General features: G+C 55.9%; 44 protein-coding genes and 4 tRNA genes (1 of these 48 running past the window's edge). 24 read left to right on the forward strand and 24 right to left on the reverse strand.

The features are described 5' to 3' along the window. Positions 1–274 precede the first annotated feature (274 nt). Genes J3U88_RS23620 through J3U88_RS35090 form a run of 3 tightly spaced genes read right to left on the reverse strand, consistent with a single transcriptional unit; the run spans position 275 to position 5,648 of the window. The gene (locus tag J3U88_RS23620; protein WP_207861463.1) at positions 275–2,071 is read right to left on the reverse strand and encodes an acyl-CoA dehydrogenase family protein; all 1,797 of its coding nucleotides are present in this window, start codon (positions 2,069–2,071) and stop codon (positions 275–277) included. A gap of 14 nt (positions 2,072–2,085) precedes the next feature. Then, the gene (locus tag J3U88_RS23625) at positions 2,086–3,261 is read right to left on the reverse strand and encodes an acetyl-CoA C-acyltransferase (protein WP_207861464.1); all 1,176 of its coding nucleotides are present in this window, start codon (positions 3,259–3,261) and stop codon (positions 2,086–2,088) included. A gap of 20 nt (positions 3,262–3,281) precedes the next feature. Further along, on the reverse strand, positions 3,282–5,648 hold the full coding sequence (locus tag J3U88_RS35090) for a 3-hydroxyacyl-CoA dehydrogenase NAD-binding domain-containing protein (protein WP_207861465.1): 2,367 nt from the start codon (positions 5,646–5,648) through the stop codon (positions 3,282–3,284). Between the two features lie 681 nt (positions 5,649–6,329). Here J3U88_RS35090 and J3U88_RS23635 point away from each other — a divergent pair. Further along, on the forward strand, positions 6,330–7,028 hold the full coding sequence (locus tag J3U88_RS23635; protein ID WP_207861466.1) for a TetR/AcrR family transcriptional regulator: 699 nt from the start codon (positions 6,330–6,332) through the stop codon (positions 7,026–7,028). Positions 7,029–7,225: 197 nt separating this feature from the next. Here the strand turns inward: J3U88_RS23635 and J3U88_RS23640 are convergent, their stop codons facing one another. Continuing rightward, entirely contained in the window at positions 7,226–7,507 is a 282-nt protein-coding gene (locus tag J3U88_RS23640; protein WP_207861467.1) for a carboxymuconolactone decarboxylase family protein, read from the reverse strand. Next, positions 7,508–7,759 (reverse strand): carboxymuconolactone decarboxylase family protein, encoded by a 252-nt coding sequence (locus J3U88_RS23645; protein WP_207861468.1) that lies wholly within the window; start codon positions 7,757–7,759, stop codon positions 7,508–7,510. It lies immediately after the preceding gene. A gap of 158 nt (positions 7,760–7,917) precedes the next feature. On the opposite strand from J3U88_RS23645, the gene J3U88_RS23650 reads away from it, so the two are divergent. The 3 genes from J3U88_RS23650 to J3U88_RS23660 all read left to right on the forward strand — a co-directional run bounded on the left by J3U88_RS23650 (position 7,918) and on the right by J3U88_RS23660 (position 11,682). After that, positions 7,918–8,688 (forward strand): hypothetical protein, encoded by a 771-nt coding sequence (locus tag J3U88_RS23650; RefSeq protein WP_207861469.1) that lies wholly within the window; start codon positions 7,918–7,920, stop codon positions 8,686–8,688. Between the two features lie 315 nt (positions 8,689–9,003). After that, entirely contained in the window at positions 9,004–10,155 is a 1,152-nt protein-coding gene (locus J3U88_RS23655) for an acyl-CoA dehydrogenase (protein ID WP_207861470.1), read from the forward strand. A gap of 303 nt (positions 10,156–10,458) precedes the next feature. After that, entirely contained in the window at positions 10,459–11,682 is a 1,224-nt protein-coding gene (locus tag J3U88_RS23660; protein WP_207861471.1) for a LysM peptidoglycan-binding domain-containing protein, read from the forward strand. Between the two features lie 598 nt (positions 11,683–12,280). Here the strand turns inward: J3U88_RS23660 and J3U88_RS23665 are convergent. The 5 genes from J3U88_RS23665 to J3U88_RS23685 form a co-directional block, all read right to left on the reverse strand. Continuing rightward, the gene (locus J3U88_RS23665) at positions 12,281–13,348 is read right to left on the reverse strand and encodes a lysylphosphatidylglycerol synthase transmembrane domain-containing protein (RefSeq protein ID WP_207861472.1); all 1,068 of its coding nucleotides are present in this window, start codon (positions 13,346–13,348) and stop codon (positions 12,281–12,283) included. A 12-nt stretch (positions 13,349–13,360) separates the two neighbouring features. Further along, a complete protein-coding gene (locus J3U88_RS23670) occupies positions 13,361–14,125 on the reverse strand; it encodes a DUF502 domain-containing protein (RefSeq protein WP_207861473.1) in 765 nt (254 codons plus the stop codon). Next, on the reverse strand, positions 14,112–14,690 hold the full coding sequence (gene pgsA, locus J3U88_RS23675; protein WP_207861474.1) for a CDP-diacylglycerol--glycerol-3-phosphate 3-phosphatidyltransferase: 579 nt from the start codon (positions 14,688–14,690) through the stop codon (positions 14,112–14,114). Before pgsA ends, J3U88_RS23670 begins: the two co-directional genes overlap by 14 nt. Before the next feature lie 171 nt (positions 14,691–14,861). Then, positions 14,862–15,188, reverse strand: a complete 327-nt coding sequence (gene cutA / locus J3U88_RS23680; RefSeq protein WP_207861475.1) for a divalent-cation tolerance protein CutA — start codon at positions 15,186–15,188, stop codon at positions 14,862–14,864. Between the two features lie 145 nt (positions 15,189–15,333). Continuing rightward, positions 15,334–16,647, reverse strand: coding sequence for a sulfatase (locus J3U88_RS23685; RefSeq protein ID WP_207861476.1), 1,314 nt, complete (start codon positions 16,645–16,647; stop codon positions 15,334–15,336). A 205-nt stretch (positions 16,648–16,852) separates the two neighbouring features. Between J3U88_RS23685 and cobT the strand changes: the two genes are divergently transcribed. The 4 genes from cobT to J3U88_RS23705 all read left to right on the forward strand — a co-directional run bounded on the left by cobT (position 16,853) and on the right by J3U88_RS23705 (position 22,493). Next, positions 16,853–17,893 (forward strand): nicotinate-nucleotide--dimethylbenzimidazole phosphoribosyltransferase, encoded by a 1,041-nt coding sequence (gene cobT, locus J3U88_RS23690; RefSeq protein ID WP_207861477.1) that lies wholly within the window; start codon positions 16,853–16,855, stop codon positions 17,891–17,893. A gap of 1 nt (position 17,894) precedes the next feature. After that, on the forward strand, positions 17,895–18,680 hold the full coding sequence (locus tag J3U88_RS23695) for an adenosylcobinamide-GDP ribazoletransferase (protein ID WP_207861478.1): 786 nt from the start codon (positions 17,895–17,897) through the stop codon (positions 18,678–18,680). Between the two features lie 72 nt (positions 18,681–18,752). Further along, entirely contained in the window at positions 18,753–19,331 is a 579-nt protein-coding gene (locus tag J3U88_RS23700; RefSeq protein WP_207861479.1) for a histidine phosphatase family protein, read from the forward strand. Positions 19,332–19,592: 261 nt separating this feature from the next. After that, complete coding sequence (locus tag J3U88_RS23705) at positions 19,593–22,493, forward strand: DEAD/DEAH box helicase (RefSeq protein WP_207861480.1); 2,901 nt, start codon at positions 19,593–19,595, stop codon at positions 22,491–22,493. 14 nt (positions 22,494–22,507) lie between these two features. On the opposite strand, the gene J3U88_RS23710 is transcribed toward J3U88_RS23705, so the two are convergent. From J3U88_RS23710 to J3U88_RS23720, 3 genes are read right to left on the reverse strand one after another with little or no spacing between them, the layout of a single operon-like run. Continuing rightward, entirely contained in the window at positions 22,508–23,836 is a 1,329-nt protein-coding gene (locus tag J3U88_RS23710; RefSeq protein WP_207861481.1) for an ATP-binding protein, read from the reverse strand. Beyond that, the gene (locus J3U88_RS23715; RefSeq protein ID WP_207861482.1) at positions 23,833–24,558 is read right to left on the reverse strand and encodes a response regulator transcription factor; all 726 of its coding nucleotides are present in this window, start codon (positions 24,556–24,558) and stop codon (positions 23,833–23,835) included. Before J3U88_RS23715 ends, J3U88_RS23710 begins: the two co-directional genes overlap by 4 nt. Before the next feature lie 32 nt (positions 24,559–24,590). Further along, a complete protein-coding gene (locus J3U88_RS23720; protein ID WP_207861483.1) occupies positions 24,591–24,776 on the reverse strand; it encodes a hypothetical protein in 186 nt (61 codons plus the stop codon). Positions 24,777–24,944: 168 nt separating this feature from the next. Between J3U88_RS23720 and J3U88_RS23725 the strand changes: the two genes are divergently transcribed. After that, a complete protein-coding gene (locus tag J3U88_RS23725; protein WP_207861484.1) occupies positions 24,945–25,316 on the forward strand; it encodes a hypothetical protein in 372 nt (123 codons plus the stop codon). Positions 25,317–25,340: 24 nt separating this feature from the next. On the opposite strand, the gene J3U88_RS23730 is transcribed toward J3U88_RS23725, so the two are convergent. Then, positions 25,341–25,610, reverse strand: a complete 270-nt coding sequence (locus J3U88_RS23730; protein WP_207861485.1) for a hypothetical protein — start codon at positions 25,608–25,610, stop codon at positions 25,341–25,343. Positions 25,611–26,267: 657 nt separating this feature from the next. On the opposite strand from J3U88_RS23730, the gene J3U88_RS23735 reads away from it, so the two are divergent. Further along, the gene (locus J3U88_RS23735) at positions 26,268–27,026 is read left to right on the forward strand and encodes a DUF547 domain-containing protein (RefSeq protein ID WP_207861486.1); all 759 of its coding nucleotides are present in this window, start codon (positions 26,268–26,270) and stop codon (positions 27,024–27,026) included. Positions 27,027–27,270: 244 nt separating this feature from the next. Beyond that, positions 27,271–28,203, forward strand: coding sequence for an ROK family protein (locus tag J3U88_RS23740; protein WP_207861487.1), 933 nt, complete (start codon positions 27,271–27,273; stop codon positions 28,201–28,203). On the opposite strand, the gene J3U88_RS23745 is transcribed toward J3U88_RS23740, so the two are convergent. The 3 genes from J3U88_RS23745 to J3U88_RS23755 form a co-directional block, all read right to left on the reverse strand. Then, positions 28,200–30,140: an AMP-dependent synthetase/ligase gene (locus tag J3U88_RS23745; protein ID WP_207861488.1), complete on the reverse strand. Its 1,941-nt coding sequence runs from the start codon at positions 30,138–30,140 to the stop codon at positions 28,200–28,202. The two genes, J3U88_RS23740 and J3U88_RS23745, sit on opposite strands and share 4 nt — an antisense overlap. 458 nt (positions 30,141–30,598) lie before the next feature. Then, the gene (locus J3U88_RS23750; RefSeq protein ID WP_207861489.1) at positions 30,599–31,819 is read right to left on the reverse strand and encodes an ATP-grasp domain-containing protein; all 1,221 of its coding nucleotides are present in this window, start codon (positions 31,817–31,819) and stop codon (positions 30,599–30,601) included. Positions 31,820–32,117: 298 nt separating this feature from the next. Beyond that, positions 32,118–33,197: a hypothetical protein gene (locus tag J3U88_RS23755; protein WP_207861490.1), complete on the reverse strand. Its 1,080-nt coding sequence runs from the start codon at positions 33,195–33,197 to the stop codon at positions 32,118–32,120. A 471-nt stretch (positions 33,198–33,668) separates the two neighbouring features. Here J3U88_RS23755 and J3U88_RS23760 point away from each other — a divergent pair, with 471 nt between their 5' ends. The 6 genes from J3U88_RS23760 (at position 33,669) to J3U88_RS23785 (ending at position 37,048) form a co-directional block, all read left to right on the forward strand. Then, positions 33,669–35,312: an NAD(P)/FAD-dependent oxidoreductase gene (locus J3U88_RS23760; RefSeq protein WP_207861491.1), complete on the forward strand. Its 1,644-nt coding sequence runs from the start codon at positions 33,669–33,671 to the stop codon at positions 35,310–35,312. A 175-nt stretch (positions 35,313–35,487) separates the two neighbouring features. Then, positions 35,488–35,563: transfer RNA gene (locus tag J3U88_RS23765), tRNA-Val, on the forward strand. 8 nt (positions 35,564–35,571) lie between these two features. Beyond that, positions 35,572–35,648 (forward strand) — tRNA-Asp (locus tag J3U88_RS23770). Positions 35,649–35,728: 80 nt separating this feature from the next. Next, a tRNA-Asp gene (locus J3U88_RS23775) sits at positions 35,729–35,805 on the forward strand. Positions 35,806–35,884: 79 nt separating this feature from the next. Then, positions 35,885–35,957 (forward strand) — tRNA-Val (locus J3U88_RS23780). 323 nt (positions 35,958–36,280) lie between these two features. Beyond that, on the forward strand, positions 36,281–37,048 hold the full coding sequence (locus tag J3U88_RS23785; protein ID WP_207861492.1) for an endonuclease/exonuclease/phosphatase family protein: 768 nt from the start codon (positions 36,281–36,283) through the stop codon (positions 37,046–37,048). A gap of 37 nt (positions 37,049–37,085) precedes the next feature. Here J3U88_RS23785 and J3U88_RS23790 read toward each other — a convergent pair whose 3' ends face one another. Together J3U88_RS23790 and J3U88_RS23795 are read right to left on the reverse strand one after the other, a co-directional pair. Then, positions 37,086–38,690, reverse strand: coding sequence for a hypothetical protein (locus J3U88_RS23790; protein WP_207861493.1), 1,605 nt, complete (start codon positions 38,688–38,690; stop codon positions 37,086–37,088). Between the two features lie 135 nt (positions 38,691–38,825). Next, positions 38,826–39,095 carry a hypothetical protein gene (locus J3U88_RS23795; protein WP_207861494.1) on the reverse strand — a complete coding sequence of 90 codons (270 nt, stop codon included), beginning with the start codon at positions 39,093–39,095 and terminating at the stop codon, positions 38,826–38,828. A gap of 624 nt (positions 39,096–39,719) precedes the next feature. Between J3U88_RS23795 and J3U88_RS23800 the strand changes: the two genes are divergently transcribed. Next, a complete protein-coding gene (locus tag J3U88_RS23800; RefSeq protein ID WP_207861495.1) occupies positions 39,720–40,808 on the forward strand; it encodes an alpha/beta hydrolase in 1,089 nt (362 codons plus the stop codon). 199 nt (positions 40,809–41,007) lie between these two features. Here the strand turns inward: J3U88_RS23800 and J3U88_RS23805 are convergent, their stop codons facing one another. Together J3U88_RS23805 and J3U88_RS23810 are read right to left on the reverse strand one after the other, a co-directional pair. Further along, positions 41,008–44,775: an AAA family ATPase gene (locus J3U88_RS23805; protein WP_207861496.1), complete on the reverse strand. Its 3,768-nt coding sequence runs from the start codon at positions 44,773–44,775 to the stop codon at positions 41,008–41,010. Beyond that, on the reverse strand, positions 44,772–46,019 hold the full coding sequence (locus tag J3U88_RS23810) for an exonuclease SbcCD subunit D C-terminal domain-containing protein (protein ID WP_207861497.1): 1,248 nt from the start codon (positions 46,017–46,019) through the stop codon (positions 44,772–44,774). Before J3U88_RS23810 ends, J3U88_RS23805 begins: the two co-directional genes overlap by 4 nt. A 103-nt stretch (positions 46,020–46,122) precedes the next feature. Between J3U88_RS23810 and J3U88_RS23815 the strand changes: the two genes are divergently transcribed. Next, a complete protein-coding gene (locus tag J3U88_RS23815) occupies positions 46,123–47,106 on the forward strand; it encodes an RpnC/YadD family protein (RefSeq protein ID WP_207861498.1) in 984 nt (327 codons plus the stop codon). A gap of 89 nt (positions 47,107–47,195) precedes the next feature. Here J3U88_RS23815 and J3U88_RS23820 read toward each other — a convergent pair whose 3' ends face one another. Further along, a complete protein-coding gene (locus J3U88_RS23820; RefSeq protein ID WP_207861499.1) occupies positions 47,196–47,552 on the reverse strand; it encodes a nuclear transport factor 2 family protein in 357 nt (118 codons plus the stop codon). 216 nt (positions 47,553–47,768) lie between these two features. Here J3U88_RS23820 and J3U88_RS23825 point away from each other — a divergent pair, with 216 nt between their 5' ends. Next, positions 47,769–49,406: a sigma 54-interacting transcriptional regulator gene (locus J3U88_RS23825; protein ID WP_207861500.1), complete on the forward strand. Its 1,638-nt coding sequence runs from the start codon at positions 47,769–47,771 to the stop codon at positions 49,404–49,406. On the opposite strand, the gene J3U88_RS23830 is transcribed toward J3U88_RS23825, so the two are convergent. Then, on the reverse strand, positions 49,403–50,278 hold the full coding sequence (locus J3U88_RS23830; RefSeq protein ID WP_207861501.1) for a hypothetical protein: 876 nt from the start codon (positions 50,276–50,278) through the stop codon (positions 49,403–49,405). The genes J3U88_RS23825 and J3U88_RS23830 overlap by 4 nt on opposite strands. A gap of 404 nt (positions 50,279–50,682) precedes the next feature. Here J3U88_RS23830 and J3U88_RS23835 point away from each other — a divergent pair, with 404 nt between their 5' ends. Together J3U88_RS23835 and J3U88_RS23840 are read left to right on the forward strand one after the other, a co-directional pair. Further along, the gene (locus tag J3U88_RS23835; protein WP_207861502.1) at positions 50,683–51,003 is read left to right on the forward strand and encodes a hypothetical protein; all 321 of its coding nucleotides are present in this window, start codon (positions 50,683–50,685) and stop codon (positions 51,001–51,003) included. Positions 51,004–51,025: 22 nt separating this feature from the next. Further along, a complete protein-coding gene (locus J3U88_RS23840; RefSeq protein WP_207861503.1) occupies positions 51,026–52,987 on the forward strand; it encodes a M20/M25/M40 family metallo-hydrolase in 1,962 nt (653 codons plus the stop codon). A 177-nt stretch (positions 52,988–53,164) separates the two neighbouring features. On the opposite strand, the gene J3U88_RS23845 is transcribed toward J3U88_RS23840, so the two are convergent. Continuing rightward, positions 53,165–55,237, reverse strand: coding sequence for a LysM peptidoglycan-binding domain-containing protein (locus J3U88_RS23845; RefSeq protein ID WP_207861504.1), 2,073 nt, complete (start codon positions 55,235–55,237; stop codon positions 53,165–53,167). 175 nt (positions 55,238–55,412) lie between these two features. Between J3U88_RS23845 and J3U88_RS23850 the strand changes: the two genes are divergently transcribed. Together J3U88_RS23850 and J3U88_RS23855 are read left to right on the forward strand one after the other, a co-directional pair. Then, a complete protein-coding gene (locus J3U88_RS23850; protein ID WP_207861505.1) occupies positions 55,413–56,171 on the forward strand; it encodes an ABC transporter ATP-binding protein in 759 nt (252 codons plus the stop codon). Further along, a protein-coding gene (locus tag J3U88_RS23855; RefSeq protein WP_207861506.1) for a putative ABC transporter permease subunit crosses the window boundary here: on the forward strand, positions 56,168–57,671 show its 5' portion. It continues 182 nt past the right edge of the window; the window shows 1,504 of its 1,686 coding nt (coding positions 1–1,504); its start codon is at positions 56,168–56,170; its stop codon lies off the right edge, out of view. The genes J3U88_RS23850 and J3U88_RS23855 overlap by 4 nt, the downstream gene beginning before the upstream one ends.

Genomic DNA, 57,671 nt, shown 5'->3' on the forward strand with positions numbered 1-57,671 from the left:
CGGGGGTTTCCGCTAAGCTTCTGAGCATTAAACACATTAGCTTCAAAATCGAGCGGCTGGGACATCACATCACGCTATTTTTGGTTTCCGAGATGCGAGGTGCCCCGCTACACATAAGAGGTTTAGCGAAAATCACCGCGAGTTACCGCGTTTCTTAGGTTAAAACCAAAAAAGCCGGCAACACACGAGGTGTTGCCGGCTTGGCATTTTGGTTACCCGAAAACGTTGGCGCGCGATAGGGATTCATCGCGCACCAAGCGTCGTCCGATCCGACTTAAACGGGATAACCGCCCTTGGCGATAACCTGTTCCGCGACTTCGCGACGGATGGCGACCGTGTTGACCGGCGCGTGCTTGAGCAAGCGGCGCAGCGCGGCGTTCATGGTCATCAGGGTGTCGCCTTCTTCGATGGCGGCCAACGCAGTTTTGGCGATCGGCGCGATGCGCTCCATGCCGTCGTGGATGGTGGCACGCGTCATTTTGACCATCATTGCGGCGGCTTCTTCACCGTCTTTCTCCGCCTTTTTCAGGGTGCGGAGCAGGGCGGATTCCATGACAAAGGCTTCGATGAACAGGTCGGCGGCCATGGCCAGCAGTTCCTGTTCGTTTTCGATTTTTTGCATGAACTTTTGGAAGCCGGCGCCGGCGACGAACATGCAGATCTTCTTGGCGTTTTCGACATATTTCTTTTCGTCGGCCAACAAGCTGTCGTCTTGGTCGAAGTCGAAAGAGGGCATGCCCATCAATTCGCCCATCAGCGCTTGAACTTTTTCCATCAAAGGCAGTTGGCCTTTCATGGCTTTTTTGATCATCATGTCGACGGTCAACAAACGGTTGATTTCGTTGGTGCCCTCGAAGATGCGGTTGATGCGGCTGTCGCGGTAGAGGCGTTCTACATCGTACTCGGCGCTGTAGCCGTAACCACCGTGGATCTGAACTGCTTCGTCGGCAGCGTAATCCAAGGCCTCGGTGCCCGCCACTTTTGCGATGGCGCACTCGATGGCGTACTCGCGAATGCCGTTGAGGATTTTTTCTGCCGCGCCTTCCTCGGCGAAGTCGATGTCTTCCAAGGCTTCGTGGATCAGGCCCGCGGTACGGTAAACCATGGACTCACACGCGAAAGTGCGGATCGCCATTTCGCCGAGTTTGTGTTTGATCACGCCGAACTCGGTGATGGATTTGCCGAAGGCTTTGCGGTCAATCGCGTACTTGGCGGAAAATTCCAAGGCTTGTTTACAGCCGCCGACAGCCGCGCCGCCCAATTTGAAGCGGCCGATGTTGAGGATGTTAAACGCGATTTTGGCGCCGTCGCCAGGGTTGCCCAGCAGGTTTTCAACGGGTACTTTTACGTCGTCGAGGTTGACCATGCGGGTGGAAGAGGCTTTGATGCCCATTTTCTTTTCTTCAGCGGCAACGCTCACACCGGGGTAGTCGCGTTCAACGATGAAAGCCGAGAACTGTTCGCCGTTGATTTTGGCGAAGACCACAAATACGTCGGCGAAACCGGCGTTGGTGATCCACATTTTGTTGCCGTTCAGCACGTAGTGCTTGCCGTCCTCGGTCAGAACCGCTTTGGTGCGGGCGTTCATCGCGTCGGAGCCGGAGCTGGTTTCGGTCAGGGCGTAGGCCGCCATGATTTCACCGGTGGCCAACCGGGGCAGGTACTTTTCGCGCTGCTCTTTGTTGCCAAAGTAGGTGATCGGCATGGTGCCGATACCGGTGTGGGCACCGAGGCTCACCATGAAGCCCGCGTGTTTGATCAGCTTTTCACCAACCAGGGTGGAGGTGGTTTTGGCCAGATCCATGCCGCCGTAGTTCTCGGGAACCTCGGCTGCCAAGAAACCCAATTCGCCGGCTTTTTTAAGGGCGGCAACCATATCTTCGTTGCGGCCTTCTTCCAGCTTTTTAATGTTGGGTACGATTTCACCGTCGACAAAAGCTTCAACGGTACTCGCCAAATCGTGATCGTCCTCGGTGAAATCCTCGGGGGTGAACACGTGTTCCAGGGCGTGTTGTTCCGTGAGGAAACTGCCGCCAACGATCAAGTCTTTTTTCTGCTCTGTTACTGACATACTTCCCTTACTCCTTAAGAAACCAGTTCAAATAGACCCGCGGCACCCATGCCGCCCCCCACGCACATGCTTACGATGCCGTACTTAACGTTGCGGCGTCGCATCTCGTAAACAAGCGTTGCGGTCAATTTGGCTCCGGTACAGCCTAATGGGTGGCCCAAGGCAATGGCGCCCCCGTTTACGTTAACGATGTCTGGGTTGATGCCCAGTTCGCGTACAACCATGAGTGATTGGGCGGCGAAGGCTTCGTTCAGTTCGATCAAGCCGATGTCTTCCAGCTTCAAGTTGGCTTTTTTTAGCAGCTTGGGAATGGCCAACGCGGGACCGATGCCCATGATTTCGGGCGAGCAGCCGGCGGTGGCGAAATCGACGAAGCGGGCCAGAGGTTTGATACCCAGCTCTTCTACTTTTTTCTCACTCATCAATACCGTGGCGGCCGCGCCGTCCGACATTTGCGAGCTGTTCCCGGCGGTTACGGAACCGCCTTCGCGGAAGGCCGGTCTCAGTTTGGCCAAGCCGGCCAGGTCTGATTTACGCGGACCTTCATCCACCTTGACCGTGATGGTTTTGGTGTCGACCTTGCGGCCGTTTTTGATGTGGGTCGTGACCTGAACAGGTGCGATTTCGTCTTCGAAACGGCCCTCTTCAATGGCTTTTAACGCGCGGTTGTTGCTTTCCAAGGCGAATGCGTCTTGGTCTTCGCGCGAAATGTTGTACTTATCGGCCACTTTTTCAGCCGTCAGACCCATGTTGATGTAGGTCTCGGGACGGTTGTCGACCAGGTACGGGTTGGGGGCGATTTTGTTGCCGCCCATGGGGATCATCGACATCGTTTCCAGGCCGCCGGCCAGAATCGCGTCGGCGTCGCCGTTTTTGATGCGGTCCGCGCCGAAGGCAATCGCTTGCAGGCCGGAGGCGCAGAAGCGGTTGATTGTCAAGGCGGGAACCGAGTCGGGAATGCCCGCGCGCATTTGGGCGATGCGGCCCACGTTCATGCCCTGCTCGCCTTCCGGCATCGCGCAACCCATGATGATGTCTTCTAGATCGGCCGGGTCAAAACCTTCGACCCGCTTCAGTGCTTCTTGCATCGCGGTTGCCGCCAAATCGTCGGGGCGAACATTCACGAAAGCACCTTTTTTTGCTTTACCCACGGGTGTTCTCACCGTGGAAACAACATATACGTTACCCATTGTGTGGTTCCTCCCCTTGATTAGTTACGCAACGGTTTGTTTTTGGTCAGCATGTGGTGGATGCGCTCCAGCGTTTTGCGCTCGCCGCACAGACGCAGGAAGGCTTCGCGTTCCAGGTCCAACATGTCTTGTTCCGTCATCGTTTGGCCGGGCGTCAGGTTGCCGCCGGTCAGGATTTTGCCCAGGTGCAGCGCGATGGTTTTGTCGTGACCGGTGATGTAACCGCCCTCTTCCATCATGTACAGCGCCAGTTTCAGGGCCGCGTAACCGGGTTCGCCCAGGACTGGGATGTCGGTAGGCGCCTCGGGTGGGGTGTAACCGCCGGCCGCAAGGCCGAGCACGCGTTGTTTGGCGGCGGTGATCAGCGCGTCGCCGTTGAGGGTTACGCCGTCGGTGTCTTTTAAGAAACCGATTTCGCGTGCTTCCTCGGCGGAGGTGGCCACTTTAGCCATGCCGATTGCTTCAAAGACCTTTTGCAGGTAGGGCAGCAGATCTTTTTCGCCGCGTTTGTGCGCCGTGTAAACGTGGCGCAGGAACATTTCTTTGGTACCGCCGCCCGCGGGGATCAAGCCGACGCCGACTTCAACCAAACCCATGTAGGTTTCGGCCGAGGCTTGGATCGCGTCGCCGTGGATGCTGAATTCGCAACCACCGCCGAGGGTCAGGCCGTAAGGGGCGCAAACAACCGGCTTTTTACAGGTGCGCAGGCTGCCGGTGGCTTTTTGGAAACCGCGGATCATGAGGTCGATGTCTTCGAAATTGCCTTCTTGGGCTTCCATCAGCAACAGCATCAGGTTGGCGCCCGCGGAGAAGTTTCCACCTTGGTTACCGACAACCAGGCCGTTCCAGCCTTCTTCTTCGACGACTTTCACCGCTTGACCGGTCATGCCGATGGTGTCGCCGCCGATGGCGTTCATTTTGGAGTGGAACTCGAGGCCGAGCACACCGTCGCCCAAATCGATCAGGCTGGCGCCCGGCGAGGACTTGACGATGCGGGATTTCTCGCGCTTGTAATCGTCGAGGATCAACACGTTGGGGCGCGCGGGAACCGGAGCCATTTCGCTGCCGTTGTAGTAGGCGTCCTCGGGTTTGCTGTGGTCGTAGAAAGCGGTGTTGCCTTTGGCGAGCATTTCTTTAACCATGGCGGGTACTTCGCGGCCTTCAGCTTCAAGCTTTTTGACCACGTTTTCGACGCCGAGCGCGTCCCAGGTCTCAAAGGGACCCAGTTCCCAGTTGAAGCCCCAGCGCATGGCGCGGTCGACGTTGACGATGTCGTCGGCGACTTCGCCCAAACGGTTGACCGAGTAAACCAAAACTTCAGAGAGGGTTTTCCAAACGAACTTGCCCACGCGGTCGTCGCTGAAAGAAACCTTTTTCAAGCGTTCGCGCACGTCTTCGATGTTTTTGAACATCTCGATGCTGGGCAGCTTGACCTTGGCTTTTTCGCGGTATTCGAGGGTTTCGATGTCGAAGGTCAAAATCTGTTTTTTGCCGTCGGCACTCTTGGACTTTTTGTAAAAACCACTGCCGGACTTGTTGCCGAGCAGGCCTTTTTCGACCATTTGCTTCACGAAATCGGGGATTTTGAACAAATCGCGTTTTTCGTCATTGGGGGCGGCTTCATACAGGTTTTCGGAAACGTGGACGAAGGTGTCGAGGCCGACCAAATCCGCCGTGCGGAAAACTGCCGACTTGGGGCGACCGGTGAGGGGACCCATGATTTTGTCCACTTCTTCAATGCCGTACTGATCGTCGATCATGGTGTGGATGACCGCCATCATGGCCATAACACCGATGCGGTTGGCGATGAAGTTGGGGCAGTCTTTGGCAAAAACAACACCTTTACCCAGCGTGGTTTCGCCGAACTCGGCGAATTGCTTGAGGGTGTTTTCGTCGGTCTTGGGACCGGGAATCACTTCGAGCAATTTCATGTAACGGGGCGGGTTGAAGAAGTGGGTGCCGAAGAAACGCGGTTGCAGGCTCTCGGGCAGCGATTCGGAAAGTTGGTTAATCGGGATACCCGAGGTGTTGGACGTCAGCAAACAGGTGTCGCTGAGGTGCGGCACAATGTTTTCGAACAGTTTGTGCTTGATCTTGAGGTCCTCTTTCACGACTTCGATGACCCAATCGACGTCCTTCAAGAGATGCAGATGCTCGTCAAAGTTGCCGGTTTTAATTTTGGCAAGCCAGGAGCGGGTAAAGATGGGGGAAGGTTTGGCCTTCTTCATGGTGGCGACGGCCTTGTCGGCCAAGTTCACCGGTTTCCCGCCCATCTCGATTTTTAGATCGAGAAGCGCGACGTCGAGGCCGGCGTTTACGAGATGAGCTGCAATGGTAGCGCCCATAACGCCGGCACCGAGGACGGCGACCTTTTGAATGTCCTTCACAAGATACCTCCGGTAGATGAATACTCATTCATTTTAAACCAAATATGCCGATTTTTCCGCGGCTTGTCAAGAAAACAAATGAATCGCTATTCAGTGTGGTGTGATTGACGGCGTGCCGTGCAAGCGCCCGTTATGGCTCCGCCCTAACTGCTTTGAAAAGTAACGGGTTATCGGTGGTGACCGGCTGTTTGCGACACGCGCGTCGGGGCGGATGATGGGCTTGTGTAAAAGCCATATTTCAAACTACTTGCTGCCATCTTAACAAAAACATAACCCGACAAACAAGCGCTCCGGTGGCGGGTTCTGCCGCGTTGCGTCAGGTGTTGCTTCTTGTGGTTTTCTGACTCTTTGTTCAATTTTTTGTTCACACTTGGCTTGTATTCAGGCAAGAATATGGGCACGCTCAGGGGGCCGTCGTACTGGACGGGGTCTTTTTGACCTGGGGTCGAACCGTCGGTTGGCGGAAGTGCGACCCTGTCGGGGATGGTGTTTTCCTTCGCTTTTCGGGCACTGCTTCGCTACCGAACCTTAACGGCACCCGCACGACCTTCCCTTTGTAAGTTTCGCTCAGACATGCCAAATAGCCGATTGTTCGTCACTTATCTGCCTAAAGCCGCGGCCGAAACTTGGGCCCGGACCGGCAAACGCGGTGTGGTTTCGAGTTTCCGAGGATGATTCACCATGGTTTCCAAAACCGGTTCGATCCGTGAGATCAAGAAAATCGAGAAAAAACAACGTATCCACGAGGCCGCTATTCGCGTGATGGCGCGGAACGGCTACCACGGCACCACCGTGTCGCAAATTGCCAAGGCCGCCAAGGTTGCCGACGGCACCCTTTACCTCTATTTCCAGAACAAAGATGATTTGCTGGTCGGCATTTTTGATGAAATCATGGATCGCTTTATCAGCGAGGGTTTAAGCGTTATTGAAGAAGTTGCCGATCCCATCGAAAAGCTGAAACGGATTGTGGAATTGCATCTCCATAACCTGGGCGCCGATGAGGATTTGGCGTGCATTTTTCAGATCGAGCTGCGCCATAATGTGCATCACATGAAACGTTTTTCCCAGTCAAAATTGCGGCAGTATTTTAATATTGTCGAGCGAATTATTCGTGATGCTCAGGAGCAAGGGCAGATTCGCCCCGAGGTGAACCCCTGGATTACCGCAAAAATTTTGTTCGGGGCTGTTGATGAGATGGCCACCAACTGGGTTTTGCGGACGCGTGATTACAGCTTGGTTGATATGGCCAAACCCACCTTGGATATTATTCTCAACGGCTTGGGAACCCACCACGAGGAGCCACGTTCCGCGGTTGCGATTGCCGAGGCCGAGGTGGGCGATCATCGCGGTGATTTGGCTGCCGAGGCCCAGTCTCAATAGGTGCAAAAAAAAGGGGGAGTTTTTTGACTCCCCCGCAAATGGTTATCCGACAGAGTGTCGGTTCTTCGGTTCTATCCCGTCCGTTTTCGTACGGCCCGGTTGTTTAACCGGTTCGGTTGGAACCGAAGACTCACCAAGGTCTCATCTACACACGCGCGCCACCTTCGCGAATCGGATCAAAAAAGATGAGACGGGTTTCATTTTTCCAGCTGGACACCCAAACCTTCCGCCATACGGTTCACGAAGTTGAAGTAGGCGGTCAGCTGGCACACGTCCAAAATGGCGCGGTCTTCCAGGCCGGTATCTCGCAGCGTCTCGATATCGGTTTCCTCAACCGAGCCGGGGTCGGTTGTCAGTTTGTAGGCATAAAGCAGGATGGCGCGGTCCTGGTCCGACAGATAATGAAGTTGTTTGTTAAGAATCCAATCGGCAATGTTGTTTTTCTTTAACTTACGGAGAGCCTCCCCGTGGTGGTGCATTCAGTAATGGCAGTGGTTGATTAGTGAAACATAGGTTGCGATCATCTCGCGTTTGTACCGCGGTAAAGGGCCTTTCCCGAAGGCGAGGGTTCGATAGTAATCAAAGTGCCCCGCGAAGGAGGCCGGATTGAGGCTGTGCAATTTGAGAATATTGGCGACGGCCGGGGCCTTGGTGGTTTCCCGGTAGCGTTCGTAAGCCGCCGCCACCTCGGGCGGCGCATCGTCCTCGTCGTGGACTTTAATCCAAGCCATGGATCCTCCAATGGGTTAGGTTTAGGGTCGGTATCGTAATTATAACGCCTGATTCGTGCCTGTGCGCGGGGCGTGGGTGCGAATGGCGCTGTCGCCGGGCTGTCTTTGTGGTAACGTGCCGCGTCAGGTTTTTTCGAATTTCAAACGAAGGTCCCCTATTGATGCCGCTCAAATATTACGCAATGCCCTGGCTGGTGCTTCAACCGGCGCTTAAACTCACCTTCAACGGTTTCGAGCAGCTAATTGTGCGCGGCGGCAATCCCGCCCTGTTCCTGATCATGGTGTCTCTGATCGTATTTTGGCACATCTACACCCCGATTCACGAACTGTTGCATGTGGGTGCCTGCCTGATGGGCGGCGGCACGGTCAGCGCGTTAGCGCTCAAGCCCCAATACGGCGGCACCATTCTGGCGCAAATCTTCCCTTTTGTTGTTGCCGAAAGTGATTACGCGGGACAACTTACCGGCTTTACCACGCCCAATGATCTGGTTTATGCCTGGGTGGATGTGGCGCCTTATGTGCTCAGCCTCCCAGGTCTCGCGCTGTTGACGGTTGCCGTGGAACGACGCCGGGCTTGGTTGTTTGGGCCCGCTCTGGTGTTGGCGTTGGTGCCCCTTATGTCTTTTAGCGGCGATTTCTTCGAACTGGCGAGTTTGGCCACAACCCGTATGGTGCCCATCGTCGACCCGTCTTTACCGGCTCGTCTCCTGGTTTCCGACGATTCGTTCAAGCTGGCCGGATCGCTTGCCGAACAAAAGCTGTTGTTCCACCCAATCGGGCTTTTGGCGCTGTTGACCCAGGTCCTAGGGATCCTTGCCGCCTGTTGGGTACTGGTCCTCCAATTGCACCTCGTTTATCGCCTATGGGGTGGTTGTCCCGATCTTAAATTGCCCCCGACCGAGGAAGCGAGCGGGTCACAGCCTGAATAGTGGCGTGATCCGGTGCTTGACGGGTGTCTTAGCCCACGCGTGCCGTGTCTTTCTGGTAGAATAATCAATCGCCGACCTGCATGAAGATCACGCCGGATGAACCAAAGTTCGTCGTGATACCGTTGCGCCCGGTGGGCCGTGCCCACGAAGGACCCGCGCTTCTTAGGTTGTAGTCCCTGTTGGGAAAACCCTGTTCCAACGGTGCGAATCCCCGGACGAATCGCGACGGCCGCAATGAACCCCACGACACCCCTAATCGGAAAGTGTTGTTGGAAATAGGAGGCTTACGCCTCAATCTGAGCAAAAGGAAGATCTATGAGTGAGCAAGCTTTGACGGTGTTGAGTGAAGAAGAACAGTTGCTCTATGATTCCGTTTACGAATTCGCGCGAGAGAGAATCCAACCCAAAGTCCACGAAATGGACGAAAAAGAATCGATGGACCCCGAATTCATCAAGGAATTTTTTGCCAACGATTACATGGCAATTGAGATTCCCGAACAATACGAAGGGCTGGAATCGGGTTTTTTTAACGCCATTTTGGTGATTGAGGCCTTGTCCCGTGTCGACCCCAGTTGCGGTGTATTGGTAGATGTCCACAACACCCTGGTGAACAACGCGGTTAATAACTGGGGGAGCGACGAACTCAAAGCCAAGTACTTCCCCCAACTGGCAACCCAGCGCTTGGGTGCTTACTGCCTGTCCGAGCCGGCTTCCGGTTCCGACGCCTTCGCCCTCAAAACGACCGCGCGCGATGAAGGCGACCATTTTGTCGTTAACGGCAGCAAGTTGTGGATTACCAACGGCCTCGAAGCAAGCATTTTTATCGTTTTCGCCAACGCCGACCCCTCCAAGGGTTACCGCGGCATTACCGCATTTATCGTGGAAGACACCTTTGAAGGTTTCCGTCGCGGTAAAAAAGAATCTAAGCTGGGTATTCGCGCTTCTTCCACCATGGAACTGAGCTTTGACGACATGAAAGTACCCAAGGCGAACGTGTTGGGCCAGGTCGGCAAAGGCTACAAAGTGGCGATTGAAACCCTGAACGAGGGCCGTATCGGCATCGGCGCCCAAATGATCGGGTTGGGCCGCGGTGCTTTGGATGCCGCCGTCGCCTACGCCAAGGAGCGCGTACAGTTCGGGAAGCCCATTGCAACCTTCCAGGCCGTACAACACGAAATTGCACGGATGGAAATGGAACTGGAAGCGGCCCGGTTGTTGGTTTACAACGCCGCGCGCCTCAAGGACGCGGGTCGTCCTTTCATCCGTGAAGCGGCGATTGCGAAGTTGAAATCTTCCGAGGTGGCCGAAATGATCGCCTCCCGTTCGCTTGAATTGTTCGGTGGTTACGGTTACTCCAAGGAGTACCCGGCCGAGAAATTCTACCGCGACGCCAAAATTGGCAAAATTTACGAGGGCACCTCGTTCATGCAGCTCAATACCATCGCCAAGATCGTGTTGGAGCGATAAGCCCCTATCGACGGGAGGCGCGTCTCTTTGGGGCGCACCTTCCCGAGATTGGGACTCAAGCGGCGCGCTTTTTGTCACAAAGGCCGTGGAAGAAGCGCTTTATGCGTTGCGCTGTGAGATTTCTCATCGCCACACTATATTGTTTTGTTAAAAGCTACCGATAAGATGGTGCGAGAAGGGTCTGCCGCCCATTTTCAAAAACGAACGTTAGGCTTTAACTCTCAATAACTTGACACGTCCTAACGCCCAATTCTATGCTTGGGATACGCGTTTTCGTTTTGTTTCATTCTTAAGGAGCTTCGGATGTACACGGGGTTTTTTCAGCGCTTGATATGTTCATTTATGGTTCTGGGCTCGTTGGGGTTAGCCGCGCAAGTCCAGGTCGAAGACCACTGGTCCCCCTACGACTACCCGAGGACCATTCCCGACGGTAGTAAGTACCACATCATTGAAAAAGGCGACACCTTGTGGGATTTGGCCGGGCGTTACCTCAATGATCCTTTGCTCTGGCCGCAGCTTTACCAAGCAAACACCTACATCAAAGATCCCGACCTGATTTATCCCGGTGACCCCGTCTTTTTGGATATCGGCGTGGTCGTGACCGACGATTCGATTGCGCAAACCACCGATTCTGGTGACGGCGACTCGGGCGAATTCGCCGAAATGGAAGAGTTCGGTGAAGGTGACGGCGAAGAGGGCGACGGTGAAACCGTGGCCGACCGCAGCGAAGAAACCAGCTTCTTGGACAGCAGTTCCGAGTTCGTGATTCTGCCTGCCGGTACCCGCGCCGACATGGAGTGCAGTTCCTACATTTACGAAGCCAAGACCCGCAAAGAAAAGTTGCCTTTTGATTTCAAAATCATGGGTGGTGAGAAACGGACCGCGGCGATGTTTGGTCATGACGATATCATTTACCTCAACAAGGGTCGTGATTTCGGTGTTCAAGCCGGTCAAATCTACGGTTTGCGCCGCGTGATCAAACCGGTTTACGAGCCCGGTGATGACTTCCGCGACAAATTTTTGGGTTACGTGATTGACCAGGTCGGTAAGGTGAAAATTCTTGCGGTTCAAGACAACACCTGCACGGGTTTGATCATCGACGGCTGCAGCGAAGTGCGTCACGGTGATTTCCTGGTGCCTTACGAAGAAGAGCCGATCCCCCTGCTGACCGAACTCCCCGTGATTGATCGCCACCACGGTTTCAATACCGAGGGTGCCGGCGTCATTGCTTGGACTGAAGACAGCTATGAGGCGGTTGGTTCCGATCACATCGTGAATATCACCCTGGGTGTGAATCAAAACGTGGCGCCCAGTGATTTGTTCATCATTTACCGCGAAAATCCCTCCAACATGCCCCGTGAAGGTATTGTCCTTCCTCAAATTTACCTGGGCTACGGTGTTGTTCTGAAGACAGCACCCAACACCGCCACCGTGCGCATTGTCGAAAGTGTTCGTGACATCATGGTTGGCGATTTCATGGTACCCCTGGCCACGGCCATGGACGGTATCCTTGAAGACGGCGAATAAGCCCCTTCTTCAATTTAAAATCACAAAAGCAAGGGCCGCATCCCAAGGGATGCGGCCCTTGCTTTTTATGGGGCGTAGCGGGACGGGTGCACACCCCCAAACGGCGGGTGGCTAAATATGAACGGCTCCGGCGCACATCGGCGGGGTGCGCACACCGAGACGAAACCCTGTAGGGACGGGGAATGACCCGGCGCTCCCCAACGGGGTGCGCACACCGAGGCGGAACCTTGCATGGGCGGGGGATGATCCGGCGCGCCCCAACGGGGTGCGCACACCGTGAATTGGGGTCCACCATTGGTTTTAAACGTGAGCCGGCGGCGAACTTCGACTGGTTAGGCTGAAGGCCTTACGGATTTCAGCCCTGGGTAAAGGGTTATGGAATAACCCTTTACCCAGGGTCCCCGGGAGTTCCAACCATGCAGGCCGCTGAAAGCGCCGGCCTCACAACCTTCAAACCCGTAATGAATTCAGGAAAAACCACACATGTCGGTTTTTTGTGATGCAGACGCCGCCGGAAGATGTGCGCCTCGGGCCCACGTTCCAAACCAGTGATGGTCCGAGGACGGCGGTATACGCACACCGCCGGGATGGAGGTCGCTTAGGCTGCCGCCTCTCCCTTGCTTGCCGCCATACAGGCTTTAAGGTGCTTTCCTTGCGTCCAAAAGGCCGCGCCGCCAAGGACCAGGGTGACCGCATAGAATGAGGCGCGGTGAAGCAATGCGCCCGCCGCGGCTGCTTCCGGTGGGATGCCTGCATAGGGATACAAGGTCATGAGGAACACCTCGGTGACACCAATACCGCCCATTACACCCAAGATGGTGCCCGCGAAGGTTGCCAACATGAGAATGACCGCGATTAGGACGATGCTGCTGTCTGTTCCCAGGGATCGGAGCACCAGTGCGTTGGCCAGGCAAAGCATGACGAAGGAACAGGCGGATAGGAAGAGTTCGATCGTGAGCCACTGACCCGCGCTACCGGAACACAGGGTTGGTTTGAGGAGTGGGCCCAGCCATAATCGCTTTTCACCGGCCTCGTCGAACAGGAAGCGTTTTGGGAGCCAGCGGTCGATTTTTTGTTGGAACGTCGCGTTGCTGATGATTCGCCACAGGGCCGGGCGCAGGAAAAAGATTGCGGTGAGCAAAATCAGGCCGACGGCGCCAAGGTAGGGGAGCGCCCCATTGAGCAGTTCTGTTTCCAGGAAGAAGCCGGTCCAAAGGCCTAAAACCGAGAAAAGGAAGATATTGCCGAAGGTCATCGAAATTTGATCGGCGAGGGTCCAGCCGTAGGCGTGGCGCATGGTCCAGCCCTGGGTTTTGGCCAGGTAAAAGCCGCGAAAGAAACCGCCCGCCAGTTTAGCCGAGGGGGTGACGAGGTTCAGAAAGTTGTTCACCAGTACGAGCAGACCCACTTCCTTAAGGGGGATTGCGGTTTCGCGGCGCAGCATTGCGCCCCATTTGACCGCCCAAATCAGGAAACGGGCGGGGAGGGGGGCAAAGGACAGTGCCAGCCAAAAAGCATCGGCGGAACGCGCCGTGTTCCAGACTTTTTCGGGCCCCAAGGCGTAAATGCTGTGGCCCACGTATGCCAGGCAGCCGAGGGCCACCAGCCATTGCAACAGCTTGCCGGGTTTCAGGGATCGGGTCGCTTGTGGGGGAACAGAAGACAAAAACAGGGTCCTTTAGCCTACCTCGACCGGGTTGTTCGGTGGCGGCTCGTGGGGCATGCGGGTGCTGCTGTCGGCAAACAGTTGGGGGTGTGAGATTTTAAAATCGTCACTGATGGGATAGGGCTTGCGTTCAATGCCCGGTGGAATCACCAGGCCGGCACTCACGATCAGTTTGACCGCATCTTCCACGCTCAAATCAAGTACGTATAAGTCGCGGGGATCATAATAAAGCAGAAAGCCGGTGGTTGGGTTGGGCGTACTGGGCATAAACACGCTGACCATGGGTTTGTTAAACAAGCGCATGGCCCCCTCAAGGTTTTCATTGGTGATAAAACCAATCGCCCACACGTGTTCCTTGGGGTATTGCAACATGACGACTTTTTTAAAAGAGCCGGAGGTGCGTTGGAAGGAGAGTGCTTCAATGATTTGTTTGGTGCCGCCGTAGACGCTGCGAACGACGGGAAGGCGCAGCATGAGGCGATCAATGATGTCCAACACCTTTTTGCCCAGGTAGAAGCTGGTTAGCCAGCCGACACTCAGGACAAACAACAGCACCAGGAACAGCGAAATGAGGGTCACGACCAGATCGGGCACTTGGGCGGTCGTAAAGACGTTAAACAGTTCTTCCACGATGGGGCGTGCATAACTCTGGGTTTTGCTGATTAAAAGGCTCAAAACCCAGTAGGTTACGCCGATGGGGAAGAGGAACAGCAATCCTGTAAAAAAGAAATTGCGAAGGTAGTGCGGTCGGTGTGTTTTTTCTTTAGGATCCGTCATGATTGGCCCCTTTCTGGTTCTGCTCAGCCATTATTTTCTCCCCGAGTAGTTGCCAGAAATCGGCAACATAACGAAACGCGGAGAGCATGGAAAAGAACAAAGCGACATAAGCGGTGATCAATCCAATGGTATTAAAGATTTTTTCCACATCACTTAAAAACAGAAATGAGAGGGCAATGACCTGAAAGACCATTTTGACCTTGCCCAGCTGTCCGGCGGCGAGAACGATGCGTTCCGCGGCAAGAAAGGCGCGCAATCCGGTGATTGCCATTTCGCGACCGATCATGAAGATCACGAGCCAAGCGGGCACGTGCCGATTCTCGAGAAGAACCAGTAACGCGGTGAGCACCAAGAGCTTGTCGGCGAGCGGATCAAGAAGCTTGCCCAGCATGGTGACTTGGTTGTTGCGACGAGCGAGATAACCGTCGAGCCAATCCGTTAGGGAGGCCGCTAAAAAAATACCGAGCGATACCCAGGTGTTCCACGGATCGCCCAGGCCGCTAAAAATTAAAATAAACGGAATAAGCGCAATGCGCAGCAGGGTAAGAATCGTGGGGCCGTTCATCGGTGAAAGTCCTCTTTGATCTTGGGGGGCAAAACCAAAGTCTCTGCCTATTCCAGGGTTGCGGCGCACGTATCGTGGGTGCGCGGAAGCGCAAGCGTAACATGATTTGACGGAGGGGGGAACGAAAGTTCCGTGAGATTGTACGCCGAATCGTGATTCGTCTGTTGACGGTTACTTATTGCTGCGAACGTTCTGGCGAATCCAATCGATAAAGTTGTCTTGGCAGTGTTCCACGGAGAATGCGACGATTTCGGGGATCTCGTAAGTGTGCAATTGGGCGATCACGTTGGAGACTTCATCAAACAAGTCGCGCGTGGTTTTGAGAATCAGCATGTTTTCTTCGTCGTCGAAAACCTTGCCCTTGAAACGGTAGATAGAGCGCATGGTCGGCAAGATGTTGACGCAGGCAACGAGCTCTAATTGAACCAGTTCCTCGGCAATCGTAATCGCTTGTTGCTCGGAGCCGACGGTGGTGATTACCATGATGGCATCGGTCATAAAAAAATCCTTGTGCCATTTTGCACAGTGGCGATTATATTTCCTGAAATTTTTCAATGTCAAGACTGCAAGCATTAAGGTAAGCATGCCTAGATAATATTTACCCGGCACCATCCCCACCACCGCGCCCTGTTGGACCGGTGCCTTAATCGATGTACCCCAGCGAGCGCATCATCTCCAGATCCTCCTGGGACATGATCAGTTCTTGTTCGTTGACCTGCTGTAGGCCTTGCTCGACCTCCAGTGCCCACGCCGCCGTTTCCGGCTGGAGCTTGGCGCGGGCGTCGGCCAAATTCGTTTGTTCCCTGGGATCCTCGGCGAGATTGAAACGGCGAATTTTTTTAGAACGGACACGCCAGCTTTCCTTAATGTGGTTTTGCAGGCGGCCGACCTCAAGCAAGCCGCGGCGGCGGCCGCGTTCGGCGGCTTTTTGGGATTGGACCGCACCCTTGTGTGCTTGGAAATAGAGGGCGCGGCTCGCGTCGGCGGTGCCTTTGCCAAGGAGAACCGCCGTCCAGTCAAAACCGGCTAGATGATCCGGCTGGGGATAGGCCAGCAAGCCGAGTACCGTGCGTGGTAGGTCGATCAGCGAGGCGGGTTCCGTCGCAACGCCGGCCGGGATGCGGCCCGCCCAGGTGATACCCATGGGGATGCGCAGGTTTCCCTCATATAAATGGCGTCCGTGGCCCCAGTACTGGTTTTCGCCCAAGCACTCACCGTGATCGGCGACAAACAGAATCAGGGTGTTTTCGGGCGCCGATACGGGGGTTAGCCCGGCTAGAAAACGGCCGATCTGCGCATCGCAGAATGCGATTTCGCTGTCATAGCGATCAATACGGGTCGCGGCCTCGCGGTTTTTTAGCCCCCAGGCCTGTGCAAAGGTCGCTTGAAAGCGATAGGGCGCATGGGGTTCTGAGTAGTGCAGCCACAAAAAAAAGGGTTTTTTGCGGTCGCTGATCCATGCCAAGCCCTGGTCGGTAATGTCCTCGCCGGTTGCCTCGCCCATCATGAGGCCGAACCAGCGTTTGCGCGTGAAGACTTCACCGTAATGCTGGAAATGCTCGGCCAGGCCCACCAGGGAGGTGCGCAGGGTCCAATTGCTGACGAAGGCCGCCGTATCATACCCTTTCTTTTCTAGGAGTTTCGGGAGTGAGATCAGGTTGGTGAGCATGGGGACCCCGTTGCGGGTGGCGCCGTGCTCGTGGGGGTACCGCCCCGTGAGCATGGAGGTACAGGCCGGCGCGGTGAGCGGTTCCACCGTGTAGGCTTGATCGAAACGCCGTCCCGCCGCCAGGAGTTGGTCGATGTGGGGCGAGGTTTTCCGCGGATAGCCGTATGCCGAAAGGTGATCGGCGCGCAAGGTATCGACCGAGATCAGCACGATATTAGGCTGTTGCGCGCTTTGGGAGAACGCATGGGGAAGAACACAAAAAAGCAGGAATACCACGCAATATCGCAAGGGGACATCACTCCGAGGGGGGTTCTAGCCCGCCATTTAACCATAAATCGGCCGGGCTTCCGATGGACGATCACTTTCGGGGAACACTTGGTCCCGCGCTGCGCCGCCCCATTTTTGGGGGTTGCCTCGAAAGCAAACCGCCCCATTTTGAAGCAAGCAACGTACAATGGGGGCCTGCACAACCATCGCTTATCGGGAGTTCTGTGTGTTTGACCCCATCCCTACCCCCGCCTACGAGCTTAAACAAAAGGTCCAGGCGGTTATTGATCAAAAAACCAAACCCATCGGCGCCTTGGGCCGACTTGAGGAATGCGCCTTGCAAATCGCCATGATGCAGGCGACCACGCGGCCGACAATCGCTTCACCCACCTGGCTGGTTTTTGCGGCCGATCACGGCATCAGCCGTCGCGGTGTGAGTCCTTATCCGAGTGAGGTGACCGCGCAGATGGTGGCCAACTTTCTCGCCGGCGGTGCCGCCATCAATGTTTTCGCGCGCCTGCACAACTTCGACCTCAAGGTCGTGGACGCCGGTGTGGCCGCGCCTTTACCCGAGCACCCCGAGTTGGTGCGTCGCGCCGTGGCACCCGGCACACGGGATTTTCTGGAGCAGGCCGCCATGGACGAAAGCCAACGGGACCAAGCTTTAACCCGGGGCCGCGATTTGGTACGCGACCTGCTGGCACAAGGGGTGAACACCTTTGGCTTTGGGGAAATGGGCATCGGCAACAGCTCCTCGGCCGCGATGTTGATGCATTTTCTGACCGGTCTCGATTTAGAAGTTTGTGTCGGTCGCGGAACCGGGCTTACCGATGAAGGGCTGGCCCGCAAAACCGCGATCCTTCAAGAGGCCGCCGCGCGCTGTTTTGACGACATGGAACCGCTCGAGGTATTGCGCCAGTACGGCGGCTTCGAGATTGCCATGATGGTCGGGGCCATGTTGGCCGCCGCCGCGGGCCGCGGCCTGATCGTGGTCGACGGCTTCATTGCCTCCGCGGCGCTTCTGACCGCCGCCAAAATGGAACCCTGTATTCTCAGCTACTGTCTTTTTGCCCATTGCTCTCAGGAGCGGGGCCACCGCGCCATGTTGGACTACCTGCGGGCCAAACCCTTGTTGCAATTAGATATGCGCCTGGGTGAGGGGACCGGCGCGGCCGTCGCCCTCCCGCTCATCCGATCCGCTGTTGCCTTTTACCAAGATATGGCTTCCTTCGACGGGGCCGGGGTGAGTCAAGCCGGTGAATCCTGAGGTGACGACCCAACGAGATCGTATTCCCGACTGGGTTCATGCCGCCTTCAACGCGCTCATGTTTTTTACTCGGGTGCCCGTACCCCGTTGGGTACGTTACTCGCCCGAAAAACTCAACCAATCGGCGGCTTGGTTTCCCCTCGTCGGTTGGTTGGTGGGTGCCGTCGCCGCGCTTTGCTACCTTGCCACCCGTCCCTTGTTCGGCGATTTGACCGCGTTGCTGCTCTCGCTCGCGGCGACCGTCCTGCTGACCGGTGCCTTCCACGAGGACGGCTTGGCGGATGTATGTGACGGCTTCGGCGGTGGCTGGAACCGGCAACAGGTCCTTACCATTATGAAAGACTCGCGGTTGGGAACTTATGGTGCGGTGGGGCTTGCCTTGGTCCTGGCCCTGAAGGTTTCCGCGCTTGCAGCCCTGCCGCGAACCTGGCCGGCGGTGGTGCTGGTCGTGGGCCATGTGCTCAGCCGCTTTTTTCCCGTGTTGATCATCTACCGCGGCACCTATGGCCGCGAAGATCTTACTTCTAAGGTCAAACCCCTGGCCACGCGGCTCTCGACGCCGGGTGTGGTTTTGGCGGCATTCTTTACCCTCCCGGTTCTGGTTTTTTACCCGGTGCCGGCGGCCTTGGCTTTTGGGGGCGCGGGTTTAACCACGCTTTACCTCGCGCGCCTGTTCCACAAACGGTTGGGGGGTTATACCGGGGACTGTCTCGGCACCGTGCAGCAGCTTACCGAACTCACCGTCATCTTGGTTTTTTTGGCCTGGTACCGGCTCGCCCTGCACTAACACGCCCATTTTTGGTCCGTGCCACGACGCCCTTTTACACATTCGATTACCCTGCTTTAAAGGAATGGTTTCATGCGACTTTATTTGGTACGTCATCCAAGAGTGGATGCCCCAAAAAATGTTTGTTACGGACAGGCCGACCTGGCGTGCGCGCTCGGTTGGCAAGACCAGTTGCCGAATGCCGCGCGCCTGTTGCCCACCGAGGCAACCATCCGCGTGGTTTCCAGCCCGCTCAGGCGGTGTCGGGTTTTGGCCGAGGCTTGGGTTGCATCCTATGCGCCGGGCCGAGATATACTGATCGAACCCGATTTGATGGAACTGAGCTTCGGGGAGTGGGAAGGCCGGCTGTGGTCGGAAATTGATCGCGCCGACATCGATTTATGGGCGCAAAGCACGGTCGGCTATGCCGCGCCCGGCGGCGAATCCTTGCAGCAACTTGCGGATCGCGTTGCCGCGGTGATTGCGCGTCTGCCCATGGACGGCCCGGACCACGTGGTTTTCTGCCATTCCGGCGTGATCCGCGTGATTACCGCGATGTTGCTCGGTATGCCGCTTGAGAATACCTTGCGGTTTGAAGTGGCGCATCTTTCGGTTACGCTTTTGGAACGACACGCGTTGCGCCCCAGGCTGTTGTATTTCAACCGAGTTTAATCGTCGGTCCTACCAAATCAGGGAAGGCGATTTTTGCGATTAAGTATTTGCTGGGAATAGGTTTATGGGTTGTGTTGGAGTTAGGGGGCCTTTTTCCAAACGCCTTCCTGTCAGGTTTTTGATAAAAATCATCCACGCTGTTGGTGACTTTTTGGTTCAATAGCCGACTTAGCTCCCATTGCGCTCAATCATTTCAGTGAGGCGGTTGAAATGCCGGCGAGCCATGGGCGTGAGCGGCCGTGAAAAAAGGGGTGAATTGGGATGAACGCCGGTAATCAGAAAATTTTTACACGTGACGAGCTGGTGAATTGGGCCGGGGCCGAATTGGTTGCCGCCGCGGAAAACGCCCTTGATATCCAATCGGTGAGTGCCTTCAAATACGATGCACGCGGCCGTATCGAGGGCGTGGTGAAACCGGCGCCGCCCAGTACCGAAAAGCCGGCTTTTGCCCGAATCACCCGCCGCGGCGCGCGCCTCGCCTTGGAATGCCGCATGCACGGCAAGGGGCAATGGTGTTTGCACGGCGTGGTCCTTGCGCTCCACCATCTCGGCGTCAAGCCGGTGTTCAAACAAAAAACGGCCAAACCCAAGGATTTACCTCAAATCGGTTACCGGCTGGAAATGGAAGCGGACCCACGCGGCCCGCGGTTTTTCGTGCGGGTTTTGTCGCGCAACAGTTTGGTGCCGGGTTTTTTACACTTCATCAAAAAAGAGGGTGGCGTTGTCGGCTTAAGCCGCCGCATGACCGAGTTATTTGAGGATCTTGGCGAGGAACAGGAGGACGGTTTGTTTGTTCCTCGGGTTGATGCGGCCACGGTTTTAACCGCGTTGGCCAAAACCACCCTTTTCCCACGTGGCGGTACCAAACCCTTTGCCTGGCGGCAGGAGAATGAAGCGCCGACGCTGGGTGTGAAAATAAGCGACGGGGAGATGATGTGGCGGCTCGAAGAGGCTTTTGGCGCCGACGCCGTCTGTTTTCCGGGGCGCCCAGGATTTATGATTGTTGGTAGTACAATTACTTATTTCCGCCAAGCCCTTGCCGATCTTCAACCTTTCCTCGCCAAAACCTCAGGAGCCCAACCCGTGGCGGTTGATACCTTGGCCGCGCTGGCACGCCAAAAACACGGCATCCAATGGCACTCGCCCAAACCCCGTCTGGTCACTGAAATCCAGGGGGCCGGCCTTGATTTCTCCGTGCACCAACGGGACCTCCACGGTCAGGCCGGTGTTTGGGCCGACGGTCGTTTTCTTGCCCTCAACAATTTGGACCAGCCCCGCCAGTTGCTCCAAGACGAAAAGGGGCCCGTGCTCCTGCAACTGGATAAAACCCAAATGAACCTGCTGGGGCGTACCTTCCGCGATGTCCAGGCGCCTTGGGGAACCAACAGTTTCCGTATCCGCGAGGGCATGGCGGGCCGTTTCCTTGAAGACATGCAGCTTCCTGATCGCTTGCAAGTGCGCAACAAGAATGCGGGTGCGTGGTTTGGGGTCCAGCCCATGGCGATGTCGGTTGAATGGAGCAAGGGTTCCTTGGCCCCGCAATACCGCATTGGTGGGGAACTCTTCGGTCATGAGACCCTGATGGATGGCTTGGTTAGCGGCCGTTCCATGGTGCAGTTGGGCAGTGGCCAACGCCTGAATGTCGATGTCGATGTGATCTTGGAACACGAAGAGATCCTTAACGGTGTCAGGGCTTTGCATGAAGATGAAAGTAAGCAGAAATCCCTACTTCAGCGAATTCTTGAGACCAAAGCGGGACGTGCACCCAGTGTGGCGGCCGCGGTTGAAACGGCGCCTTTGTCCGAGGCTTGGCATCAACGCCTGAGGCATTACCAGGTTGACGGGGTACAGTGGTTGTTGGCCAATCACGGCGCCGGTGAACCCTCTCTGTTGGCCGATGACATGGGCTTGGGGAAAACCGTACAAACCCTGGCTTACCTCGAAACCGTGCGCGAGCCTGGGCGACCGCAATTGGTTGTGGCGCCGACCACCCTGCTCGGCAACTGGGCTGCCGAAGCCGCCAAGTTTACCCCGAACCGCAAGGTCACCATCCACCACGGCCCTAAGCGAATTCGCGAGGCCGAGTTACTAAACAAACAAGATTTGATTATTACTTCTTACGGTTTGGTTTTGCGGGATTTAGACCTTTTTTACGACGTGCATTTCCAGGCCGTGGTGTTGGATGAAGCCCAGGCGATTAAAAATCCAAGCGCACAAACGTCGCAGGCTGTTTTCGAGCTTTGGACCGACCACCGCTTGGCCTTGACCGGCACTCCCGTTGAGAACCGCCTGACCGAACTGTGGTCGATTTTTCAGTTTCTGGCGCCGGGTTACCTGGGTGACGAGGAAGATGTCAAGGCGATCACCATGCCGGGCACGCCGGCGTTTAACGCCTTAAAAACCAAAGTTGGTCCCTTTCTCAAGCGGCGTCTCAAAAGCGAAGTTGAAAAGGACCTGCCGGAGAAACAGGAAATCACCGTGCGCCTGCCGCTGAATGACGGTCAAGCCGCTTTGTATCGGGATGTTTTGCTCAAATCCAAAAAAGAATTGAAGCAACAAGGCATCAATGCGGTGTCTCTTTTGAGCCGATTGCTGCGGTTGCGGCAGATTTGTTGCCATCCCGGTTTGGTGGACGACCTGCATCTCACGGCATCTTCGTGTAAATTCGATTTTCTGTTGGAGAGTTTGAGCGAGGTGACCGCGGGGGGTCACGGTGCCTTGGTGTTTAGTCAATTCACCTCGCTGCTGCAGTTGTTGCGCTACGAGTTGGAGGAACGGGACATTCCCTATTTGTACCTGGACGGTGCGACGCGGAACCGTGACGAACTGGTGAAGCAATTCCAAGCCGGCGTGGCCCCGGTATTTTTAATCAGTCTCAAGGCAGGCGGTACCGGCTTGACCTTAACCCGCGCGAGTTACGTCTACCACCTCGACCCCTGGTGGAACCCCATGGTTGAAGCGCAGGCCACGGATCGTGCTTATCGCATCGGGCAAACCAAAAAGGTGATCAGCTACAAGCTGATTGCCGAGGGAACAATTGAGGAACGCATCCTCAAGTTGCAGGCCTCTAAGAAGTTAGTTGCCGAGGGCTTATGGCGCGACGCCGATCAGCTTTTCGAAAGCCTTGATCGGGAAACCATGTTGGCCTTGTTGGAAGAATAGCGCCCGAGGTTGTATTAGACGGTGTCGGCCGTTTCTTGGGGCGGGTCCTTGGGAAACACCAACACAAAGCGGGCGCCGCCGTGTTCACTTTCCTCCAACAGCACCATGCCATGGTGGCGAATCATAATACGGCGAACAATGCTTAGGCCGAGGCCGGTCCCGCCCAGGGCCACATTTCGGCTGCTGTCCAAGCGGGTAAACGGGTCGAAAATGCGTTCGCGCTCCGCGATCGGGATTCCCGGCCCGTTGTCTTCGACGCTGATGTGCCAATGCTGATCGGCCTCATAAGCGCTTAACCAGATGCGGCCGTCGCCGTAACGCACCGCGTTGGTCACCAAGTTGGAAAGCGCCCGTTTCAAGTAACGCGGTGCCGCGCGCACGCTGAGGTTTTCGTGGTTTTGGGTGAGCCGGGTTTTGGGTTGTAACTCGTGGACCATTTGCGCCATTTCACCAAAAAGCGCGCTGATGGACAGGGTCTGGTGTTGGCCTGCCAAGTCTTCGTGTTCCAGCTTGCTCCAGGTTAGGAGTTCACCGATTAATTCATTCATTTCGTTGAGGTTGTTTTCGATGCGATCCAGCATGCGGTCTTTGTGGGCCGGGTCGGCTGTCGACAAACCCTCGTCTACCGCAAACAGCAGGCGCGAGATCGGCGTGCGCAATTCGTGGGAAACCGCGCTGAGCAAGTTTTTTTGGCCCAGAATCAGCGTTTCGATGCGGTGTGCCATTTGGTTGAAGGTTTTGGCCAGATCACCCAAGGCGTCCTGATGGGATTCCGCCGTTCGCGTGTCCCATGCGCCGCGGCCGAATTGTTCCGCGCTGTCGGCGAGCTGGTGAATGCGTTTCTCCAGTGGGCGAATGATAAAAAAGATGGTGACGCCCATGATCAGGAGGATCAAGATCAAGGTGACCGGCGGGGGAAAGGGAAGGATGGCCGGGGGGCGGGGCAGCTCGGGCCGAACCATGGGGCCGATCACCAGGATTTCATCCTGGTTGAGCAAGGCGTAGATCCACTGTTCGCCGTCCCGTTGTTGTGCCAACAAGTTGCCTGCTTCGAGGCGCCTGGTTTCACTGCTGCTCAGATCGAGTTCCGAGCGCAGCGCCAACTGGGTTGGAAACTGGTCGGGGATACCGAGTTCTTCTACCGCCAGCCAGCGATCCACCGGATCCGGTCCCATTTCGGCCAGGGTTTGTTTGGCGTTCTCGACGATCGGCAGTACCAGCGATTCGGTGCGTTCGCGCACCTGTTTGCCGACCTCGTAGCGAATGAGTAGCGCAAATATGAGCGCAAGGAAAATCAAAATCAGGGCGATGGCGGAATAGATGCGGCGAAACAGCGCACTCATGCGCGCTCCTTAACCGCCAATAAATAACCTTTGCCGCGCACCGTCTTGAGGGTCACCGGTAGGGTCGGTTCGCCGATGGCTTTAACCAGCTTTTGGCGAATGCGGGATACGTAGACATCGACCGCGCGATCGTAACCGTCATATTGCGTTTGGTAGAGTTCGCGGTAAATGGTTTCACGGTCTAGGACGGTTCCCGGCCGATTGCACAGGTACCAAAAGAGATCGAATTCGGAACTGGTGAGTTGGATGACCGTGGTTTCCCAGCGTACCTCGCGGCGTCCCGCGTCGATGGTGAGCCCGCCGAAGGCGATGGATTGGCCGTCAACGCCGCCGCTTTTCACAAAACGCCGCAGAAGGGCTTGCAGCCTGGCCAGCAGCACCCGCGGATGAATGGGTTTGGTGACGTAATCGTCCGCCCCGGCCTCCAGACCGAGAATATGGCTTTGGTCCTCATCTTTTGCCGTGAGCATTAACACCGGACCGCTATAGCGGGGACGAATTTGCTTGAGCACCTCGATGCCGTCGATACCCGGCAGCATCAGGTCGAGAATGATCCCGTCGGGTTGTTCGCGCAGGATCAGGCTGACCGCCAGTACGCCGTTGCTTTCGTGGAAAACCCGGTAACCGGCCGTTCGCAGGCGGCGGACCATGAAGTCCGCCAGTTCCGGGTCGTCTTCGATGACACAAATGGTGCCGCCCGCTTGGGCGTTCTCGCTTTGCATGAGAGGGATCCTTGAGGAAAGGGTGGGCCGCGTTAAAGGAGGCCGGCGCGTGTGGAAAGGTACCAACCGACAACGGCAAGCAGCATGATGGTGAAGGTGACCAGCCATATTTTGACAAAACGCAATGCGGCTTTCCACAACAGGCGGGCCGCCATGAGGCAAACGGTGACAACCAGCGAGGCAATCAATAGGGCGGTGAGATCAATCGGGATCGGCATGAGGCCTCTTCTTGGGGTGAGCGTGGACTGGGCCGGTATGGTTCAGTGATTAACACAAGAGGTTGGATGGAGGAAAGGCCTTTTGCGAAAAAAAAGCGCGCATGGGTGCCTTAACCGTGGGCCCCGCGATACAATAGTCCGTAAGATCCTGGGCTCAAGGACAAGTCGATGTTGTTAACCGAAGAGCAGGAGCGCGACCTGGTCTACCTTTTGGTCGAGCATGCGCGTGCGTTGATGACCCATATCGGGCGAGATCACCGTGACCCGGAAACCGGCTTGGTGCATCGTCAGGTCCAGTTGGGTTGTTTTGTCTTGGTGGAGCATCACCGTCAAAAGCTCAAAGGTGGCGACATCAAAACCAACGGCCTGGATTTGTGGGCGATCGAATCGGGCGCGGCGCGCAAAAAGCTATCGGTCAACTATGTACCCTTTGCGGTTCGCTTCTTTCAAAAGGAGGGGAAAGCAGAGTGGATCCAGACTTTTAAAGAGTTGTCCCAGCCTTTTATGGACATCCCCGGGGAAGAGATCTTGCGGTTGTGAGCAGGTTGGGTTTATCGGTGCCGCTCAATCGTGGATGGCGGCTTTCCAGCGCCAGCCGAACCAGCCGGGAATCGGTGGCTGGCCTCTCAGGGTCACGAAACCGTCGCCCTCGTCTGGGAACCGGTGGTTGTTGGAGAAACGACCCATGGCGATGCGGACCCGCTGTCGTTCCAGCCGGTAGCGTTCGGGATCGCTGGTGTCGATATAGCCGATTTGTTCGGCGAAATCGGCAATGGTCGCGGGCGTATAAATCTCGTCCTCGTCCAATTGCTCGATAATGATACTGTATTTCATGGGGCGGCCGGTTGGTCTTTTCATAATGGGTGATTTTAAAAGATGGCTCGCCTGAGTACAAAGGTTTTTTATAGGAAAAGATGTTGTTTGTGGATGTTATTGGGTATTATTGTTTTTCGTGGTTGGTATATCATCTTGTTATTCGCGAAGGTGTTTTGTGGCCCTGTGTCTGACGAAGGCTTAATGGTTTGTTGAATTTGGAGAGGTCTTGGTGGTTTTGTATAAGTTCCTTTATGCGATAGGTTTGTGTAGATTTCTCGGGTGCGTGAGTGCCTTTGGTGCGTGGGTTTGAGGTCGTTGATCGGGTTGCCGGTAAGGTGATGGTTTTTCAGTGATCCTCGTGAGATATTTTAATCGAAAATTGTGAGCTTGTTATTCGCGATTGGCTTTTGACTGTATTTGAGCGGAAGGGTTGTGCTGTATTTTTTTTCGCGTGTGAAAAACAATAATTTAGCATTTAGGAATATTATTCAATTCGCGTAGGATTATTTGCCGCTTCCTTGTTGCGTTCGGCCAAGCTGCCGCAACCGTGAGGTCGATCCTTCCTTGCGTGGGGTCGCCATGGGTTGGAATGTTTTTTGTTTTGCCCATGTTGATCCAAACAAGCGTAAAATGCGACTTGGATGGATCAGGTCGCTGGAACCAGTCGGAGGACGTATGCGTTTTTTTGCTTTGCTGCTGTTGTTGGGTTTGTCGGGCCTTGTCGCGGGTGATGACACCACCGCCAAAATTGCCGAACTCCATCAGGGTGTTCAGGAAGTTTACGATGTCATCGTTTTGCCCAACGGCGATGTTGACTATGCAACCTTGCATCAACGCAAGGATTTACAAGAGAAATTGGAAGCCTTCCGAACCTTTATGGCCGGTTTTGATCCCGATACCTTGACCGACACCAACCTCAAGATCGCCTTGCTGACCAATACCTACAATGTGTACACCTTGATCGGGGTAAATCGCGCTTGGCCGGTGAAAAGTGTGCGTAAAATTCGCGCGATGTTTGGGTTCTTTACCAAAAAAGAATGGCAGCTCAACGGCCGCAAGGTATCCCTCAACAATATCGAAGGTGAGTGGTTGCGACCGCTCGATCCCCGCATCCACTTTACCGTGAATTGTGCCTCGGCTTCTTGTCCTCGTTTGGATCAGCAGGTTTATACCGCCGACAACGTACAGCAGCTTATGGAAGCGGCGACCAAACGGTTTTTGCTGAACGAAAACAAAAACCGGTTTGATGCGGAACGCAAGGAATGGCACCTTTCCAAAATTTTCGAATGGTACCGTAAGGACTGGGGCAAACAAGCCGATGTGGAAGCTTTTATTCTGAAGTACTTACCCGAGGACAAGCGCTTCAAGCCAACGCGGGTGTTTTACCTTGAATACGATTGGAGCCTGAACGGCCCGACCGAACCCAAGGGCTAGCCCGCATTTCTCACAAGGAATTCTGCCGCGGGGCAACCCATGCGATTACTTCGCTTACTCGGTCGAGCCGCCTTCGCCGCAGCGCTGCTACGCCGAAAGGTCGGACCCCTATGCCGTCTCTCAGTCGTAATCTTCGTACTCACAAGGCTTTCAGCTTCTCGCGACGAATCCTCGTGAGAAATGCGGGCTAGGTTGGGTGTGGCGGCGTGTTTATCGCTAAAGCAGGGCTCGCGTGGGAGGTTCCGTGACTAAGGTGCTTGGTTTTGATATCGGCGGTACCAAGATCGAGGCCGGGCTTCTGGACGAAACGGGGCGTGAATGGCGCACCCTGCGAGAACCAACGCCCGCGCGCCGTGAGGACCTGCTTCAAACCGTGGTCACCATGGCCGAGGCCTTGGGGCGAGGTGTGGCGGTAGCGGCCGTTGGTTTTGCGATTCCCGGCAGTTTGGATCCGCGCACAGGCTTGCTCCGCAATGCGCCCAATTCGCCTCAAATCAACGAAACACCCTTCGGTTGCGATCTGCGCGAACGCATCAACCGCCCGCTATTTTTCGACAACGACGCCAACTGCTTGGTTCGAAGCGAGGTGCGCTTCGGCATCGCCCGTGGTTATGACCATGTTGTCGGCATCATCATGGGGACCGGTCTCGGGGCCGGTGTCTTGAGCGGTGGGCGGATGATTCAAGGTTGGCGTGGCTTGGCGCCTGAGCCGGGCCACACGGTTTTGCACCACCACGGTCGTGCCTGTCTTTGTGGTAATCGGGGTTGCGCCGAGGCGTACCTCAGCGGCACCTCGATTTACGCCCGTTACCGCGAAGCGGGCGGTCAACCCCTTGCCGGCAAGGCAAAAGATGTGTTCGCGCGGCGCGAAACCAACCCGATTGCCGGTGTTGTTGTGGAAGAGACCCTCGATTTGTTTGCCCGTTTCACCGCCGGTTTGATCGCACTTTACGATCCCGCCCTGATTGTGTTGGGGGGTGGTGTGAGCGAACAAGTCACTTATTATCGGCAGGAATCCGCGATTGCCGCCTATGCGTTTGGGACCGATGAGGTCCCACCGATACGGGCGGCGGGACTCGGGCCTACCTCAGGGAAGCTTGGCGCGGCTGCTTTGGCCCTGGATGGAAGCGCACCGGTTTCGTCCGCGGGTTCCGATCCAAGTGCGGGCCGTTTTTAGTGTTCGACGTCCACGGCCGCCGCCTGATCCGTATAGATTTTCTCAAACAAGGCCTGGTGTTTTTCTTCGACCGTTTTGCGTTTCAGCTTCATCGTGGGCGTTAATTCCCCGTGTTCGAAGCTGAAGTCGCGGCCGAGCACTTGGTAGCGGCGCACCCGTTCCACCTTGGCCAATTGCTGGTTGCCGCGGCGGACCGCGTCCAGAAATAGGGTGCGAAACGCGGGGTGATCCGCGACCGTGGTCATCGCTGCTTCCAATTCGGCCGAGCGCGCCTGTGGATTGGCCAGCAAGGCGTCACTCAGTTGTTTGGCCGTCTGACGGGAGATGACGCCTTGTTTGGCACCCCACTCCAGCGTTTCAATCGGGCTGGGGGCGATCAGTGCTGAAATGTAGGGGCGACGGTCGCCGTGGGCGTGTACATGGCTGATGTAAGGGCTCTGGGTTTTGACCGCCCGCTCGATGTTGGCCGGGGCCACGTTTTTACCGCCCGCGGTGATGATGATGTGTTTCTTGCGGTCGGTGATTCTCAAATAGCCGCTTTCATCCACGATGCCGATGTCGCCCGTATGTAGCCAGCCGTTGATAATGGTTTGTTCCGTGGCTTCCTGATTTTTGTAGTAACCCTTAAATACCGTGTTGCCGCTGAGCAGGATTTCGCCGTCTTCGGCTATTTTTTGGGTAAGTGAACTGACGGGTAAACCCACCGTGCCGAGGCGAGGGCTGCCCGCCGGGTTGATGTGGGTTAAAACCGTGGCCTCGGTCATGCCGTATGCCTCGTATATGGGCAGGCCGACGCTCCAGAAGAAATGGAGAATGTCGGGCGCAATGGGTGCCGCGCCGGTTAGCATCATGCGGACCTGACCGCCGAATGCGTTCTGAATCTTGCGAAACAGCAGGTTTTCGGCCAGGTTGTAACCGAGATCCTGCCAAAAACTCGGCATACCGCCGTTGAGTTTGACCTTGAGGCGATCACCCGCGAACCCGCGGGCCCATTGGAACACGGACTGGACGGGTGCCGGTTTTTTGTTCACTTGGTCGAGTACCTTGTTGTAGGCCTTTTCGAAGATGCGCGGCACCGATCCGAAGATGGTCGGTTTCACTTCTTGGACCTCATTTAGGACGTTGCCCACGCTGGTGGCATAAGCCGCGGCCACGCCGGTATTAATGCGGTGGTAAAACGACAGGACGCGTTCGGTGACGTGGGCCATCGGCAAGAAGCTAAGGTAAAGATCGTTGGTATAAAAGGTGAGTACATCATCAATCGCCGGCATCATGGCCAAAATGTTGGCGTGGCTGATCATCGCGCCTTTTGGGGGACCGGTGGTGCCCGAGGTGTAGACCAGCATCGCCGTGCTGTCGGGATCAATCGCGGATTGGATGTCACGCACCGCTTCCGGGTCAAGAACCGCGCCACAAAAATGGGTCGGCGAGGTCAGGCGCGTGTCGCGCTCGCGGTTGGCGCGGTAACTCATTTCATTCCAGGGAACGATGGCTTTTAATTGGGGCAGTTCGGCCGCTGCTTCGAACAAGGTCGCCAATTCATTGGCCCCGTCGACAAACACAATTTTGGCATCGCTGTGATCCAGGAGGTAGTGCATTTGATCGACGGATTGTTTGGGGTAAACCCCGACCGTGACCATGCCCGCCAGTAATGCACCCATATCGTAAATACACCAGGCTGGTTGGGTGGGGCCGATGATGGCCACGGTATCGCCGGGTTTGAGGCCGGCCTGCAACAAACCGTGGGCCACTTGGCGGGCTTTGAAATCAAAATCGGACCAGGTGATTTCCTGCCAGTTGGGCGTCGCCGGTGTTTTTTTGAGGAACATGGCGGGTTGTTTGGGGGTATGGCCGGCGCGAAGGGTCAGCAAGTCGCCGACGGTTTTTGCCTCGCGGCAGATAGGGGACACGGGACATTGAGGACCTGAGATCAGCATGCGGCAATTCTCCTGGAGCACATTTCACGATCAGCCCCGGGGTTCGGGGTGAGCGGTCACCGTCTTGCCTGATTCGGTTGGGGCGGTACAAAACGCGCGCCCAACGTTTTGGGATCTGTGCCGGCTCGATGTCGCCTGTCACGGTTCGAGCGATGTTTGGTCAAGCAATCCGATGGTCAAGTTGGAAAAAATGTACCACACTCATAACGCACTGAGACGAAAATTTCCGCATTGCAGCGTGGTTGCCCGCGCCCGGGGAGGCACGGGAACCGGACAAAGGCTTCTTTTTAAATGTTTTACCTAAGAGGCGCGATAAGCGTGAGGGATTTTTGCTAAAGATCTGGAGCGAAATGGCTTGGAAAAATGCTCGCCGCACCCACGGCGTGCGGCGAGTATTTTTGCAGGCCGTTGCAGCCCAGTGGTTTAGCTAAAATCACCGCGTCAGCGCTTCTTAGGTTTTAGTCAAGAACGACGCGAACCGAGGTGATAATGCGGGATAGGGCTTTTTCTACGACGGCCGTGATGGGGTGCCGCACCAAGATGTAGCCGTCTCCCTCGTAACCCCCGCCCGGCGGTTGGCCGATGGCCGGCAACTTCATTTCTACAATGAGTGCACCGAGTTCCTCTTGGATCTTTTTGATGCCCTGAACCGCCGCGACCCGACCTTTTCCTTGCCCGCGTAAGAAGGCCGCGCCCGCCGCATAACATCGTTTGGGTTCCGCGAATTGATTGAATATGACCGAGCGCGCCCATTCCTGATGAATGTTGAACTGGTGCGCGAAGCCGGTGATGCTGGTGAGCTGGCCGCCCGGGGGGCGTGCCGCCACTTCACTTACCGCGATGGAGCCGTCGCTACGGCGGAACCACTCCAGATGGGTAAAGCCGTTTTGAATGCCGAGGCATTGGTTGGCTTTGGCCGCGATTTCGCGGATGTCGTTGAAATAGGGGTGGTCGATTTCACGAGGTAGCAAAATGCACCACTGAATCCAAGAATTGTTGAGCACTTCTAACGGGCTGGGGTAATAGCGGGTAATGGAGTGCCATTTCATGCGGCCTTCGATCCAGGCTGATTCAAAGGTGTATTCATTACCCATGATAAATTCTTCAAACAGAATCGGTTTGCCGGTTGAGAGGCTGTTTTCCGAGAGCAGGTTGTCGAGATCACCCGCGTGGTTGAGCTGGAAGGTGGCGCGGCTACCGGCGCCGGCCGGGGGTTTGGCGACCAGTGGATAACCGACCTTGTCAATGAAGGCGTCGAGCTGAGGACGGTTGGTCGCCAAGCAGTGTTTGGCGCAGGGGATGCCGTTGCCCCGCAGGATTTCCTTCATTTTTGATTTTTGGCGGAAGTTGCCGGCTGTAATGGGATCCATGCCGTCAATCGATAGGGTCTGCCGAACCCTTGCCAGTGTTTCTTGGAGATCTTCGAGGGTCCCGATCAAGCGGTGAATCGGGCCGACTTTCGCGCGCAGTTCATGGATGGCCGCGAGCAATTGGGTCTCATCCATCACATTTTCAACGCGGTGAAAACGGAAAAGGTTGGCGCGAACCGAGGCGGGAACGCCGGCCAGGCGGTCTTGCGTGACCAGAATTAATCGGACCCCGGGGAGGGTGGCGGCGCCGTCGATAAACTGGAGGGTGGCGCGCAGTAAATAGGGCGCAACAAAAACAACGTGAACCATGAGATTACCTTGTACGTTGCCGCATCGGGCGGCGGGAATGGGATGTTTTAGGGCGGTGTGCTCACAACCTAGCAGAAAGCGTGAATCGGTTAAAGACCCGCGGCTTCAGATGGAGAGGGCGTTTTTGGAAGATCTTGGGTTGCGGTTCAAAAAGTGCCGCGCCGCGGGGGGTCTCTAACTCTGGGGAGGTGAAGCTGCTGGGTCGCAAGTTATGCGAACCAATCATTCCGGGGAGTATGTCGCGCCAATGTTGGCGCGCGGTGACCGGCGTGAGGATTTTGGGCGAAAAAAGCGCTGTTTATACGCTGTAGAGGATCTCTGGATTATCGAGGAAACAAGGATCGTAGTTCATGGAAAGCGCGGTTTTTTCACCATCCATGATGAGCGCCCAGCCCAGGTCGTTGACATGCCGGCTCAAGTCAAAAAAGCGGTTTTGGTCAAAGATGGTGGTGCTGTCCGTCGACCAGCCGGCCGCCACTTCAAAAATGATGTTGCGTGCGTCCTGGTAAACCTTAACCTCAAGCGGTTGTTCTTCGGCTAGAAGCCCCTGTGCTTCCAGGCAGTCCAACAGGGTTAAGGCGACGAGGGACGGTGCGTAAAGAAACGGCTTTTGTTCGGCATCAAAGGTGACCGTCACCGCTTTGGTCAGATTGTGTCTTTTGTCAAGGAAGGTACTGAGATGCTCGGAAAAGCTGTTGGGCTCAAAAGCTTCGCCGGTCCAGCGCGCGTGGGCTTCCAGCGCGGGTGGCAAGCTGTTCTGTTCGTTAGGGCAAGCCATGTGATGGACCTGACGGCCGATGAACACAACGTGCGAGTAAAGCAAAAAATCTTGCGGGCGGGCGAGGTGGAAATACATGGGCTCCCGCGCATTGAGAAAGATGTACCCACGCAAGCTGCCTAAGTGGACCAGCGGTAAGCAGATGCCGCTTTTAAAACCCATTTCGTGAATGTAGCGGATGGATCGTTGCACCGGTTTGCCTTGTTCCGCGAAGGTGTCGATGACCAGCGAGACTTCCCGCAATATGCGCATCTGGCCGCCGTTCATTTGAAACAGGGAGCCATTGGCGTCAACGTAACAGGAGTAGCCTGGCTCAATCAGGTTCTCGCTCTGGTCATCCATGGCCGAATCAAGCACGCGGAGCTGGTTGGTATGATCGGTCAGCGCCGCAATGCAGACCCGCGCGACTTTTTTAAAGTGTGGGTGGGCGCAGATCGTGTCCAGGATTTGGCGGGCGATTCCAAGGTAACTCATCTTGGTATTGAGTTCGTGCTCGAGGTTGATTAATGCGCCCATCGCGGTGATATCGTCTGAATTCAGACTTGCACTACGTGATCGCAGCAAAATATTGCTGTAAAGCGGGGTGTCGCGGTGGGGCATAAAGTCTCCAGCAAAAAGCGGGGTAATAGGGCGGTCGTGCATGGTGGTCCGCTCAAAGTTTGATAGGTTTGTTAGGAAGGTAATGAATCTCATTATACCGGAGGGCGGCATTCGCGGTAAGCGTTTTTGCTGGTGCAAAGTTTGGCTGTAAGGAATATTTTATTTAGTTGGGGCGGCTTTTTTTCGCCTCGTTATGGGATTCCCTGGGTCCTGGTTGTATTCGTTTTGTCTGGTTTTTGGGTTTTTTTTTGACGGTCGGGGTGGTTTTCCTTGGGAGTAGAGCGCTGATATTGAAGTGCTTGTGGCTCTTTCGTGGGTGGTTTTTCGCGTCGCCTTCATTTTTAGTGACCCTGGCAATGGCCCATCTTTTTTGCGGGAGAAGGGGCGCCTTCTTTGGCGAGGCTGCCCGCAACATGAGACACTGTTTGCCGTTGTTAACCGTGATTTGGTTCGCGTTTGAAGGAGTGATGGATGTTGGAGCAGGCAACACCGGCCGAGGTGGTGATTTTAGGCGGCGGTTTAGCCGGATTGACGTTGGCGCGGCAATTGCGCCTTGCACGACCCGAGACCCGTGTTGTGATTTTGGAGCGTCGTGCGCACCCCGTGCCCGAGGCGGCTTGGAAAGTCGGCGAGTCGTCGGTTGAACTGGGCGCCCACTACTTTTCGGAGATGTTGGGTTTGGCCGACCACATTAAGCAAGATCATCTACCCAAGCTTGGCCTGCGTTTCTTCTTTGGTGCCGAGCAGCGCGAGACCTTGGATGACGGCCTCGAGGTAGGTTCTTTTTCGTTTTTCCCCACGCCGAGTTTTCAATTGGACCGAGGCCGGTTGGAAAACCATTTGGCCCGGGAATTGGCGGCCGCGGAGGGTGTTACCTTTTTGGATCAGGCCAAGGTAACCGGTTTTACCTTAAATGAGGACGGCCTACCCCACGAGGTGACCTTCCGTTGCGGCGATCAGGATGGTCGTATCGTGACCCGCTGGTTGGTGGATTGCACCGGTCGTGCCGCGTTCCTCAAGCGCAAGCTCGACTTGGTAGAACAGGTTGACCACAAGGTCAACGCCGTTTGGTTCCGTTTGCAAACCGAAACCAAGGTCGATGACTGGTGTCGCGGTGCCTCTTGTTCCAACAATCAGGGGAACCGTTGGTTAAGCACCAACCATCTCATGGGGCCCGGTTACTGGGTGTGGGTCATCCCCTTGTCCTCCGGTTCGACCAGTTTCGGAATCGTGGCCGACCCAAGGTTGCATCGCCTCGATACCTACAATAAATTCGACCGCGCTCTGGCCTGGTTGCAGCAATTTGAACCCCTGTGCGGTGCCGAGGTGGCGGAACATCGGGACAAACTTCAGGACTTCCTGGTTTTGAAAAACTTTTCACACGGCGCCAAGCAGGTGTTTAGCGTTGACCGCTGGGCGCTTTCGGGTGAAGCGGGGGTGTTCTTGGATCCCTTTTATTCGCCTGGCAGTGATTTCATCGGGGTGAGCAATACGTTTATCAGCGATCTTGTTTTGCGTGATTTACGCGGAAAGTCCATCAGGGCGTTGGCACCGATTTACGAGCAGATGTACCAGGGTTTCTTCAAAAACACCTTGGTTGTCTATCAAGACCAATACCCTTTGTTCGGTAACGCGCGGGTGATGACCGTGAAGATTTACTGGGATTACGCCGTTTACTGGAGTTTGTTGGCTTTTGTGTTCATTCAGGGGCGCTTGTGTGATCTCAGGAGCTATGGCCGCATCAGCGATGCCTTTCAACAGGCAGGCGCGTTGAACAACGCCATGCAGCAATTTTTCAGAGATTGGCATGGCGCGGATGCAACCCCGGCCCCGACCGCTTTCCTCGATCAGGAGAAGGTCGATTTAATGGTAAACCTGAATCGTGGGCTCAAGGCGCCCTTGGACGAGGCGGCATTTTTGGCCAAGTTCGAGGAGAATAAAAACCTGCTGTTTGCACTGGCCGCCCAGATTACCAAGCGTGCCCAAAGGCGGCACCCGCAACTGGCGGAAGCCTGTCGGGCGGTGACTGCCCTGTGTGACCACCAGCAGGTGGCCGTTTCTGATGGGGCGCATCCCGAGTATTTGGCCGCGGCTTGGCCCGTTCTCCAGTTGTAGGGCCGGACATGCGACCCGGTGCCGGCGCGCTCGGCGTGACAGTGTGTGGGGTGTGTTGGTGATAAAATGTTTTGATCTAGGTGTTTAAGTGTTGCGTTGGCGAAGTGTGAAAAAAACTGAAAAAGTCGCTTGACAGTTGGGGGGGCAAAAGACAATAATCATGCCTCGTTGGGTCGGGCGATTAGCTCAGTTGGTAGAGCGCTTGCCTTACAAGCAAGATGTCAGCGGTTCAAGTCCGTTATCGCCCACCACCCCATGCGGGGGCGTAGTTGAGTTGGTTACAATGCCGGCCTGTCACGCCGGAGGTCGCGGGTTCAAGTCCCGTCGCTCCCGCCATTTTCTCTCGCGTTGCTTTGCAACGCCGCTACATCCTCTTCTTTTGAAGAGATGGACACAAAGATTACCCGAATTAATGCGGGGGCGTAGTTGAGTTGGTTACAATGCCGGCCTGTCACGCCGGAGGTCGCGGGTTCAAGTCCCGTCGCTCCCGCCATTTTATTTCTTTCTTGATTCAAAGCCGCGCTTGATCGTGGCTTTATTCATTTTTAGGACCGACTTCACGGTCCCTTTTCGGGCGATTAGCTCAGTTGGTAGAGCGCTTGCCTTACAAGCAAGATGTCAGCGGTTCAAGTCCGTTATCGCCCACTCTCATCGCTTTTTCAGACAGCCGTCCGCTAGGGCGGCTGTTTGTGTCTTGGGATCTTTTTTGTAATGATCCAAAAGCGCGACCATGGATTGCCGCCGCGGATCATTTAATAATGTAGGGGCTCACTTGAGGTGATCGGTTTTTTTTTGCCGCCGGGTTTGAGGTTTTGGCCGGCTACCCCGCGATTTGGGTCGCAAATCATCCGAGAATGAGGATTGTCCGCCTGGCATTCATTCGGGCTGTGTTAAAAAAGAATAGGGGGCGGGTTGTGACACCGCCCTTGCGATGATTGGGGCCGCAACGGCATCTTGACGGAATGTTCATGAATCAGCCTTGTACGATTAAGATCCTTTCCTACAACATTCACAAAGGGTTTAGCACCTATAACCGAAACTACGTTTTGGACCGCATTCGCCTGGCCATTAAGCAGGTGCACGCCGACGTGGTGTTCCTTCAAGAGGTATTGGGCGATCATCAACGGCATAGCCAACGCATTCCCAACTGGCCGGATGCGCCGCAGTTTGAGTATCTTGCCGACAGCGTTTGGCATCATTACGCCTACGGCAAAAATGCGGTTTACGATGCCGGCCATCACGGCAATGCCATTCTTAGCAAGTACCCTATCTCAGATTGGGACAACATTGATGTATCCACCAATCCGCTGGAGAACCGCGGCTTGTTGCACGCTGTTTTGGCCGTGCCCGAGTTCAAAATGCCCCTGCACGTGATTTGCCTTCACTTGGATTTGCTTGAACGAGGTCGGCGTTTGCAGGTGGGTTTATTAACCGAGCGCATTCGTTCCGTGGTTCCTGATAGCGAGCCTTTGATCATCGCAGGGGACTTTAACGATTGGCGCGAGCGTATTTCGGACCGAATGCAGCGCGAACTCAACCTGCAGGAGGCGCATTTTGATTTGCACGACAAACATGCGCGCACCTTCCCCTCGTGGATGCCGCTGTTGAAATTGGATCGTGTCTATTTTCGCGGATTTCGCGCGGTGGATGCTCGGGTGATGAAAGGCGAGCCCTGGCGGCAGTTGTCGGACCATGCAGCCTACTTCTCCGAACTGCAACTGGTGGAGGATGCCTAGCCCACGTAGGAGAAAACGGGTAAGCAATGCGGGTTAATTAAAACCCGAGGCAGGTCGTGGGGCCGTTGCCTTGGCGCACCAGATCGAGGACCGTGACGCGTCCGTCCGCGTCTAAGTCGCTTTCGGTGGATAACCAACGTGATGCGAGTAGGTATACGTCGTTAAGGTCGACCACGGCATCATTGTTGAGATCACCGATTAAGACACAGGGCGCCTGTTCGAAAGCGCCGATATCGGGATTGGCGCCGCGGGTACGTCCGAGGATATCTTCGCCCGCGGCGTTGGCGGGGTCGGCCACGTCGACCGCGCCGCTTTGTGCGCCGAGTACCCCGTACGCGTTGACCAAACGCAGGAATTCGGCACGAATGGTGGTGTTGCCGCTGGCGAAACGAAGCGATTGGGGCAGCCAGGTGGGCAGGGTTGTTTGGGTGAGATCGGGAAGGATCGGATCGGCCGTGACCGCCGCGGTATCGTCGGATGGATTGACCAGATCGCCGGTTTCCGGTGGATCGCTTCCCCCGTTCCAGTAAAGGTTGTTGGTAAGTTCAAAAGAGGCGACGTCCGCGGCGGTGCTGTCCGAAAAGTCATTGGCACCGCTGTTGCCGGCGCCCATGGTGCCGGTTGGATCCGACCAAATATTGTTGTAGAAGTGCACATTTTCCACCGGCGGGTTGTTGCCCTCGCGGTTGAGGCGCATGGCATAGGCGAGCGCGGGTAGGTCGCCGTGGACCGTGTTGTTGCGGAAGGTAATGTTGCGCGAGCCCTTGACCCCAAACGCGGCGCGCATGACGTGGGTTGCATTGCCGAGCATGAGGTTGTTTTCGACCAAGGCCTCCTCGGCTTCGAAGAAGGGTTTGCCATCCTCGCCGAACAGAATGAAGTGGCTGCCGGTGCTGCCTTGCCAATTGAGAAACACATTGCGGCGAATGGTGAAATTGCGATTGACCGCCAGTTCGCCGGAATTTTTTACAACGATGAAGCTGGACGTGTCGTTGCCGTTGGGGCGACCGCTCCCTTCAAAATGGTTGAAGAAGATGTTGTCCTCAATGACGATGTTTTCCACACCGTTGACATCCATGTGTTCGTCGCTGCCTTGCTGGTTGAAAAACAGGTTACCGCGCACCGTGATATCGCGCGCGCCGTTGTTGATTTTCAGCAAGTCGTTGTTGTAGCTGTCGTGGATGATGTTGTTTTCAATGGTGATGTTGCGGGTGGGATCGTTGCCGCCGGGCGTGTCCGTGCTGCGCAAATCCTGAATTTGGATCACAAGCCCCGCCGCGCCGGGTCCGTCGTGGGCGATATCAAAGCCTTCCAAGCGAATGCCGACCCCGGTGTAACAGGTGATGACCGTCCCGTTGTGACGGAGCAAGGCGGTGTAGGGCACCGCGGCGCGCACGGTGACCGGGGTGGCAAAATTGCCCCGCAGGCGAATGCGACCGGTGTACTCGCCGGGGCCCACGATGATTTCGGCGCCGTCCTGGGCGCGGTCCAGCGCGGCGGTAATGGTGGCGAGGGGGTTTTCGGCGCTTCCGTCCCCCGTGCCGTCGTCACCGTTTACGGCGACATGCAGGGTTTGGCCGCCAAAGAGGCCCAGCGCCAAAATCCAGAATCCGAGCCCAAGCAGTGCCATGGTCTTCATCACAACGACCCCCTTATTCCGCCGCAAATCCGGCGCTTTGCGTAGAAGAGTGCTTGATTGTGACAAGTTCCAGGTTAATTGGCCATGATCGGACTCACCTCATGGAGCCCGCGCGCTGCCAAACCCATCGTGAATCACCTACCGGGTCGTACAGGCCTCCCAATTCGCCATGGCCGTTTGGGTGCAGGGATCGCCGATGAAATGACCGGCTTGTTTGCTGCAGCGCAGTAAATTCTGGTTGAGTTCTAAAATACAGAGGTTCAGTTCTTCGGGCGTCGGGTGGACGTCCAATATCGCGGCCTCCTCGGCGCGTTCCTGCTGGTCTTGGATGTAAACAGATAGCGCGGTGACACCAATCATCATGGAACCGAGGGCGAAAAGGCCGCTGAAAATCAATATGCTTTTCATGGAATTTTCCTTTTCGAGAATATATGGATAGTCGCTGTTTTTAGCGAGCGACTCATCGTAACAGTCGATAAAACAATAGGCAATGCGAATTTGAAAGTTTTGTATACTCGAGTAAAAACGCTATTGCTGTTGAAAAACGATGAGGCGACCTCGGGAAAATGATGAGTCAATCCCGAGGGGGTCCCGTTTTATAGAGAATAACGCTTGGGTTCGACGATTTTCCTACGCTGTATGTGAATTTTGAATGAGCTTGGTGTGAAATGCCGGTGATTATTGGTCTTTTGATGGAAAAACGCTCGGTGCTTTTGTTGTAGAAAATGTGTTTATCCGAGTAAGGAAAAGGGTTGAGGTCGGCAAGGGGCTGTGGGAAGCTTTATTTTGACGGCGACGATGCCCTTTTGCGGTGGTGTCGCCGCCGTGTTTCGTCGAATCACGCATTGCTTATTTTATGAAAAGCCGCTTGTTCCGGTGATATCCGAGGGGCGGTAATCGTTCCCGCGCCTGGTGTTCGCGGGCGCTTTCAAGTCGCCTGGTTTTTGCTTTCTATTGGGTTTTGCCTTGCATGCCGACGCCCCTGGTGCGGCGCATGGACAAGATCCTGCTGCTCCTATTTAAAGGATGGACATGTTGAAAAAATGGATTGCTTTTTGGATCGTTCTTGTTTCTTTTGGCTTTGGCGCCGCGCTTCAGGCGGCCGAAATTAGGGTTCACTACGACACCGGTTGGGGGAACCGGATTGCGATTCGCGGACAGGCGCCCGGTTTGAATTGGCAGCAGGGTGTCCAGACGTCTTGGCAGGAAGGCAATGTGTGGGTGTTGCAAACACCCGCTTCCTGGGGAGGCTTTGAATTTAAGCCTTTGTTTAACGATCAGGTTTGGTCGGTGGGTGCCAATTACCGGGTGGCCCACGGCAACGATGTGGTTGACATTTATCCCTTCTTCTTTTCCAACCAAGGCCGTTTGGTGAATGTCACCTCGTTTTATTCCTCAACCCTGGGGAATGTGCGGGGCGTGCGCGTTTATTTGCCGCCGAGTTATGACGAAAACCTATTGAAATCTTATCCCGTGGTGTATTGCCACGACGGGCAAAACCTTTTTGAAGCCGCGACCGCGTTTGGTGGTCGGGAATGGCGTTTGGACGAAACCAGTGACGCTTTGGTGATGCAGGGCGTGATCCAGGAAGCCATTTACGTCGGCATCGACAATACCGGCGCCTCGCGTCTTCCCGAGTACACGCCCACGGCCGATCCCAATTACGGGGGTGGCGACGGCGACCTGTACCTCGATTTCATTGAAAACGAGGTGGTTCCCTGGATTGAAAATTCGCTGCGGACGCGCGCCGGTGCGAACACGCGTTTTCTGATGGGTTCCTCTCTTGGGGGTCTGATCAGTTTTTACGGTAGTTGGACCCGGTCCGATGTATTTGGTTCGGCCGCGTGTTTGTCCTCAAGTTTCTGGTGGGATAACCAGAACTTGTTGGGTGAGGTGCAGCAGTGGAACGGTGCCACGCCCGCGGCGCGTTTCTACGTGGACGGCGGGAGTTTGGAATCGGCCGGTCAAAGTGCCGCCGACATGCGCGACGCCTTGGTTCAGTTGGGTTTCGTCGAGGGTGATAATGTCGCCTACTTCTTGGACCAAGGCGCGGGTCACAACGAGGCCGCCTGGGCCGCGCGTTTGGATCGCCCGCTGCGTTTCCTGCTCGCGGTGCCTTAGCCCGCATTTCTCACAAGGCATTCTGCTACGGCGCAAGCCATGCGATTACGAGGGGGCGGCCATCCGACTTACTCGGTCGAGCCGCCCTCGTCTCAGCTGCTACGCCGATAGGTCGGACCCCTGCGCCGTCTCTCGGTCGTAATCTTCGTACTCACAAGGCATTCTGCTTCTCGCGACGAATCCTTTTGAGCATTGCGGGTTAGGCGGTCGTGTAGGCGTCCTCGACACGAATGAAGCTGCGGCCCGCCCCTTGGGGGATGACGTTAATGCGCGTGCCGATGCGTTCGATCAGGGTGGGGATGTGAGAAATCACCCCCACCTGGCGGCCCATGGCTTGTAAGCTGTCCAACGCGCTCAGGGCCAGGTCGAGGCTTTCGGGATCGAGGGCGCCGAACCCTTCGTCGATAAACAAGCTTTCGACGAGACTGCGTTCCGCCGACATGGAGGCCAATCCCAGCGCCAGCGCGAGGCTGACAAGGAAGGTTTCACCACCGGAGAGGCTGTTGATGGAGCGGGCTTCGTCCGCCATATCGCCGTCAATGATTTGCAGTTCAAGGGTTTCCACATGGGGGACGCGTGCCAACCGGTATCGGCGCGCCAGGTCTTCCAGATGGACGTTCGCATAACCGAGCAGGGCGTCAAGGGTGAGGCTTTGGGCGTATTGCCGAAATTTGTTGCCGTCTTTGCTGCCGATTAGATTGCGCATGGCTTGCCAGAGTTCCACGGTCTGAAGTTGCCGAGCCCGCTGTTCCAGCAATTCGCGACGTTGGGTTTGGGCCGCTTGGTCTTGATCCAGAAGATTTTTAACCGCGTAATAGGCTTCTTCCTGTTGTTGCTTGGTTTCTTCTAGGAGCGCCAAGGCGTCGGCCAGTTCGGCGGCGGTTTTTTGGGCGAGTTCGCCTTCCGGTTGTTCGGCATCGTGGTTGGCGACGGCTTCGCGGCGTTCTCTTAAAAGCACCTCGCTGTCGCGGCAGGCCTGCTCCAAGCCGGCGAGCTGATTTTGGGTTGCCGTGCACCATTCGCGGTCGATGGCCAGCCAGGTTTCGGCCTCGGATTCTGAACATGCCGCTTGGGCGAGTTGTTCTTGCCAACGGGCCCGGTTGTCCTCCTGTTTGCGGCGACAGGTTTGGATTTGTTCCTGTAGCGAGTTTTTGCGTTGTTCTTGGGAGGCGATTTCCTGTTGGACTTGGGAAACGCGCTCTTGTTGTTGCTTGAGCGATTGAGTCGTTTCGTTTACCGCCGACTCGAGACGTTCCAGCACCTCGGTCACGGCGGCACCGTCGAGCAGGGTCGCGCGATGGGCGAGGGTTTGTTTGAGAAGCTCCGCGCCTTCCTCGTGTTGTTTCCCGATGCTGTCCCGCCGTGTTTGGGCGGCGGTTAGCTCGCCGGCCAGTGGGTGCAGCGCTTGGTCGATGTTTTTAAGGGCGATGGTGCGTTCGCGCTCGCGGTCGTGTTTGTTCTTTTGGGTGGCGATCCGCGCGTCGCAACGTTCCAATAACGCGGGTGGATCCTGCTCGAGGATGGTACGCCAATCGGGGAGCCAGTTCATGAGTGGATCAAGCCGGGTCCGCGATGCTTCGATCTGTTGGCTTAAACTTTGGTAACGGCTCTCCTGCTGGATGCGTTCTTGTTCGCGGGTTCGTTCCTGTTCGGCAAGGGTTTGGCGCTCCTCGTCGCAGGTTTTGAACCGGCGGCGATGTTGTTCGACCTGCTTGCGCAGCGCCTCTATTTCCTGCGCCTGGGTATCCAGCTTTCCTTGATCATCGCGGTATCGGCGCTGCTTGCGTTCAAAATCGGCCAGCGTTTCTTGTAGCGCCGATTCCAAATCGGTTTCATCGGTTTCCGGTGACCCGTGGAAGGGGAGGTCGTCCGGTTTGGTGTGCCACAATTGCACCCATTTCTCGTGCTCGCTTTCGGCTTCTTGGCGCTCTTTTTTGGCTTCGCGTTGCTCGCCGCGAGCCTGCTCGCGCAAGTGTGCCAGACGACTTTTGGCCGCGGCCTCATCCTGAACCGCTTTTCGGTTTTGTTGTTCGAGCGTTGTGACACGATTTTGTTGGTCGGCAAGCAAATGGTCGGCGGGTTGCTGCTCGCGGTAGGGGTGTTCGGTGGCGCCGCACAGGGGACAGGGTTGGCCGGTTTCGAGGGACGCGCGCAACTGGTTTAAGTTCTGCGAATGGGTTAAGCGCAGACGATCCAAGGTTTCACGGGCTTCCGTGAGTTGGATTTGGTTTTTTTGCAGTGCGGCTCCGGCAGTTTCGGCCTCGGTGGCAGCCTGCTTGCCCTGGGTGATGAGGTGTTGGTATTTTTCCTCTTTTTCCTGGAGTCGGCGTGCCAAGCGTTGCCGGTTACCTTGGTCTTTGGTTGCTTGTTGCAACCAATGAATCACCCTGAGGTTCTGTTCGATGTGGTGTTGCATCCGCGCGCGTGCTTCTGGATCGAAACCCTGTTCTCGGTCTTGGTAGCTTGCCTCGCTTTGACTGAGTTCTTGCTGGGCGGTGTGTCGTTTCGATTCAAGGGTTCTAATTTGCTGTCGAAACTGGTGCTGTTCTTTTTGCCATTGTGCCTGTTTCTGTTCGAGTTCCTGTTTGTCGCGGTGGTTCTCCACCAGGTTTTCCAAATCGAGGCGCCACGTTTCCCAGTGATTGCAGAGTTGTTGGGCGTCTTGGTGATCGGCCAGCCATTGTTGAAGCTGCTGCTGCTCCTGTTCTAATTGCGCGCGTTCGAGGAGGTAGGTCTGTTGTTTCTTTTCCAGTGCCGAAACGTTTTGTTGCGCGATTTCCAGGGCCTTGGTGTGGGCTTGTTGCTTTTCCCGGTGGGTGGCGATTTCCAGATCGCGAAGCCGTGCTTCTTCCAGTTCCGGTTGTTTGTCTTTGAGGACTTGTTGTTGCGTTTCCAGCAGGCTTTGAAGGCTTTGGCATGTTTCGGTATGGGCTGTTAGTCGGTCGTGAAGTTCGGCTAAGGCGGTTACGGCGTCGTCCAGTCGCTTCGTTAAATCGGCCGAGGTTTGGGTGAGTTCCCGGTATTCCCGTCTGGTTGGCCGAAGGGCTTCAACGCGGGTTGCTTGCTGTAGTTTTTCCCGTTGGGGTTGGAAGTCGTCCAAGTTTTGACGCTGTTCCTGATGGGACTTTGTGGCCGCTTCGAGGTTTTGCTGGAGGCGGTCATGTTGTTTGATCCAGGTGTAGGTTTGTTGGGTTTGTTGGTGTTGTTGTGTTGTGAGGTTCCGCTTTTCCTGGGTCTCCGCTAGGTGGGTCTCGTGTTCTTCCCGTTGTTCTTCCGTCAAAATCGTGGCTTCACCCAAGCGGGTGTCGAGGATGTCGAGGCTTTGTTGCTCGCGCTTGGCGCGTTCATAAGCGAGGGTCCCGATACGCGAGTAAATTTCGGTGCCGGTCATGCGTTCCAGCAGATCCGCGCGGGCCTTGTTTCCCGCCTTGAGAAAGGCTGCAAAATCCCCCTGGGCGAGCAATACGGAACGGCGGAATTGATCGAATGTGAGCCCGATGGTTTCGTGAACCGCCTGGAGCACCTCGGTTTTGGTGCGGCCGATCAGGCGGTCTTCCGCCATATCGCGCAAGGTGGTTTCCGAGGGCTTGAGAACCCCTTTATTTTTGCCGCGTGAAACGCGCTCGACTTCCCAGCGGGCCAGGTAGACTTTACCGTCAAGCCCGCGGTATTCCGTTTCGGCGTGGCAGGCCGCGGCACCGCGGCGCAATAGGTTGCGTGGGTCGTTGTGGGCCAGCGTGTTTTGTGCATCGTTGCCGATCTGCACCGCTGCCCCCGTGTTTTCCAGGCGTGGTATGCGCCCGTAAAGGCTGACACAGAGCGCGTCGAGCAAGGTGCTCTTGCCGGCGCCGGTGGGTCCGGTGATGGCAAATAAGCCGCTTTGACCCAGGGGCGGATGTTGGAGTTCGACCGCGAATTCGCCGGCGAGACTGGTGAGATTGCTGCCGCGAATGGCGAGGATTTTCATGGTACCGTCCCCGCTTGATCCCAGAGTTCGTGGAAGGCGGTGGTCATGGCTTTGCTGGGTTCGCCCTCGAATAAACTTTGATAGCGTCGGGTAAAAACGTCGGCCGGGCTTAGTTGGGACAGGGATTGTTGCGGCAGGCTGTCGGCCAGGCTTTCACGGCTTTTGGGATATTTGGTTTTGATTTTCAGCAGGCGTACCGCTTTGTCCGTCAAAACGTCTTCCAGTTGCTTGCGAAGGCCTGGCTCGGGTTTGTTGAGGAACACGCTAAGTTCGAGGTAAGGGTATTCATGGCGCGCCAAGGCCGTGGTTTCGCGGTTTGGTAATTCGTGGAGCAGGGGCAGCAGTTCTTCTACCGTGAGGTCTTGTTTGCCCTTGGGCAGACGGATGATGTCCACCGCGCGGGGGACCGGCACGGATTCGACCTTTGCGGCGGCCTCACCGTTTAGGGTGACCGCAACCACTTGATGCAGGTAATCGGCTTCGTCGAGGGAGAGCGGAAGTGGCGAGCCGGAATAACGCACATGGTCGCGACGGCCGACCCGTTGGGCCCGGTGGAGGTGGCCCAACGCGGTATAGGCGGCGTGTTCCGGGAAAACATCGACAGGAATGGCTTGTTGGTTGCCTACTTGGATTTTGCGTTCGGAGAGTTCGCTCAATTGGGTTCCGGTCAGGTAGGCGTGGCCGGTAGCGACCAAGGCTTGACCGGGGCCGCGTCGTTGGGAAAGCGCGGTGAACACCTCGTCGTAAATCTCGCGGACGCCCTTGACGAGCCAGTCGTCGCCTTTGCCGGCGCGTGGTAAATCGGCGGGTCGCAGAAAGGGAACCGCCGCGCACCAGGCGGCTGTTTCGCGGTTTTGGTTGGTGAGCGGCACCAGAAGTGCGTCTACATCAATATTGCCACTTGGGGTTCGGCCCAGGCTGCCGATGACATGAATGTTAAAGGCTTTGAGCAAGGGTTTAGGCGCGTCTAAGCGGGAAGCGGAATCGTGGTTGCCGGCGACAATAACGAGATCGAGGTCGGGTAAGCGTCGCCGTGATTCAGCAAGAAATTGGTAGTAGAGGGTTTGGGCGGCGGCTGAGGGATTGGCGGAATCGAAAATGTCGCCGCTGACCAGGAGCGCATCGGCGCGGCGGTCCTCCAGGGTATCGAGCAGCCAGTTGAGGAAACGACGGTGTTCGTAATCGCGATTAAGGCCGTGAAGGTGATGGCCGAGGTGCCAATCGGATGTGTGAATCAACTGCATAGCGGGTTCCTTTCGAAGCGCTTAGCTTAGCAGGAAACCCAACTGAATGCATGCGTCGCCGGTGTCCTAGCGCCGGTCAGTCAAAAGTGGCGGGGGTAAGCGAATGAGTGAGTTTGACAACCCATGGAAACACGTGGCGGAGGACTTTTTTCCCGAGTTGGTGGCATTTTTTATGCCCGATGCTTACAGGGAAATCGATTGGGAGAAACCGGTAGAATCCTTGGACAAGGACCTGCCGAAAGAAGAAGTGAATGATGCGGTGGGCGACCGTCGTGCCGATAAGCTGTTCCGGGTGGTTACCACGGACGGTGACGCCCAGTTGGTGTATTTGCATATTGAGTTTCAAAACGAGGTGGACGAAGCGCTTTCAGAGCGGATGTACATCTACAATTGCCGGTTTTTCAATAAGTTTCGAGCGCCGATCGTGAGTTTGGCGATTTTGGGCGATACGAATCCCGATTGGCGACCGGAACCTTTTGGGTTCGGGAAGTGGGGGAGCATCCTAAATTTTGAATTCCGTATCGCCAAGTTGATGGATTACATCGCCGCGCGGGAGGCACTAGAGTCGAAAGAGAATGTGATTGGTTTGATCGTTTTGGCCCATTTGGCCGGCAAATTGACCCGCAATCGGTTGGATCAGCGGTTTCAGGAGAAACTGGCGATCCTGAAGGTGCTGTTTGCCAAAGAATTTGATTTGAAACGCTTTGATCGAGCGATTAAATTCATAGACAGTGTCATCGATTTGCCCAACGAGATGGATGAACCCTTTCGGGAAGCGTTACAGGAAAGTGTCGGGGAGGAAAAAGTGGCATATCTCACCAGTTTCGAGCGGGTGGCGAAAGAAGAAGGTCGTGTGGCGGGCCGAGAAGAAGGTCGTGTGGCGGGCCGAGAAGAAGGTCGTGTGGCGGGCCGAGAAGAAGGTCGTGTCGAAGGCGCGTCCCAGATGCTGCTGCGAATCTTGGAGCGGAAGTTCGGGACCAACCCGCCCTGGGTATATGAAAAGATGAAAACGGCGAAGAACGCACAGGTGATGATGTGGGTGGACAAGGTGTTGACGGCAGACAAGCTTGCCGATGTTTTTGCCTAAGCCCGACCGACGCGTCCCCTCATAGAAAAACCACCCGTGTCGCAAGCGACAATCGGGTGGCGTTCAGTCGGATCGCTGTTTCGGTTTGGTTAGGGCTTGTAGATGAAGCGCTCTTTGACGATTAATCCGTTTTCCCACCATTGAATCGCAACTTGGTCGTAGGTTTTCACGCCCCAATCTTTGTGGGTGTAGTCGAAGTGCCATAACACCATGGTGACATTATCGCCGACCGTTACTTCTTTGACCGCCGCGCCGCGGAATTCAGTGATGCTGTTGAAAAATTCTTCTTCGCGTTTGCGGTTGAGGTCTTTTCCCACGAATGGGGCGTCGTCGTTTTCACTCATCTCGATATGTTCGGCGTAGTACTTTTCGAATCCTTCCAAGGCCTTACCCTCGAGAATCAAGCTGTTCAGGTCTTCAATTTTGGCTTTCAAATCTTGGCTCATGTCATACCTCCGGTGATCAGGACACATGTTGTGTTGACGGAAAAAGGATATAACAAGGCCTGTGCCAAGTTGCGGGCGGGCTTGCTATCTCGCTTGATTTAAAAGAGTAAGGGTGGTACCGGCGTCCGTGGACAACACATCTAGCTTGTGTGATTCGTTCATTATGATAAGGTGGGTCAATCATTTTGAAATAGGTTGGCCGATTTGGAGGCGCTTGTGAAGTTTTCCGAGCTGGATTTACAGGAGTTGCTCAGCTTCGACGACAGCCTGGTTGCTTTTAATGGACGGCGGGCGCTCATTTTTGATCCCCTGGCCCTCGGCATTTTGCGCAAGGAACTGGTCACTATGTTTGGGAACCACGTCGCCCGCGGTCTTTTGACCCGTATGGGGTATTTCCACGGATGGGTTACCGCCAAAAACATGAAAGACGATTTTCCCTGGGACTCGGCATCCGATTGGCGCCGCGCCGGCGGGCGCCTGCACCAATTGCAGGGCCATGTTCAAATCGAGGTGCCTGAGGACAGCGAAGGTCGCCACAAGGAGCACCTTGCTTGGGCTGTTTGGCGAGAGTCCTACGAGGCCGAACAGCATTTACTTCACCTCGGCGTTTCGGATGAGGCCGTTTGCTGGGCATTAACCGGTTTTGCCTCGGGCTATATGAGCTTGGCTCAAGGCCGTGAGGTGCTGGCCAAAGAGACCAAATGCTGTGGCCAAGGGGATGCGGTGTGCACCATCGTGGCCAAATACGCCGACGCGTGGGGTGAGGAGCTTGAGAATCTGCAGACCTATTACCAATCCCCATGCCTGGACCACGCCTTACATACCGCCGCCGAACAACTCAAAGCGTTGGAGCAGCAGATCCGAGCGCGGGTTCCCACGGCCCAATCCGCGGTCCCGGCCGACATGATTGCTCGTGATCCGGTCATGTTGCGTTGTCTCGACCTGGCCAAACGGGTTGCCAAGGTGGATTCGGTGGTGTTGGTGACTGGTGAAAGTGGGGCCGGTAAGGAGCGCATTGCCAAGGTCATCCACGAGGACTCGGCGCGTTTGCGGCGGCCCTTCCTCGCGGTGAACTGTGGCGCGGTGAGCGAGAGTTTGCTGGAAAGTGAGTTGTTTGGCCACAAACGCGGCGCCTTCACCGGTGCTACCCAAGACCGACCCGGCCTCTTTGAGGCCGCCTCCGGGGGAACCCTGTTTCTCGATGAAATTGGCGAACTTCCCCTGAATATGCAGGTTAAGCTGTTGCGGGTGTTACAGGAACGCACCGTGCGGCGCGTCGGAGAGAACCATGACCGTCCGATTGACGTTCGCCTCGTGGCCGCCACCAACCGCGACCTGCGGTTGGAAGTACGTGAGGGGCGCTTTCGTCAGGATCTGTACTATCGTCTGAAAGTTATTGAGATCCACATTCCGCCGTTGCGGGATCGTCGTGCCGATATCATGCCACTCGCGCGGCATTTTTTGGATACCATCGGAACCCGTTTGGGACGGAACGATTTGTCAGGGTTTACACCCGAGGCGGCCGACTGCCTTCAGCGTTACCAATGGGAAGGCAATGTTCGCGAGCTGCAAAACGCCATTGAGCATGCCGTGGTAATGGCGTTGGCGGGACGGGTTACGCCCGGCGATTTACCGGTCGAGGTACGTGAGGACGGCGGGACGCTTTTGCCGCGACCAGGAGAACAAACACTTGCCGAGATGGAGCGGGACATGATCCTCACCACCTTGGCGCGGAAAAACGGCAACCAAACCCATACAGCCAAGGAGTTGGGGATTGGAACCGCGACCTTGTATCGCAAACTGAAAAAGTATGGAGCGCAAGGTTTTGTGGTGCCCGGCCCGAACGCCGATTAGAAACGTCTGTAAAAGTGACGTTTCCGTTCCGCGAAGCGACGCGACAAAAACATGGCAAACGAAAGTGGCAAGAGACCCGAGGCCATGATGGTGCTCAAGCGTTGTCCTTGTTGCGGATCCATATGGAAACCGATCCAGGCCCAAAATTGAGGCACCTGACCCGCCAGCAACAGAATCACCAAAACCGCCCCGATTTTCGCGCCGTTAATCACCGGTTTGCCGGTGAATGCGTTGATGCCTTTCCCCACCGTGGCGCTTCCGGCGACAATGACCAAGTTCAACAAGGTGAGCAGGGACCAAACCAATGAGGCGGGGGTCAGTTCCGGTGGTGGTGCGACATAGCGGTAAGAAGCCACGAAGTTGTCAAACTGTTGGGGCGATTGGTTTGCCGGCAGGTGGGTTGACGCCATGAACCCAAACGCACCGGTACTCAGCACCACGTGAAGGATTTGGGCTGCTCCGTCTGGTAGCCGTTCATCAATACTGACGCGGAAGGTTGGCTCTTGAAACTGGTTCAAGCGCTGATACGTTAGGGCGCGCCATTTGGCGTTGGGGGTCTTGAGGGGTTCAAGGTGTTTGAGGAACCATTGGGTTAACTGCTCGCCGTTTTCCGGCGGCGCCGGGGTTTTTTTGAGGGAGACGAAGTACTTTGCACCACCCGGCTCAAGAGCGACGAAATGAGAACGCCGTGCTTTTTTGAGGTGAAGCCACTGCCATTCCGGGCCGGGCGCGTCCAGCGAGAGCTGGGCGGATTGGCAGACGAGCCGACTACCTTCCAGTTGATCCACCGTGACCGGGGACCATTCCGACAACCCGTGGTTGACGGGTGGTAAATAATGGAGGCAAATCGAGAAAAGCACACCTAGAACCATAAAAGAAGGACCTCTTCGATTAGCGTCGGTAGGGTGAGGACTCCACTCACGAAAGAGGTGTGGGTGGTGAAGTCAAAAGCGTTACCGCCTTTTAAGCGGCAGAGTGAAAGGAGAGCCCTATGTCTTAAAACCTAAGAGGCGCTGAAGCGAGGGAATTTGGCTAAAGATCTGGAGCGAAATGGCTTGGGAAAAACGGGCCGGGGTCGCGCACGACGCGCACCCACTGGGTGCGGTGAGTATTTTTACAGGCCGTTGCAGCCCAGAGATTTAGCTAAAATCCCCGCGTCAGCGCTTCTTAGGTGAAAACCTTAGCGAGGAATGGGTTTGGGCGCAACCCCAAAATGCCGCATTGCGGGACGTCTCATCAAAAGTTAACGCGGGCGTCATTCAAAGGAAGGATTGGGTTGTCATGGGGGATTTTTGGCGGCGGTACCCGTCCACGGCATTCGCTCGGCGAGGTGCAAATCAAGAGAAAGTTAGGGTTTTTAACTGAAATACCGAATGTTGTGACTTATGTAAAACTTGTTTACAAAATCTTTTCAAAGTCTTTTCCTGTTGTGATAGGGTGTGAACATCCACAAGTCCTTTGTCCTTTTATGACTTATGTCGTACAGCCCTTGCCCTCGGAATTTCTTGTTATTGATGCCTGCAAGGTTTGCGGCGTTTCCTTCTCCGATCAAGGGTTTGTTTCCAGGAAAATCTCGCTCTATCGACTTGTGGTTTGAAGCAAATTCAGAGGAGAGAACCATGAAGAAGTGGTTTTATTTATTGACGGCGGCGTTGCTCTGTTTGTCGTCTTTGCTAATGGCCGGCGACCCCGAACTGGAGGCTAAGGAATCCGTTTGGATTACCTTTGACGCTGAAAAAATTCCCACCTTGGTACACACCTTGCGCAAATCTGGCTGGAGCGCAAAAAAGGCGATGATCAAAGTGGGTGAAGAAGATCATTACATGGCCGAGGTGCCGACGGCTCATTTGCTGGAACTGAGCCAAAACATTCACCACGAACATCACCGCTGCGGTGGTTACATCATCCACGCTTCCCGCGAGGAAGCCTTAAAAGCCATCGACAATCAGTACCGGACCAAAGCCGTTAACAACAAGTTTGTTGAGTATACGATTGACAACGGGACCACTGTTCAAGCCTTGTTGAGCAACCTCGACCAGCAAAAGATCGAAGACGTAATTATTCAATTTTCAAGTTATTACACCCGTTATTACACCACCCAAACCAGCGTCGACGCTATGAACTGGTTAAAAGGTTTGTGGGAAAGCTACGCTGCCAACCGTTCGGATGTCACCGTTGAATTCTTCAACCACAGTTGGGCGCAACCCAGTTTGATTTTGACCATTCAGGGTTCTGATTTGCCCAACGAGGTGGTTGTTATTGGGGGCCACGCCGATTCCATTAACGGCGGTGCCTCGGGCCAAGCGCCCGGTGCCGATGATGATGCTTCCGGTGTTGCCACCTTCACTGAGGTGATTCGCAGCGCCATGGTCAGCGACTTCAAACCGCGCCGCACCGTGAAATTTATGGCCTACGCCGCCGAGGAAGTCGGTCTGCGTGGTTCAGGTGCCATTGCCGCCCAATACCAAAGCCAAGGAATCGATGTCGTGGGCGTGATCCAATTGGATATGACCGCGTACAAAGGGTCGGCTGAAGACATCGTGTTGATGACCGATTACACCAACAGCCCCCAAAACAGCTTCCTGCAAAACATCATCGATACCTACGTGGGTGTGCCTTGGGCGACGGATCGTTGCGGTTATGCCTGCTCCGATCACGCCAGTTGGACCAACCGCGGTTTCCCTGCCTCAATGCCGTTTGAATCACGCATGTCTCAGTACAACCGCAACATCCACACCAGCCGCGATACCTATGCCAACTTGGGCAACGATTCCGCCCACGCCTTTAACTTTGCCAAAATGGCCGCCGCCTATATGGGTGAATTGGCCAAGGGTGACCTCTCCGGTGACGGTGGTGGTACCGGCACCGACGGCGGCGACGGCGGCGACGGCGGCGATGGTTCCACCGGCACCGACGGCGGTGACGGCGGTGACGGCGGTGACGGTGGCGACGGCGGTCTTGGTAACGGCGTGCCCGTGACCAACCTCTCTGGAAGCACCGGCAACTTCCAATTCTTCACCGTGAACGTACCCGCCGGCGCGCGCAACTTGAATATCGCCATGAGCGGCGGCAGCGGCGACGCCGACCTGTACACCCGTTTTGGCTCCGCCCCGACCACCAGTACCTACGACTGCCGTCCTTACCGGAGCGGCAACGCGGAAACCTGCACCGTGGCCACCCCGCAAGCCGGCACCTACCATATCGGCATCCGTGCCTACAGCAGCTACAGTGGCTTAACCTTAACCGCGTCCTACGACGAACCTGGCGCCGGTTGCGATCTCCCCAACAGCTCGGAGAGCGGTTTGAGTGCATCGCGTTCAAACTGGGTATACCGTGAGGTGGTGGTTCCCAGTTGCGCCGCGACCATGAATATCAGCATCAGCGGTGGCAGCGGGGACGCGGATCTCTATGTCCGTCGCGGTTCCCAGCCAACCACCAGTTCCTACGATTGCCGTCCCTACCGCAACGGCAACAGCGAAAACTGCTCACTTAACTCGCTGACCGCGGGGACGTACTACATTGGTGTCCGTGCCTACAGCGCGTTCAGCAATGTCACCTTGACCGTTGAACTGACGGAATAATCACCGTTATCGGCATCAACAAAAAACCCCTTCACACTTCGCTGTGAAGGGGTTTTTTTATGTGTATTCCGCGTTAGCCCGCCTTTCCGTTACGGCGGCAATTTTATTGGGACTCGGATCGGACCCATACTGAAGAAAGCGCGGTTTCGCCGAGTTGTCCCGTTCCCGTGGTCGTGGTTAAAGGTAAAGGCGGAGCGTTTGTCCCGCGTGGATCCGGCTGCTGGAACCGAGTTTGTTCCACTTCTTAATTTGGGAGACACTCACGCGATAGCGTTTTGCAATTTGGGACAAGGTATCGCCCTTGCGAATGCGGTAGGTAACCACCTTGGCTTGTTTGGTAGCCGAACTGCCCGCCTTGTTGGTTTTGCCACTCGGGATACGCAGACGTCGGCCCACTTGGAGCACGCTGCTTTTCTTGAGTCCGTTGTAATTGGCCAAACGCTGCCAGCCCATGCCGAAGCGCGAGGCGATTTTAGAAAGAGAATCGCCGCGTTTGACGCGGTAGGTCGTGTAACCCCTTGAACGGTTGGTGCCCCGTCGGCGCCGTTCCCATCGATCTCCCTGATGGACGTTCAAGGCGGTGCCCGCGACCAAGTTAAAGGGATCGTCGAGCTGGTTGTGTTCGGTGAGCGAGGGAATCGTGGTTTGGAAGCGTTTGGAGATCAGGTAAAGCGTGTCGCCTTTTTGTACTTCGTAGCTCATGGTTTTCACCGGGAGCCGTGCGTCCTCACCGGACTTTTTGCGGACCAACGGATAAAAGCCGCGGCTCCCCTTGGGGATCATCAGCGTTTGGCCGACGCGCAAGGCACGCGGATTGCGAATGTTGTTGAGGGTTTGCAGCGCTTTGACACTGGTCCCAAATTGTTGCGCCAGACGGCCCAGCGTGTCGCCGCGTTTCAAGACGTAACGGCGCCATGACATGCGTTCCGCCTCGGGTAGGGTCTGGATTGCCGCCTTTGCTTGTGCGTATCGTGCCGCCGGCACGTACAGTCGGGAACGGGTGCCGTCCGGGGTGACCCCGCGAATGAAATGTTGGTTGTAGGCCAAAAGTTCTTCGGCGGGAAGTTGCATGTGCTTGGCAAGCGCTTTAACTTCAAAACCTTCGTTTACTTCAATTGCCGTTAACGCGACGGGCTCTTGGTAATCGATACCCGCGTACCCGTATTTTTGGGGGTTCTTGGCGATGGTGACCCCGGCGATGAAGGCGGGCACGTACCCAATCGTTTCTCTTGGTAGCAAGCGGCGGCGCGCCAGTTGCCAAAAATCGCGGGTACCGCCCCGGCGAATCGCGCGGCGGACCCGGCCAGGCCCCGCGTTGTAGGCGCACAGGGCCAAGTACCAGTCGTCGAATTCTTCGTAAAGTTCCTTGAGCATGTGGGCCGCGCTTCGGGTCGCCGCTTCCGGCTCCATGCGTTCATCCAGCCACCAGTTGACCCGCAATTTGTAGATACGGCCCGTGCTCGCAATGAACTGCCACAGGCCGACCGCCGAGGCGTGGGAACGCGCTTGGTTTTTGTATGCCGATTCAATCAAGGGCAAATAACACAGATCGAGCGGCAGACCTTCCTCGGCGAAGATTTGCCGCATCATGGGGAGGTAGCGGGTGGAGCGTTCCAAGGCGGCACCGATGATGTGCGCTTTATCCGTCGAAAAGGCGCGGATGAAGCTTTCGACCACACGGTTGGAAATGATCGGCATGTCGTAATCGATGGCGGTGTTGTTGCGGCCGGTTACAAGCGATTCGCCCGCATCGATTTCTCGCAGTTCCAACTCCAACAAGGCGTCGTCCAACAGGCTGGTCAACGCGGAGGGGTCGGCCGCGGGAAGGAGCGGGGCGCTTGTGGTTGCCTCGCGTTCGGCGCGGTGGATTTGGGCCACCATGATGCGTCCCTCGGCCGCCAGCATATCGCGCGCGGCCGCATCTTCCGGGCGGCAGTCGATCAATTCCCAAAGGGCGCGGTCGAAGTAATCGCGCGCTTGGTTTCCGTCACCCTCGGCAAGGGTTTCCAAGCCCATGCGGTAAAACAGGTGAGACGCCTCAATGGCTGCAATCGCCGTCTCCATTTCGTAATTAATCGCCGGTTTTTCCACCACGGGCGCCGCCGGCGGCGCGGTGATTTCCTTTTTACGGCAGTGGAAACTCGAGGCGACGAGACAAAAAGCAACCGCCAACATCGCCTTTTTGCGGAGGTGGCGCGTCTGAGACATGAAGGCCTTAAAAGGCGCGCGTTCGATCAGTAAAAGGTTCATGGATGGTCCGTATCCTGGGGCGACGGGGCCCTGATGCATCAATCGCGACCTGGAACACGCGATCTTTTGAGAATTTGGGTTAGAATGGGGCATTCACGCAAAACTTGTGTTTCGCTACGGGGTTGGTTCGGGGCCGCTTAGTGTTCTGACCGGCTAACTTGTCATTGAGGGAACCATGATCAAATTGGACGGTGTTGTTAAATCCTACCAGAACTTCGTGGCGGTGAACGGACTAAGCCTGCACGTACCGGAGGGGACGGTCTTTGGCTTTTTGGGTCCCAACGGGGCGGGCAAAACCACCACGATTCGGATGATTACCGGAATCCTTGAACAAGATGAGGGTGATCTGCGCATTTTTGGGCACACCTATCGAAAAAATCGCAATGAAATCCTGAACCGACTCGGTTACGTGCCGGACCGGCCCTTTTTGTACGGCAAACTCACCGCCAACGAACTGTTGCGTTTCCTCGGAAGCTTGCGGCGGTTGCCCACCGAGGTGGTGAAACGACGGGGCCAAGGCCTGTTGGAGCAGTTCCAACTGGGTGAATTCGGCAACCAACTGATCGAGCGTTTTTCCCACGGCATGCGGCAAAAGTTGGTGCTTGCAGCCGCGCTACTTCACGAACCCGATTTGCTGATTGTCGACGAACCCATGGTCGGCTTAGACCCGCGTGCCGCCAAGCAGGTCAAACAATTGATCCTGGATTTTGCGAAAAGCGGCAAAAGCGTGTTCATGTCCACCCACACGCTTGAGGTCGCCGCGCAGCTTTGCGATCAAGTCGGCATCATCCACAAGGGGCGGTTGGTTGCGAACGAATCGATCCCCGCGCTGACTGAACGCATTGAGGCCAACGACGGCGATTTGGAAGCCGTGTTCATGGCGCTCACCAAAGACCAACGCAACGAAGAAATGCGTGAGGTGATTCCCCAGTGATCCGCGATTTCCTCCTCCTCGGCCGCCTCAACCACGCCCAAGTAAAAAACCGTTTCCTCGTTAACTTTCGCGCGCGACCGGTGGTTTTCATCGGGCTGGGTTTGTTCGGGGCATTTTTTTATTGGGGTTACATCAAACTCAGCATCATGCTGCTGACCTTCATCTTCCAACAACCGGTTTATGGCTTGCTGCTTGCCTCAAGACTGTTACAAATTCTCCTGGTGATTTCCCTGGGTGTCGGTTTAATGTCCAGCTTGACCAACGCCATCGCCCACTTTTATATGAGTCGTGATTTGGAGTTCCAATTCGGGTTGCCGGTTAACTTTAACAGTTGGGCCATTTACCGGTTTAGCCAGGTTTATATGCAGTCCAACTGGATGTTGTTGCTCTTCGGTGGGCCCTTCATCTGGATCTACCTCGATCTTGCCGGGGCGCCGTGGTGGGCGCCGCCGTTTGGCGTGCTTATTCTCGCCATGCTGGCGTCCTTTCCCACCTTGTTTTCGGCCATCCTGTGTATGTTGCTGGTCAAAGTGTTTCCCGCCAAACGGGTGCATCAGGTGTTTTTGGTGTTGACCATCGTGCTGGTGGCCGGGGTCATATTCTTATTTCGCTACCTGGAGCCCGAACAGTTTATCGGACCTGGCGGTCTGGACCGGTTTCGCGGATTTAGCGATGTGATTAACCTGGATGCGTACCAATGGAACCCGGCCACTTGGGCCGCCAACATTCTCGCCGCCGTGAGTGGCCGCGTTTGGGGTCCGGGGCTGGAGTACAGCCTGTACTTGACCGGCGCTTTTTCCGGTGCTTGTCTTTTATTTATGGGTGTTGCCCATCGGGTGTACCGGCGCTCCTGGGATCGTGCCCTGCAATCTCTGAGTGGGGAAGGGGATATACAAATGCGACACGCCGACGATACCTTCCTCAGTCGCGCGTTAACCCGTCCCGCTTGGGCCCAGGAAGCCCGTGAGATTTTGCTGTTTTTACGAGACCCATCGCAGTGGTCGCAAATCTTTGTGCTCCTATCCCTGCTGGGACTCTACCTTTTTTCCGTCACCAAACTCCCCAAAAATCCGTTTGGCGGCTCCCTTTACGAGTTGGCTTTGGGCAATTCTGGGTTTATCGCGTTTATCTCGCTCTCCTTGGTGAGCCGTTTTGTCTTTACCTCCTTCAGCAACGACGGCCAGGCCATTTGGCTGATGAAAACTGCGCCGGACGGCTGGGGACGCTACGTGCGTGGCAAGTTTTTGGTGTTTGGGATTCCGTCTCTGGGCTTTTCTCTTGCCCTCAACCTGCTCTCCGGGGTGTTGATGGATTTGGGAAACTGGGAGCTTTTCGTTTTGGGGCTGGGCGTTTTCTGGGACACCCTGTTCATGATTGGTTTGGGTTTAGGCCTGGGGATGTTGTTTATCGATCCCGGTGTTGACAACCCACTGAAGATGATCGTTTCCACCGGCGGGTTCCTCTTGATGGCGGCCGGCTTGTTTGTCACCTTTATTCACG

Source organism: Acanthopleuribacter pedis (assembly GCF_017377855.1).
GTDB classification, from domain to species: Bacteria; Acidobacteriota; Holophagae; order Acanthopleuribacterales; family Acanthopleuribacteraceae; genus Acanthopleuribacter; species Acanthopleuribacter pedis.

What these genes read in the sequence shown, in the direction of transcription:
- J3U88_RS23620 (WP_207861463.1), bottom strand. Translation starts at nt 2,071, where the DNA reads ATGTCAGTAACAGAGCAGAAAAAAGACTTGATCGTTGGCGGCAGTTTC.
- J3U88_RS23625 (WP_207861464.1), bottom strand. Translation starts at nt 3,261, where the DNA reads ATGGGTAACGTATATGTTGTTTCCACGGTGAGAACACCCGTGGGTAAA.
- J3U88_RS23635 (WP_207861466.1), top strand. Translation starts at nt 6,330, where the DNA reads ATGGTTTCCAAAACCGGTTCGATCCGTGAGATCAAGAAAATCGAGAAA.
- J3U88_RS23640 (WP_207861467.1), bottom strand. Translation starts at nt 7,507, where the DNA reads ATGCACCACCACGGGGAGGCTCTCCGTAAGTTAAAGAAAAACAACATT.
- J3U88_RS23645 (WP_207861468.1), bottom strand. Translation starts at nt 7,759, where the DNA reads ATGGCTTGGATTAAAGTCCACGACGAGGACGATGCGCCGCCCGAGGTG.
- J3U88_RS23655 (WP_207861470.1), top strand. Translation starts at nt 9,004, where the DNA reads ATGAGTGAGCAAGCTTTGACGGTGTTGAGTGAAGAAGAACAGTTGCTC.
- J3U88_RS23660 (WP_207861471.1), top strand. Translation starts at nt 10,459, where the DNA reads ATGTACACGGGGTTTTTTCAGCGCTTGATATGTTCATTTATGGTTCTG.
- J3U88_RS23670 (WP_207861473.1), bottom strand. Translation starts at nt 14,125, where the DNA reads ATGACGGATCCTAAAGAAAAAACACACCGACCGCACTACCTTCGCAAT.
- pgsA (WP_207861474.1), bottom strand. Translation starts at nt 14,690, where the DNA reads ATGAACGGCCCCACGATTCTTACCCTGCTGCGCATTGCGCTTATTCCG.
- cutA (WP_207861475.1), bottom strand. Translation starts at nt 15,188, where the DNA reads ATGACCGATGCCATCATGGTAATCACCACCGTCGGCTCCGAGCAACAA.
- J3U88_RS23700 (WP_207861479.1), top strand. Translation starts at nt 18,753, where the DNA reads ATGCGACTTTATTTGGTACGTCATCCAAGAGTGGATGCCCCAAAAAAT.
- J3U88_RS23705 (WP_207861480.1), top strand. Translation starts at nt 19,593, where the DNA reads ATGAACGCCGGTAATCAGAAAATTTTTACACGTGACGAGCTGGTGAAT.
- J3U88_RS23710 (WP_207861481.1), bottom strand. Translation starts at nt 23,836, where the DNA reads ATGAGTGCGCTGTTTCGCCGCATCTATTCCGCCATCGCCCTGATTTTG.
- J3U88_RS23715 (WP_207861482.1), bottom strand. Translation starts at nt 24,558, where the DNA reads ATGCAAAGCGAGAACGCCCAAGCGGGCGGCACCATTTGTGTCATCGAA.
- J3U88_RS23720 (WP_207861483.1), bottom strand. Translation starts at nt 24,776, where the DNA reads ATGCCGATCCCGATTGATCTCACCGCCCTATTGATTGCCTCGCTGGTT.
- J3U88_RS23725 (WP_207861484.1), top strand. Translation starts at nt 24,945, where the DNA reads ATGTTGTTAACCGAAGAGCAGGAGCGCGACCTGGTCTACCTTTTGGTC.
- J3U88_RS23730 (WP_207861485.1), bottom strand. Translation starts at nt 25,610, where the DNA reads ATGAAATACAGTATCATTATCGAGCAATTGGACGAGGACGAGATTTAT.
- J3U88_RS23735 (WP_207861486.1), top strand. Translation starts at nt 26,268, where the DNA reads ATGCGTTTTTTTGCTTTGCTGCTGTTGTTGGGTTTGTCGGGCCTTGTC.
- J3U88_RS23745 (WP_207861488.1), bottom strand. Translation starts at nt 30,140, where the DNA reads ATGCTGATCTCAGGTCCTCAATGTCCCGTGTCCCCTATCTGCCGCGAG.
- J3U88_RS23750 (WP_207861489.1), bottom strand. Translation starts at nt 31,819, where the DNA reads ATGGTTCACGTTGTTTTTGTTGCGCCCTATTTACTGCGCGCCACCCTC.
- J3U88_RS23755 (WP_207861490.1), bottom strand. Translation starts at nt 33,197, where the DNA reads ATGCCCCACCGCGACACCCCGCTTTACAGCAATATTTTGCTGCGATCA.
- J3U88_RS23760 (WP_207861491.1), top strand. Translation starts at nt 33,669, where the DNA reads ATGTTGGAGCAGGCAACACCGGCCGAGGTGGTGATTTTAGGCGGCGGT.
- J3U88_RS23785 (WP_207861492.1), top strand. Translation starts at nt 36,281, where the DNA reads ATGAATCAGCCTTGTACGATTAAGATCCTTTCCTACAACATTCACAAA.
- J3U88_RS23795 (WP_207861494.1), bottom strand. Translation starts at nt 39,095, where the DNA reads ATGAAAAGCATATTGATTTTCAGCGGCCTTTTCGCCCTCGGTTCCATG.
- J3U88_RS23800 (WP_207861495.1), top strand. Translation starts at nt 39,720, where the DNA reads ATGTTGAAAAAATGGATTGCTTTTTGGATCGTTCTTGTTTCTTTTGGC.
- J3U88_RS23805 (WP_207861496.1), bottom strand. Translation starts at nt 44,775, where the DNA reads ATGAAAATCCTCGCCATTCGCGGCAGCAATCTCACCAGTCTCGCCGGC.
- J3U88_RS23810 (WP_207861497.1), bottom strand. Translation starts at nt 46,019, where the DNA reads ATGCAGTTGATTCACACATCCGATTGGCACCTCGGCCATCACCTTCAC.
- J3U88_RS23815 (WP_207861498.1), top strand. Translation starts at nt 46,123, where the DNA reads ATGAGTGAGTTTGACAACCCATGGAAACACGTGGCGGAGGACTTTTTT.
- J3U88_RS23820 (WP_207861499.1), bottom strand. Translation starts at nt 47,552, where the DNA reads ATGAGCCAAGATTTGAAAGCCAAAATTGAAGACCTGAACAGCTTGATT.
- J3U88_RS23830 (WP_207861501.1), bottom strand. Translation starts at nt 50,278, where the DNA reads ATGGTTCTAGGTGTGCTTTTCTCGATTTGCCTCCATTATTTACCACCC.
- J3U88_RS23840 (WP_207861503.1), top strand. Translation starts at nt 51,026, where the DNA reads ATGAAGAAGTGGTTTTATTTATTGACGGCGGCGTTGCTCTGTTTGTCG.
- J3U88_RS23845 (WP_207861504.1), bottom strand. Translation starts at nt 55,237, where the DNA reads ATGAACCTTTTACTGATCGAACGCGCGCCTTTTAAGGCCTTCATGTCT.
- J3U88_RS23850 (WP_207861505.1), top strand. Translation starts at nt 55,413, where the DNA reads ATGATCAAATTGGACGGTGTTGTTAAATCCTACCAGAACTTCGTGGCG.